This is a genomic window from Leucobacter iarius (genome assembly GCF_039530105.1).
Taxonomy (GTDB): domain Bacteria; phylum Actinomycetota; class Actinomycetes; order Actinomycetales; family Microbacteriaceae; genus Leucobacter; species Leucobacter iarius.
This window is the reverse complement of the sequence record NZ_BAAAOB010000003.1, coordinates 171,507-227,268: the sequence shown is the minus strand read 5'-3', so window position 1 is coordinate 227,268 and position 55,762 is coordinate 171,507. Positions and strand designations below refer to the sequence as shown.

The window sequence follows — 55,762 nt, the reverse complement described above, 5'->3', positions numbered from 1 at the left end:
CCTCGTCGAGGATGAAGACGACGCCGTTGGCGGTCGCCCACTCCTGGATCGCGGGGAGGAAGCCCTCGGCCGGGGCGATGAAGCCGCCCTCGCCCTGGATGGGCTCGATGATGACGGCGGCGGTGTTGGCCGCGCCGACCTGCTTCTCGATCTGGAGGATCGCCTGGGCCGCAGCCTCGGCGCCGGTCAGGCCGTCGCGGTAGGGGTACGACGCGGGGGCGCGGTAGACCTCGGGGGCGAACGGGCCGAAGCCGTCCTTGTAGGGCATGTTCTTCGCGGTCATGCCCATGGTGAGGTTGGTGCGGCCGTGGTAGGCGTGGTCGAACACGACGACGGCGTTGCGCTTGGTGAAGTGGCGGGCGATCTTGATCGCGTTCTCGACGGCCTCGGCGCCCGAGTTGAACAGCGCCGAACGCTTGTCGTGATCGCCGGGGGTCAGCTCGTTGAGCTTCTCGGCGACCTCGACGTAGCCGTCGTAGGGGGTCACGGTGAAGCAGGTGTGGGTGAAGCGCTCGACCTGCGCCTTGACGGCCTCGACGACCTTGGGGGCCGAGTTGCCGACACCGGTCACGGCGATGCCCGAGCCGAGGTCGATCAGCGAGTTGCCGTCGACGTCGACGAGCACGCCGCCGCCCGCGGCGACGGTGAAGACGGGGAGCGCGACGCCGACGCCCGAGGCCACGGCCGCGTTCTTGCGAGCGAGCAGCTCCTGCGACTTCGGACCGGGGATCGCGGTCACGAGCTTGCGCTCCTGCGGGAGCGAGGGTCCGCCGATGATGGTGGCGTCGGTCATTGAGTTCCTCCTTGACTCAGTTGGCGTCGCGACGGTTCGTCGCGAGTACTGGAGTCAGCCTATGACCGCCGCGCGCCCACCCGCCGTGCCAGAATGGTGAACAAGGCGAGAATCTTTCGCCACTTTGTCGAGACGCGCCGAACCCGAGGAGGAACCCGTGCCGATCACCGCTCCCGCCGCCGCGCAGACGGTCCACGCGACCATCGAGCTCGGCGAGCTGCTGCGCCAGTACCAGCTGGGTCTCGTGCTCATCGCCGGCACCGCGGACGACGCGGGAGAGCGCCCCGTGCAGTGGGTCCACGGCAGCGACCTCGCGGATCCCTCCCCGTTCCTCACGCCGAGGACCGTGCTGCTCACGACCGGGGCGCAGTTCCCGACTCCCCCGACGCAGGCGCAGGCCGACGACTACGTCGACCGCCTCATCGCGGCCGGCGCCACCGCCCTCGGCGTCGCGGCCGGAGTGGTCTGGGAACGCACCCCCGCGACGCTCGTCGCCGCCTGCGACCGACGCGGCTTCCCGCTGATCCGCGTCCCCTACGACACCCCGTTCATCGCGATCGTGCAGACCGCGGCCCAACTGCTCGAGGCGCAGGCCCGTGCCCGCGACGTCTGGGCGCTGGACTCGCAGCGGGCGGTCTCGACCGCCGCCCTCCAGGAGGACGGGCTCGCGGCCGCGATCCGCGAGGCCGCGAGCCGTCTCGGTCGCGGCGTCGCACTCACCGACCGCTCGGGGCGGATCATCGAGGCCGCCCCCGCATCGGCCCGCACCCGGCTGAGCGCCGAGTGGATCCGGTCCGAGGCGCGCGAGCTCGTGGAGCGCGGGATCCGATCCGGCCGTTCCCGCGACCGGGACGGCGTCGGCGTGCAGTTGCAGACCCTCGGACGCGCGCAGCGCCTCATGGGCGTGCTGCTGGTCGAGGGATCCGGCGTGCCCGACACCGCGGAACGCACCCTCATCGGGCTCGTGGCCGCGCTCGCGACGGTGCAGCTCGAGCACCGCATCGGCGTCGACGCCGCCGAGACCGCGCTGCGCGGCTCCGTCGTGCGCCTGCTGCTCGCGGGTCGCGGCGAGCTCGCCGCCGAGATCTCGACGGGGATCCTGCCCAGGCTCCCCCGCGGCCAGATCGCGGTGATCCTCACCGACTCGTTCGAACGCTCCTCGGTGCCGGCCGGCACCCCGATCGACGATCTGCGATCCATCGCCGCCGGGCGCGCGGGCGTGCTCACGGCGCCGCGCGGCGGCGGCGCGATCGTGATCTGCGATGCCGCGGAGCTCTCGCCCGTGCTGCGCGTCGTGCTCGAGCACGGCATCGCTGCGGGCGTCTCCGAGCGCGGCGCGATGGCCGACCTCGACCGCCTGATCGAGCAGGCGGACCAGGCGCTCGAGCGGGCGCGGGTCGCCGGCGACGGCCAGACCGTCGAGTACCGCCCGTCGATGCAGGCCGGAGTGCTGCGCCTGCTCGACGCCGACCCCGAAGCCCGGCGCGCGGCGGAAGGGCTGCTCGCGCCCGTGCGGCAGCACGACGCCAAGCACGGCGATTCCATCGGTGCGAGTCTGCGGGTGTGGCTCGCGCACCACGGCCAGACGAGCCCAGCCGCAGCGGCGCTCGGCGTGCACCGGCACACGCTGCGCGCGCGGATCCAGACCGCCGAGAGCCTGCTGCAGCGCAGCCTCGACGACCCGGATACCCGCGCCGAGCTCTGGGCCGCGCTGCGCGTGGTCGGCGAGGACTGACACCGCACCGCTCAGCGCGGCGGTGCGGTCGGATCCGGCTCGCGGGTTTCGTGCCCCGGGCCGGGATCCCCGGGATCGAGCCCCTGCCCCCAGATCGCGGCGAGCGCGTCCTGCACTTCCGCCACCGAGAGACCGTGATCCTGCGCCTCGGCCACGAGCGCGCGGAGCCGCTGCGCGACGGGGCGCGGGAGCGCGGAGACGCCACGGGCGACGCGCGTGCCCGATCCGATGCGGGTCTCGATCAGCCCCTCGGACTCGAGGATCCGATACGCCCGGGCCGCGGTGCCCAGGGCGACGCCGGCATCGCCCGCGGTCTGCCGCACGGTGGGCAACCGCTCGCCGTCGGCGAGGATCCCCGCCGCGATCACTCCGCGGAAGTGCGCGGCGATCGCGTCCGCGGTCCCCGCCGCCCCCGCGGACCTGGTCGCTCCGGAGGCGCCGGCCGGCTCGGTCACCGCGATTCCTCGGCGAACGCGTCGCTCTCGACGATCCGACGGCTCGGGCGCTCGGTCTCGGAGCGCACCCGCGGCGTCCATCCGAACGCGACCGCCAGGAGCAGGACCGCGCCGCAGGCGCCGCACAGGTAGGCGGCGGCGAGCAGCGGATCGGCCAATCCGCCGATGTTCGATTCCCATCGGAACTCGGTCCACGTTCCGTTGACGCGCGTCCCGATTCCCAGGGTGGTCCGGGCGGCCATCGCGATGAGCAGGAGCGCCCACCAGAGCGTGAGCAGCGCGGAGCCGATCACCAGCCTGGCTGCGGTGCCCGAGAGCGCCCGACGACGTCCGGTCTCGCGCGAACGGTCCTGCGGATCCGCGGGCAGCGGTGCACGGTTCGTCCGCCCCAGCAGCAGAACGGCCGCGGTCCCCGTCAGCAGCAGGAGCAGCAGGGTCGGGATCCCGAAGGACCAACCGAATGTCTGAGCGCTCGAACTGCCGAACCCGCTCCCCGAGATGACTTGATCGGTGACCCAGCCGTCCTCCCCGGGCTTCGACCCGTTCCCCGCCCAGACCGCGAGCAGCAGGAGCAGGAGCGACAGCGCGCCCGAGGTGACCAGTTCCCCGCGGGACAGCTCCGAGCGCCACCCGCGGCGGGCCGTGGGGAACTGCCGAGCACCCGAGGAGGTCCGCTCCGCGCCGTTCCCGACGAACTGCGCGAGAACCAGCCCGAGCAGTGCCGACGCGAGCGGGAGGAGGGCGACGATCAGCTGGCCGAGCGACGAGCGCAGCGGAAGCCACCCGATCGCCCGCTCGTCCAGGTAGCCGAGCAGCGGGAGGAGATCCCTGCCGATCCAGAGCAGCGCCGCGCACGCGGCCGCAGCTCGAAGCACGGTGACCCTCGGCGAGCCGAGCCCGTTCCCCCGTCGCGGGAACGGTACGGTCGCCCGGCCCCGGATCGTCCGGGCGACCGCCCAGACGAGCAGCACGAACGCGACCACGGCGGTTCGCACCCCGGGCAGGGTCGCGTAGCTCCAGAAGTAGTCCATCGGAGTGAAATCGCCCATGCCGCCCTCGCCTTCGAAATTGTGCCTCCAGAGTAGAACACTTTGTTCCATCCGGAAAGCACATTCATGAAGCCGCGGAGCGGATCTTGCCGGGTGGGTCAGGCGGAACGGAAGACGAGCGTGACGCTCGCCGACACCTCCAGCTGCCCCTCCGTCACGACGACCGCGGGCGCCGCCGCACGGGCGAAGCGCGCATCGGCGAAGGCCGCTCCCCCGCTGCCGCCCGCGGATCCCGGCTCGCGCACCTCGAGCACCGCGCCCAGCGTCGTTCCGATCGCCGCCGCATAGTCCTCCGCGCGGGCCCGCGCATCGGCGACGGCCTCGCCGCGCAGCTCGCTCTCGACGCTGCGGCGGACCTCGTCGCTCAGCCGCCACTCGACGCTCGGATCGACCCCGGTCGTCGCGAGCTCCGCGGTGAGTTCGCCGACGAGGTCGAGGCGGAGCAGCAGCGCCCGCACGCTCGCACCGGCGTAGTGCTCGGTGCGCCGCGAGCCGTCCTGCTCCCACGAGCTGCTGGAGGTCGTGAGCGGATCCGCTTCGAAGCGCTCCGCATCCCCGGCGTCGACGAGCGCCTCGGCCCGACGCACGAGCGCGGCATGCAGTTCGGCCGCGCGCCGAACGGCGTCCTCGCGGTTCGCATCGGTCACCGAGACGCGCAGGTGCAGCGTCGCCCGATCGGCCGCGAGCGTGCGCTCCGCGGTCCCGGTGGTGATGATCTCGGTGGTCGTCGGCTCGATGGTCATGGCGCCTCCCGCGATGGTTCGCGCCCGCCGGCGGCGGGCCGTCCTCCCATTCTGCTGGAGGACGCCCCGCACCGTCACGCCCCGAGGTCCGCTGAGAGCTCGGGCACCGCGTCGACCAGCCCGGCGGAGTACCGTTCCCACCCGGTGACGGTGCCGACAGGGATCTGCGGCACCCCCTGGATCGGTTCCGTCAGCACCTCCCGCGTGCCGAGCAGCATTCCGGTGTCCGGGTCGAACACGAGCTCCTTCCGCTCGCCGTCGCGCACGGCGACCTGGACCCCGACGCCGACCGTGCCGTCGATCACCGCACGACGGCTCGAAACTGTGACGCCGTCGAGGGTCGCGAGCACCTCGAATCCGGCGGCCCGCAGATCCGCCGGACGGCTCGGATCCGCCAGGATCGGCCGCAGCCACTCGAAGATCGCCTCCGCCCGCGAAGTATCGGGGGTCCCGATCTCCCGATCGATGTAGGCACGGAGCGCGTCAGGGCTCCTCGGAGCATCCCGGTCGGGGTCCGATTCCAGTGGATCGTCATCGCGAGGATCCTCCTCCGCAGGAGACGGCTTCCCCCCTGTCCAGTGCGCTTCACCGCCGTCGATCGGCGACGGGAACGCGAGCTCTTCGGCGATTCGGTCCTGTTCCTCCCGGCTCCCCGCTCCGAACACCCGGACGGCCTTCGGGTCCCCCTGCCTCACGATCCAGTCCGAGCTCCGATCCGAGGGGATGTAGCTCACCCGCTCGGTCGCGAACAATCCCGCGATCGGTTCTCCCTCGTCGCCGCCGATCGTCAGGTTCGTCGAGGTGTTCACCACCCTCAGGTAGTGCCCCGCCGGAATCTCGACGGCCTCGAACGCCACACGATCCGCCGCGCGGTGCAGGAGCTCCACCGCCTCCGCCCGCTCGGCCGACGCCCCGATGAGTCCGGGGACACCGATCACGGATACCCCGACCACCACCGCGGCGGCTGCCCCGACCACCGCGAGACGCACCCCGAACCGCGGCCTCCTCCCGGCACTCGCTCGGCCGCTCCGGGCGCTGGCCGGGACACGACCGGCCCGCTCGCCTGCGGCTCCGGTTCGCTCGGCGATCCCTCGCTCGAGCCGCGCTCGACCGATCCGCTGCGCGTCATCATCGAGTTCGTAGCGCGCGCCGTTGCGCGTCGAACGCAGAAGCTGCAGTTCGTCCATGTTCCTGCTCCGTTTCGCGGGCTCCGCCCGCTTCGATTGCTGTGCGTAGAATGCGTCGGGCACGGTGCAGTCTCGACCGCACGGTGCCCACCGGAATGCCGAGCGCCTCGGCGACGCCTGCGGAATCGAGATCCGTCCAGGCGGAGAGCAGCAGCACGTCGCGGTCCCGTTTCGGGAGTCGTTCCAGCGTGACCCGAATCGCCCGCGTGTGCGCCGCGGCGTCGATCCGGGAGTCCGCCGACGTACTCGGGTCCTCCTCGGCCGCGGGTCCCCGATGCTCACCGAGGCCGGCGAACGCGTCGAGCGCCCGCCAGGACGCGGCTTCGTCCCGACGGCGACGTCGGATCAAACGGGTCGCGATCCCGAGCAACCACGGTTCCGCGCTCGCGACGGAGACGTCGAAGCGCTCTCGCCGTTCGAAGGCGACGAGGAAGGTCTCGCCCACCAGGTCATCGGCGAGTTCGCGCCCGAGCCGCGAAGCCGCGTATCGGAACACCGCCTTGGCGTGCCGCTCGTACAGAACTGCGAAGGTCTGAGGGTCGGCCCTCGATCGCGCGATCACCTGCGCGTCGGTCGGGCCCGATTCTTGGTCCATACCGGGTATTGCCGGATCGGGCGCTCCGCGTTCACGATTGGTTCGCACCGCGGCTCCGACCCGATGGGCGTCAGCCGTCTCCGGGCCAGCGGACCAGGTAGGGATCCCAGCCGCGCGGTTCGTGCGGACGTCCGCCGACCAGCAGAGGCGCCGAACGCGGACGCACCCGACCGATCGCCGAGAACCCGGCGGGCAGGCGCACGAGCGCCGGGAACACCGTCAGCAGGCCGTGGTCCTCGCCGCCGCTGAGCATCGCGTCGAGCGGGATCCGTTCGCCGTCCCGCTCGCCGAACGCCGCCTCGAGCCGACGCGGATCCAGGTCGATCGTGACGCCGCTCGCCTCGCCCAGGCGGGCCGCGTCGAGCGCGAGCCCGTCCGAGACGTCCATCATCGCCGTCGCACCGCGCTTCGCGGCCTCGATCCCGAGCCCGATCGGCGGCGACGGCGCCAGCTGCGCGGCCAGCGCCTCGGGATGCTCGGTCCACAGCTCGCCCAGCGTGCGGCCGTGCGCCTCGCCCCGGGTCGTCGCGGCCCGATCGAAGAGCAGCGAGAGCCCGAGGCCCGCGAGTCCCAGGTCGCCCGCGTACGCCACCACGTCGCCCGCATGGGCGCCGGAGCGCAGCACGGGCCGGCGTCCGCCGAGATCCCCCAGCGCGGTGACCGCGGCGGTGAGCACGGGCGCACGGCCCAGGTCCCCGCCGACCACGCCGCAACCGGGCGCCAGCGTGCGGCACGCCGCGTCGAGCCCCTCGGCGAGCCGTTCCAGGTATGCGACGGGCAGGTCGGCCGGGCAGGCGATCGAGACGGTGAGACCGATGGGGCGCGCGCCCATCGCCGCCACGTCCGACAGGTTGGTGGCCGCGAGCTTCCACCCGAGCTCGAAACCGCTGTGCCAGGCGCGTCGGAAGTCCGGCCCCTCGACCATCGTGTCGCTCGTGACCACGACCTCGCCGCGCGGACGCAGCACCGCCGCGTCGTCGCCGGGCCCGACCGTCGCGGTCGCCGCTGGGGAGAGCCGGGCGAGGATCCGTGCGAGCAGCCCCGATTCGCCGAGCTCCTCGACCGTGGGGCCGGTCTCGGAGCGGTCGGCTGACGGATTCTGCATGGGATCAATCTATCGGGGCGGGGGCGGGATTCCGGTGCCCGGTCACCCGGCACGCTCAGGCTCGGGTCCCGCGGGGAGGCTACGCTGGACGGGTGCGATCCCTTCCCTTCTCCGCAGGACCTCGACGCGCGTTCGCGCTCTCCGCAACGGCCGTCGTGGCTGCGGGATTGAGCCTCGGGCTCACGGGCTGCGCGGGAGAGGTGCCGATGGACCCGGCGAAGGACGCGAACAACCCGCGCTGCGCCGACGTGACCGTGCGGCTTCCCGCCACCATCGGCGATTTCGAGAAGCGCACCACCAACGCCCAGTCGACCGGCGCGTGGGGCGATCCCGCCGCTGTGCTGCTGCGCTGCGGGATCGAATCGACGGGGCCGACCACGCTGGAGTGCGTCGCGGTCGACGGCGTCGACTGGATCATCGATCGTTCGCGCGCCCCCCTCTACCGTTTCGAGGCGTACGGACGCAGCCCCGGCCTCGAGGTGATCGTCGACTCCAAGAAGGCCTCGGGCACCGAGGCCGTGCAGGAGCTGGGTGCGGTCGCCAAGCTGCTCCCCCAGACCCGCAAGTGCTCGAGCGTCTCCGACACGCTCGATCTCTCCAAGCTGCAGTAGACGCGCCGCTGGCGAGGCGCCGGCACTTCTCGCGTTCCGCTCTGTTCACTCGGCCGGATTTGAACGCTCAGCCGGTTCCTTGGTGCGAATTCATCCGGCTGAGCGTTCAAATCCGGCTGAGTGCGCAGGTTGGGGCCCATCAACAGCAACAGCAGTTCTCCGGCTCCGCGCCCGGAGCCGGGCCTACCCATCGCTATCGTGCAAGATGCTCGCCCCGTGCGATTGCACCGACGATGAGGTGCTGCACGGTCTCCCACTCGCGCATCACTTGGAAGTAGCTCACCCTGATGACCCGGTACCCGCGCAGCGCCAACTGCGCATCGTGTGCGATGTCGGCATCCCGCTGTGCACCGGTGTGGTGAGCACCGTCGATCTGCACCACGAGCCGGCTCCCGATCAGCAGGTCGACGCGGCGCCCGTGCACCCAGCTCTGCTCGTGGATCGGCACTCCTAACCAACGCAATCGGTGCTTGACCTTGGTCTCGAGCCCCGAATCGGAGAAGGGCGTGCACGCCTCGAGAACACTCCGGGCACGACCGGTGAGCGGCAGCGCGATCATCGCGGAATGATCGATCAGGCTTCGGTTGAGTGCAGACTCCCAAATCACCAATGCTTCTTCTCGAGGCTGGCAGTGCGCGACCAAGGCGAGCAGGTTCTCCACCGAGTCTTCGAGAACGAACCCGGGCCTCGGCACGAGAGGCCGGTGCCAGTGCACCACCGGAGACGGACCGCGGATCTTGGCGTTCCGGCGCGGTGCCGCTACATGGTGGACCGGATGAGGATCCGTCACCCAGAGCCCCATTCGCTTCGCTTGCGTCACACAACTGAGCACAACGTGATGCTCGGCGGCGAAGAGCAGCTCGGAATCAGTCTCGGGAAGCGCGATCCATCCCCGTTGCGGGCGCAGATATCGACCCGAAGCGAGACGGTCCGCGAGTTCGCGACGCGAGCAGCCGAGTTCGATCAGGCGACTGATTCGCGCGATTCCACCGGTGGTTCTGAGGAGGTGTTCGAGGTGCATCGTCCCAGACTGCCCCTGGCGAACGGACGATATCTCGGCTCAGCGGTATCTGTGGACGGCTTCCTCGTGTTCCCGCGTTGTGGACGGAGAAAACTGCCGGCGGGCGCCGAAGCGGCGCGTGCGTTCAGCCGGATTTGAACGCTCAGCCGGATCACGGATACGCAATCGTCCGGCTGAGCGTTCAAATCCGGCTGAGTGCGCGGCCGTCACAGAGACAGGGACAGAAACACAACAACGCCCGGACGCTTACGCGTCCGGGCGTCGCGTTCTCTGTCGGAGAGCGAACGCCGCCTAGCGGTGCGTCTCGATCGCGAGTTCCACGAGCTCGGTGATGAGATCCGTGTAGCTGAGGCCCGATTCCTCCCACAGGCGGGGGTACATCGAGACGGGCGTGAAGCCCGGCAGCGTGTTGATCTCGTTCAGCACGGGGCCGTCGGCCGTGAGGAAGAAGTCGATGCGCGAGAGCCCGGCGAGCTGGGCGACCTCGAACGCACGCACGGCGGCGTCGCGGATCGCCTCGAACTCGGCCTCGGTGACCTCTGCGGGCAGCGCCAGCTCGACGCCGGCGGCACCGAGGTACTTCGCCTCGAAATCGTAGAACTCGCGCCCGGTGAAGACGATCTCGCCGATGACGCTGCTGGTGCGCGGGGCTGCACCGCCGCGTCCCTGCAGTACCGCGATCTCGACCTCGCGGCCGACCACGCCGGACTCGATGAGGACCACCGAGTCCTCGGCGAAGGCCAGGTCGAGCGCTGCGGGGATGCCCGCGCGCTCCGACACCTTGCTGACGCCGACCGAGGAACCGGCACGGGCCGGCTTGACGAACAGGGGGTAGCTGAGGCCCTCGTCGAGGCGCTCGGCCAGATAGGGATCGCGGTCGAGCTCGAACCGGGTCACGGTGCGCCAGGGCGCGACCGCGATGCCCGCATCGGCGAGCACCGTCTTGGCCACGTGCTTGTCCATGGCCAGCGCCGAACCGAGCACGCCGCTGCCGACGTAGGGCAGATCGACGAGTTCGAGCATGCCCTGCACGGTGCCGTCCTCGCCGAAGGGGCCGTGCATCATCGGGATCACGGCGTCGACGTGGCCGAGCGAGCGGAGCCCGCCCTCCTGCTCGATCACCGTGAGGCTGCGCGTGTCGAGCGACGCCGGCCACAGCACCCGGGTGCCGTTGTCGGCGACGGTGGGCAGCGCGCCGGCCTCGAGGCGGAACGAGAGCAGATCCTCCTCGGGGACGAGCACGGTCGCCCCGCGCTTCGTGATCCCGACGGGGATCACGTCGAACAACTCGCGGTCGATGGCGCGCAGCACGCCCGCCGCGGTGACGCAGCTGATCTCGTGCTCGCTCGAACGGCCTCCGAAGAGGAGGACGACGGTACGACGGGCGCTCATGGGCGCTCCCCCTTCACTCGGTCGATGAATCGCTTCCAGGCTCCGCGGCGATCGCCGCCGAGCGACAGTTCGGGCTGCGGCACGCCGTCCTCGGTGGCGAGGTGCGGGCCGAGGTCGCGCGGCGCCATGCGGCCGTCGAGCACCATCTGGACCTGCTCGACGATGGGCATCGAGATCCCGCGCTCGCGGGCGAGTTCGAGCACCGGGCGCACCGAGGTGATGCCCTCGGCGGTCTGCTGCATCTGCTCCTTGGTCTCGGCCTGGCTGTAGCCCTGGCCGATGAGGCGCCCCGCGGTGTTGTTGCGCGACAGCGGCGACTGGCATGTGGCGATGAGATCGCCGAGGCCTGCGAGGCCGGACATGGTGGTGGGATCCCCGCCCGAGGCCACCGCGAACTCGGTCATCTCGGCGAGCCCGCGCGTGATGATCGCGGCCTTCGTGTTCTCGCCGTACCCGACGCCGTCGACGATGCCGATGGCGAGGGCGATGAGGTTCTTGAGCACCCCGCCGAGCTCGGTGCCGGTGACGTCGGTGTTGACGTAGCCGCGGAAGTAGGAGGTGGAGAAGGCCGTGGCGATCTCCTGGGCGACCTCGAGCGAAGCGCAGGAGGCGACCGCACCGGTGGGCTGCTCCTTGGCGATCTCGAGGGCGAGGTTCGGGCCGGAGACGACGGCGATGCGCTCGGGCTCGAGATCGAGCACGTCGGCGATGACCTCGCTCATGCGCATGGTCGTGGTGCGCTCGACGCCCTTGACCAGGCTGACGAGCACGCTGCGCCGCTCGAGGTAGGGCTCGAGGTCTTCGAGGTTCTGACGCATGGTCTGGCTCGGCACCGCGAGGAACACGAGCGAGGCCCCCGAGAGCGCCTCGGCGAGCGACTCGGTTGCCTTGAGTCCCTTGGGCAGGTTGATGCCCGGCAGGTACTGGCTGTTGCGGCGGGCGACCGAGATCTCGTGCACGACCTCGGGGCGGCGCGCCCAGATCGTGACGTCGCAGTCGGCATCGGCGAGCACCTTGGCGAAGGTGGTGCCCCAGCTGCCCGCCCCGATGACGGCGACCTTGCGGCCCCGGTTGGAGTTCGGTCGTTTGGAGCCGGATCCCGCTGCGGGGGTGGACTTGGTGTTCAAAAACGCCCCGTCTCGCTCTGCTGGTGCTTGCTCGGATCCCAGCGCTCCGGCGGTGCCTGCTCGCCTCGCAGCTCGACGAGCAGCGCGGTGATGGCCTGCATGAGCACCTCGGTCGCCTCGGTGACGACGCGCTGGTCGATCGGGCCCGTGCGGAAGCGGCTCAGATCGAGCGGCTCGCCGACCGAGACCCGGATGGTCTTGCGGGGGAACGGGTGGATGCGCTTCGCGTACCGCGGCATCAGCTCCTGCGTGCCCCAGTGCGCCACGGGGATCAGCGGGATCCCGGTCTCGAGCGCGAGACGCACGGCCCCGCTCTTGCCGCGCATCGGCCAGAGATCGGGATCGCGGGTCAGCGTGCCCTCGGGGTACACGATGACGCACGCCTCGCGCTGGATCAGTCCGCCGGCGTCACCCATGGGGTTGTTGCCCCCGCGCGACGCACCGGCGCGCTCCACCGGGATCTGCCCCGAGGACCGGAGCAGCCAGCCCAGCACCGGCACCTTGAACAGGCTGGCCTTGGCCATGAACCGCGGTAGGCGGCCGAGGTGCCAGACCGCGGCGCCCATGGCCACCGGATCGATCTCGCTGTAGTGGTTCGGCGCGAGGATGAACGGGCCGGTCTGCGGCAGACGGGACTCCCGAGTGAATCGGTAGCGCACCATCAGAGACCACAGCGGCAGGATCAAGGAAGCGAGCACCCAGAACATGGATGGCCGCCGCTTCTCGGCCGAGGAGCGGCTCCTCAGCTTCACCGTTTCACGCATGCATCAATTATCGCCGATGCCGCATGCCTCCGCTGACAGCGCGCGGAGAACTGTGGATACCGCCGATTCAGCCCTCGTACACGAAGTCCGCGCCGAGCAGCCGCAGCTTCTCGATGAAGTTCTCGTATCCGCGCGAGATGATGCCGAGGTTCGTCACCCGCGTCTGCCCCTCCGCGGTGAGGCCCGCGATGAGGTAGCTGAAACCGCCGCGCAGATCCGGGACCTCGATCTCGGCACCGCTCAGCGGCGACGGACCGGTGATCACGGCGGCCTGCTCGAACTCGCGGCGCTTCACGCGGCGGGCGTCGTCGTGGAGGCCGTCCTTGTAGACCTCGATGTCGGCGCCCATCTGGTTGAGCGCGTCGGTGAATCCGAAGCGGTTCTCGTAGACGGTCTCGTGAATGGTCGAGGTGCCCTCGGCCTGCGTGAGCGCCACGACGAGCGGCTGCTGCCAGTCGGTCATGAAGCCGGGGTGCACGTCGGTCTCGATGGTGACGGGCTTGAGCTCGCCGCCCGGGTGCCAGAAGCGGATCCCGTCGTCGTGCACGTCGAAGTCGCCGCCCACCTTGCGGAAGACGTTCAGGAAGGTCATCATCTCTTCCTGCTTGGCGCCCCCGACGAACACGTCGCCGCGGGTCGCCAGCGCGGCCGAAGCCCAGCTCGCGGCCTCGTTGCGGTCGAAGATCGCGCGGTGATCGTAGCCGCGGAGCTCCTCCACGCCCTCGATGAAGATCACGCGGTTCGGCTCGACCGTGATGATCGCGCCCATCTTCTGCAGGATGCAGATGAGGTCGATGATCTCGGGCTCGATGGCGGCGTTGCGCAGCTCGGTCTGCCCCTTGGCGAGCACGCTGGTGAGCAGCACCTGCTCGGTCGCGCCGACCGAGGGGTAGGGCAGCTCGATGTTCGCGCCGTGCAGACCGTCGGGCGCGCTCAGGCTGATCCCGCTCGGAAGCTTCTCGACGACGGCGCCGAACTTGCGGAGCGCCTCCAGGTGGAAGTCGATCGGGCGATCGCCGATGCGACAGCCGCCGAGATCGGGGATGAACGCCTCGCCGAGGCGGTGCAGCAGCGGGCCGCAGAAGAGGATCGGGATCCGCGAGGACCCCGCGTGCGCGTCGATGTCGGCGTGGTGGGCCTGCTCGACGTTCGAGGGGTCGAGGTGCCACTCGCCCGGATCGTCGCTGCGCGTGATCTGCACGCCGTGCAGCGCGAGGAGGCCCGCGACGATCCGGATGTCGGAGACGTTGGGTACGTTGCGCAGGACGCTCGGCGTCTTGCCGAGCAGCGCGGCGACCATCGCCTTCGGCGCGAGGTTCTTCGCGCCGCGCACCTCGATACGCCCCCGGAGCGGACGTCCGCCGTTGATCAGGATCTCGTCGGAGGTGAGTCCGACGCGGGCCGCTGCCTTGCGCGCGTCCTGCTTCAGACCGTCGGTGGCGTCGGTCGTGCTCTGGGGGGTCTCGGTCTTCTGGCTCACGCGTTCCTCACGGGAAGAGTGGTCGGCATCCACGAGGGACGCTTGGCTTCGAAATCGGTGATCGACTGCTCGTTGCGGAGCGTCAACGAGATGTCGTCGAGCCCCTCGAGCAACCGCCACCGAGTGTAATCATCAATCTCGAACGGGACTGAGATATTCCCGACCGCAACGGTGCGGTTCTCGAGGTCGACCGTGACCTCGGCGCCGGGCTGCTCGTCGAGCACGGCCCAGATGCGCTCCACATCGGCCTCGGCGACCTGCGCGGCGAGCAGTCCCTGCTTGCCGGAGTTGCCGCGGAAGATGTCGGCGAAGCGCGCCGAGATGACGACCTTGAACCCGAAGTCGCGCAGCGCCCAGACGGCGTGCTCGCGCGAGGACCCGGTGCCGAAGTCGGGACCGGCCACGAGGACCTGGGCACCCCGGTACTGCGGCTGGTTGAGCACGAACTCGGGATCCTGGCGCCAGTGGTGGAACAGTGCGTCGTCGAAGCCGGTCTTGGTGACGCGCTTGAGGAACACCGCGGGGATGATCTGGTCGGTGTCGACGTTGGATCGCTTCAGCGGAGCGGCGATCCCGGTCAGGGTGGTGAACTTGTCCATGATCAGGCCTCCACCTGCTCGTGCGCGATGCCCTTCGCGGCGTCTTCCTGCAGGTCCCACGGGCTCGACAGGGTGCCGCGGATCGCGGTCGCCGCCGCGACGAGCGGCGAGACCAGGTGGGTGCGACCGCCCTTGCCCTGGCGGCCCTCGAAGTTGCGGTTCGAGGTCGACGCGCAGCGCTCCCCCGGAGCCAACTGGTCGGGGTTCATTCCGAGGCACATCGAGCAGCCCGCGAAGCGCCACTCGCCGCCGAACTCCTCGACGATCTTGTCGATCCCCTCGGCCTCGGCCTCGAGGCGCACGCGCGCGGAGCCGGGCACGACCATGAGGCGCACGCCGTCGGCCTTCTTGCGGCCCTTGATGATGCTCGCGAAGTCGCGCAGGTCGTCGAGACGCGCGTTGGTGCAGGAGCCCATGAACACCGCGTCGACCGCGATCTCCTTCATCGGGGTCCCCGCTTCGAGATCCATGTACTCGAGGGCTCGCTCGGCCGCCGCGCGCTCGTTCGGATCGGCGATGTCGGCGGGCACCGGGACGGTGTCGCTCAGCAGCACGCCCTGGCCGGGGTTGGTGCCCCAGGTGACGAACGGTTCGAGCGCGCTCGCGTCGATGAAGACCTCGCGGTCGAAGGTCGCGCCCTCGTCGGTCGGCAGCGACTTCCAGTACTCGACCGCGGCGTCCCAGTCGGCGCCCTGAGGCGCGTGGTCGCGCCCCTGGACGTACGCGAAGGTGGTCTCGTCGGGGGCGACCATGCCGGCGCGCGCGCCCGCCTCGATCGACATGTTGCAGATGGTCATGCGCCCGTCCATCGACAGGTTGCGGATCGCCGAACCGCGGTACTCGAGCACGTAGCCCTGTCCGCCGCCGGTGCCGATCTCCGCGATGACGGCGAGGATGATGTCCTTCGCGGTGACGCCGGGACGCAGCTCGCCCTCGACGTCGATCGCCATGGTCTTGAACGGCTTGAGCGGCAGCGTCTGCGTGGCCATCACGTGCTCGACCTCGCTGGTGCCGATGCCGAAGGCCAGCGCGCCGAAGGCGCCGTGAGTCGAGGTGTGGCTGTCGCCGCACACCACGGTGATGCCGGGCATGCTCAGGCCGAGCTGCGGGCCGACCACGTGGACGATGCCCTGCTCCTTGTCGCCGAGCGGGTGGGCGCGGACGCCGAATTCTTCGACGTTGCGGCGCAGGGTCTCGATCTGCGTGCGGCTCGTCGGGTCCTCGATCTGCTTCGAGATGTTGAGCGTGGGGGTGTTGTGATCCTCGGTCGCGATCATCAGGTCGACCCGGCGCAGCGGCCGATCGGCCATGCGCAGGCCGTCGAAGGCCTGCGGGCTGGTGACCTCGTGGATCAGGTGCAGGTCGATGTAGATGAGATCCGGGTTGCCGTCTTCGCCCTTGACGACGACGTGGTCGTCCCAGAGCTTCTCGGCCAGAGTACGGGGGCGCCGTGCGGACGGCGTGGACTGCTCGGTCATATGTCTGCTTCTCCGCTTCGATTGCGCTGACATGCGGTGCTGCTGCGCGGGGTTCGGTGTTTCGGCCATGCCAGAACTCCGCGACGGGGATGACCGATGGTTAGGCCCCGTCGCGGCACGGAAGAAGCAGCTGCCGTGAACGCATGCCGGACAGTTTAGCACTCGGGCGCCCGCGAGATCGTCATCGCGAGCGCCCGAGCGCCGTGTCCGGTCGAGACCGGGCTACGGCTTCTCGTGCGGTTCGGCAGCCCCGAGATGCAACTTCTCGCCGCCGGCCGCCGCTTCGCGGCGCACCTTGACGATGCTCGCGATCGTGGCGATCGCCATCGCCGCGACGATGAAGCCGAGCGAGGTCCAGGTGTCGATGTCGGGCACCGGAACGTGCTCGCCGCCGTTGATGAACGGGAGCTCGTTCTCGTGCAGCGCGTGCAGGATCAGCTTCACGCCGATGAAGGCGAGGATCGCGGCGATGCCGTACTTGAGGTACTCGAGACGCTCCAGCAGGCCGCCGAGCAGGAAGTAGAGCTGACGCAGCCCCATGAGCGCGAAGACGTTCGCCGTGAACACGATGAAGGGGCTCTGGGTGATGCCGAAGATCGCCGGGATCGAGTCGAGCGCGAAGAGCAGGTCGGTCGCGCCGAGCGAGATGAGCACCAGCAGGAACGGGGTGAACATGCGCTTGCCGTCGACCGTGGTGCGCAGCTTGCCGCCGTCGTACTCGTCGCTGAAGGGCATCACCTTCTTCACCTGGCGGATGATCCAGCTGTCGCCCTCCTGCTCGTGGCCGCCCGGCTTGACCTGCTGCCAGGCCGTCCAGATGAGCCACAGTCCGAAGATGAAGAACACCGCGATGAATCGCTCGATGATCGCCGCGCCCGCCAGGATGAAGAGGCCGCGGAAGATGAGCGCGAGCACGATGCCGATCATGAGCGCGCGCTGCTGGTAGGCGTGCGGCACCGCGAAACGGCCGAGGATCAGCACGAACACGAAGAGGTTGTCGATCGAGAGGCTGTACTCCGTCAACCAGCCGGCGAGGAACTCGCTGCCGTGCTGGGCATCGCCGAGCAGGAACAGGGCGCCCGCGAACAGCAGCGCCAGCAGCACGTAGACGCCGACCCAGATGCTGGCCTCGCGCATCGACGGGACGTGCGGGCGCTTGATGATCATCAGCAGGTCGACGAGCAGGATCGCGACGAGGACGACCATGGAGCCGATCTCGAACCAGAGCGGTAGTGCGGTGGTCAATGAATTCCCTTCGGGCGTGCGCGGGTGCGCGGAACGGCCGAAAGTCTCTTCCCGGTGCGGCCCTGTCGGACCGCATCGCGCTCGTACCGGTCGGGCGACGGCGCCCGGCGTACTGACGATACGAGCGAAACGGAATACTCCCCTTCGCTGTGCACCAGTGTAGCGGGTCCGCACGCAGGCGGCTCCGATACGATATGCCGCGCATGTCCCGACCCGACGAGAGGATCCCCGTGAGCTCCCGCCCCGTTCAGACCCCGATCGAGCGCTCCGGTGCGCGCGGCCCCGGCGCCGCGTCCCGCACGCTCGCGGGCTTCATCTTCGCGAGCCGCTGGCTCCAGGCGCCCCTCTACCTGGGCCTCATCATCGCCCAGGCCGTATACGTGGTGCTGTTCTTCGTCGAGCTGTGGCACCTCATCGAGAAGTCGGTGATCAAGGGCAAGTTCACCGAGACCGAGGTCATGCTGAGCGTGCTCGCGCTCATCGACATCGTCATGATCGCAAACCTGCTCATCATGGTGATCATCGGCGGCTACGAGACCTTCGTGTCGAAGATCCGTGTCGACGGCCACCACGACGAGCCCGACTGGCTGTCGCACGTCAACGCGAACCTGCTCAAGGTCAAGCTCGCCATCTCGATCATCTCGATCTCGTCGATCCACCTGCTCAAGACCTTCATCGAGGTCGGACGCATGGACGGCGGGACGGTGAAGAACGGCAAGAACATCATCTACTCGAACGACGGGGTGATGTGGGAGGTCATCATCCACCTCGCCTTCATCGTGTCCGCGCTCGCGCTCGCCTGGATCGACAAGATGAGCCACCACGCCGAGCCTGCAAAGGCGCACGCTCCCGTCCCCGCGCCCGGACCGGTCCTCGCCTATGCGACAGCACCCGCGGGACCCGCAGGCGCGGCGGTTCCCCCGGCTCCGGCCGGCGCTGTCGTGGCCTCGGATGCCATCGACGCCGACGGATACGTGACGGTGCGCGTGCCCGCGGGCACCGTGCTTCCCGAGGGCGCGCAGCGCATCGACTAGTCGCGGGATCGAACACACACCGCAGGGGCGTCCGTTCGGGCGCCCCTGCAGTGTTTTCGGGGGTCTCGGCTGCTGGGGTCGGCTTCGGCTTCGGCAGGCCGGTCGCGTTCAGACGGAGATTCGCGTTCGGAAGGAGGATCCCGCCGGAATCGTCCTTCCGAACGCGAATCTCCTTCCGAAGGCGAGAGCAGGACGCGACCGAGCGCCGCCCGACCACGGACAGGGGCGCGCAGACGCAGGCCCAGACCCAGACGCAGACCCAGACCCGGACCCAGACGCAGACGCAGACGAGTGCCGCAGGCCCCGAACGCAAGCACGCAGAAACGACGAAAGCCCCGCCCGAAGGCGAGGCTTTCGTTTCTCGGTGACCCCAGCGGGATTCGAACCCGCGTTACCGCCGTGAGAGGGCGGCGTACTAGGCCGCTATACGATGGGGCCGAGCTGGTTGCGCTTCCCGGGGCTTCCCCCGTGCCGCGGCAACTCGTATATTCTGACACACGGATTCAAAGCGCCACAAATCGGGCCGTGTTCCACGGCGCGTCGCCCGTGATTCCGCCATTTTTGCGCGCCCCCACTGCGAGCCCGCTTCCGCCCGGCTGCGCGCCCGGCTGCGCCCGCCCAAGCGCCCAACCCAAGGCCAGCCGGAACCTGGTTCGCACTCATCCCCCGGGTCTAGGATCGCGGCATGCGCGGATTCCGTCTCTCCCATGCCGGCCTGGTGCTCGAGCACGAGGGTCACGCCCTCTTCATCGATCCCGGATCCTTCACGACCGAAGCCGAGCTCTCCGCGGCGATCGAGGCGGTTTCGGCCGAGTCGACCATCGCGGGCGTCGTGATCACCCACGAGCACGGCGATCACTGGTCCGCGCCGAACCTGGCCGCGATCCGCGCCGCCGCACCCGGTGCGGGCGTCTTCACGACCCGGGCGACCGCCGAGGCGCTGCAGGCCGCGGGGATCCCCGACGCCGTGGTGGTGCACGAGGGCGATGCCGCCGAAGCGGGCGGTTTCGAGCTCGACTTCTACGGCCACCGGCACGAGGTGCTGCACGCGAGCATCCCCGTCATCGACAACATCGGGGTTCGCGTGAACGGCTCGCTCGCCTACGGCGGCGACTCGCTCGCACGTCCGCCCTTCCGCGCGGACGTGCTCGGTGTGCCGATCGGCTCGCCCTGGTCGACGATCGGCGATGTGATGGACTTCGTGCTGGCGAACGCGCCGCGCCGCGCATTCCTGACCCACGACGGCATGCTGTCCGGCCCCGGCCTGGCCCTGTTCGAGCAGCGGGTGCGCGAGGCGCTCGCGACCACCGGGGGCGAGCTGCTGGCGTTCCCCCGACTCGGCGACGCCGGAACCGCCCGACTGGAGCTCTAGCGCTCCAGAGCGCGAGAACCGCCAGCCGGAGCCGGCCGGCATCGGGACTAGCGTCCGCGCGCGGTGCGGGTGCGGGCCCGGATCCAGAACCCGAGACCCAGCAGGATCGGGAGCGCCACCGGGAGGAGCGCCTGCGGGGCGCCCACCGTCAACGCGGCCAGCAGCGCCCCGATCACGGCTGCGCAGACGGGGCCGTCGAAGGTCCACGCGAGCACGTTCAGCGCCGAGAGGTCGCCGGCCGCGGTCGGGATCGGCGCCAGCAGGCGCTGCGGCAGCGGCCCCTTCAGCACCGCGAGGACCCGCAGCTGCTGCGCCATCGCGGCCAGAGCGACGACGGCGATCAGGATCGGCCCGGCGATCCCGGCGGCGCCGCCAACAGCGGCCGCGCCGCTCCCGTCCGCGGCACCGACGATGACCGCACCGAGCACGGGCAGCAGGATCGCGAGCGCGCTCGGCAGGATCGCGTGCGCGGCCAACAGGCTGCCCGGGGACAGCGGAAGCAGCCCGGGCCCTCCGATCCCCTCGGCGGCGGCCCTCAGGCCGCGGCAGAGCGGCCCCAGCGCGGCGTAGAGACCGGCGCCCACCCCCGCGCCGGCGAGCGCCGCCGCCTGGGCGTCGGGGAACACGCCCGACGGCGATCCCGCCCCGCTCGTCGCGAGCGCGAGCGCAGCGCCCGCACCGCTCAGCGCGACCACCGCGAGAACGCTCCGCGCCGGGGCGCGCAGCGCGCCCCGGAGGTCGCGGAGCAGGATCGCGGGAACCGCGCGGTGCGGAACCCGCCAGCGCCAGTGCCGTCCGCCCCGCACGGGAGCCCCGAGCCGAGCCGCCGCGATCGCGGGGTCGCCCGAGAGCGCGAGCATCGAGACGTCCTCCCAGCGAGCGGCCTGATCCCGCAGCGTGCGCAGTGGGATCCGCGCGGCGAACGCCGGCGCCGCGGCCGCCGACGCGAACCCGAGCACGGCGGCCGCCACTGCGAGTCCGGGGATCCAGGCGCTCGGCAGCAGGGCGGTCCCCGCCCCGAGCAGCACCAGGGCCGTCGCGAGCGCAGCGCGGACCCCGCGACCGGCCTGCCCGGCGAGCAGCACCGCCGCCGCGCACAGGCCGAGCCCGGCGCCGACCGCGATGGCGGGCGCCCACGCGGCGGGAGGCTCGGTCGCGATGCCGAATACGCCTCCGCCGATCGCCCCCAGCGCGGCCGACGCCGCGAACGTGCGGAGCACCGTCGGGGCGAGCAACCGGGCCCGCGACCCGGGTCCCGAGAGCACCAGGTCGATCTCGGGCAGCGACGCGGAGGCGGGTCCGCGCTGCGCACCGAGCAGCGCGCAGGCGGCGAGCACCGCGCAGACCGCGACGCCGGCGACGCCCGCCCCCGAGCCGCCGAGTCCCGGCCAGGCGTCCGCGAGCGCGAGCGTCGCGGCGCGCAGCACGGGCGCCACGACCACCAGCAGGGTCATCACGACGAGGTAGGCGCGGTACACGACGCCGTCGTCCGAGGATCGCGTCGCACGGCGAGCGAGGATCGCTCGCGCACGCGCACGGGATCCCTCGCCCGGGACGAAGCGCGGGCTCATTCCCCGACCCGCACCCGGCGGTCGGCGATGCGCTCCACGAGCTCCGGATCGTGGCTGGCGCAGGCCACCGCCGTCCCGCGCTCACGAGCTTCGAGGATCGCCTCCGCGAGCAACCCCCGGCGGTCCGTATCGAGGCGCTGCTCGGGTTCGTCGAGCAGCAGGACCTCGGCCGGTCGCGCGAACACCAGCGCCAGGTGCGCGAGCTGCCGCTGCCCGCTCGACAGCTCGTGCGGGAAGCGGTCGCGGAGCGCGACGAGCTCGAACCGCGCGAGCGCGTCCTCGACGGGTCCCGCATCGTCCCAGAGAGCCGTCACCAGCGCGAGGTGGTCGGAGATCGTGAGGTCCGGATAGAGTGCGGGCGGCTCGATCAGCATCGCCATCGCCCGCCGGGTCGCGGCCTCGCGCTCCTCCACCGGCCTGCCGCGCAGCAGCACGCGTCCGCCGCTCGGACGCACCCGGCCCGAGAGCAGCCGCAGGAGCGTCGTCTTGCCCGCGCCGTTCGACCCGAGCAGCGCGATGCACTCCCCCGCGTCGATCGCGACCGAGGTCTCGGGCAGCAGCGTCGCACCGTCGACGACGAGCGACGCGCGCTCCGCGACGAGCAGCGCCCCGCCCGTACCAGCGGGACTCACCGGTGCTTCGCCTCCCGACGATCGAGCAGACGGTCCTCTTCGCGGCGCTTCAGCCACCGCTCGACGATCACGCCCATGATGATCCAGCCGCCGAGGGCGGTCACCACCCAGACGATGATGGGCGCGGCGATCCACGCGGTCGCGCCGTCGATCGTGATCCCGCCGTGGAACAGCGTCGCGATCCAGAGCGCGAGGAACGTCGAGACGATCCCGATGCCGCCGAGCACAGCGGAGGCGTAGCGGCGGGCCAGGTTGAACACGAACGGCGCGAGGATCGCCTGGGCGAGCGCGAGCACGCCGACCGCGACGAGGAAGCCGCCGAGCTGCAGGTGCACGCCGTCGACGACCAGCGAGGCGACGATGAGCGCCACCGCGGCGAGCACCAGGTTCGATGCCAGTCCCAGCAGGAATCGGATCATGGACGCGTCTCCTTCGAAGTGTCTGCGGGCGTGGCCGCTGTCGTGGCCTCAGCGTATCGGAACCGGCGAGGCGCCGGTCCGGCCGGCCGGGGCCGCTCAGCGCGTGTTCGGGCGCGCCCACCGCGCCGGGAGGGACGGACCGTCCCAGACCTGGATGATGCCCCAGGCGACCGCCGCGATCGGTACGGCGAGCACTGCCCCGAGCACGCCGCTCAGCACCGTACCGATGGTCAGCGCGAGCAGGATCACGAGTGCGTGCAGCTTGAGCGTACGGCCCATGAGCACGGGCTGCAGCAGGTTGCCCTCGAGCTGGTTCACGAGCACCACCACGCCGACGACGATCACGGCCGAGATCGGCCCGTTCGCGACGAGGGCGACGAGCGCCGCCAGGGTGCCGCCGAGGGTCGCCCCGATGAACGGGATGAACGACAGCAGGAAGGTGAGGACCGCGAGCGGCAGCGCGAGCGGGACGTGCAGGATCACGAGGCCGATGCCGATGCCGATCGCATCGACCGCGGCCACCGCGGCCGTGCCGCGGACGTAGGAGCCGAGGGTCACGACGGCCTTGTCGCCGATGCGCTCGGCGCGCGCGAGCGCCTCGCCGCGGAAGGGGCGCAGCAGGAAGCGCCAGATGACCGCGCCGTCCTTGAGGAAGAAGAACAGCACGACGACCATGAGGATGAGCCCCGTCACGAAGCTCGCGACCGCGCCCACGCCCGCGAGGGCGCCCGATCCGAACTCGGCGCTGGTCGCGAAGTGCACGAGCGCGTCACGCCACTGGAGCAGCTGCTCGGAGCTCGGAGCGAACGGCAGGGTCTGCACCCAGGCCGCGGCCTGGGCGTAGCCCTCGATGGCCTGATCCGAGAGATCGTCCCACTGGTCGATGACCGCCCAGGTGATCATCCAGCCGATCCCGGTGAGGATCAGGACGATGCCGAGCAGCACGATGACGGTCGCGAGCGCGGGCGGCAGATTGCGGGCCCGCAACCAGCGCATCACGGGAGCGAAGGTGCTCGCGAAGATGAGCGCGAGCAGGATCGGGATCACGACCGTGCTGAGCACGCGCAGGCCGAGCACGACCCCGGCGGTGAGCACGAGCACGATGATGATCTGCAGCGCACGCGTGGCGAGCAGCCCGAAACCGTCGCCCCAGGCGGCCCGCGCCGCCGTCGCAGCGCGGCTCAGCGACGGCCGCCCCGATACCTCGGGCTCCGGCAGCCTTGATTCGAGGTCGGCGATGCGCCCCTCGAGTTCCCGTCGTTCGCGGCGGCCGAACATCACCCTGCCCTTCGTCGGTGGACCTGTGGTCCCCCAGCGTAGGCGGCACCGCCGACACCGCGGCGGCGCCTCGCCCGGCCGCCGCGGATCGGTCGCGGATCAGGCGGTGGCGCGCTCCGCGATGAAGGCGCGCAGCGCCTCGGCGTCGTCGGCCATCTCGGTGACGTGCTGCGGCAGCTCGAGCATCGCCGCGAGATCGTCGGGCAGCGGGGCCGCCGCGCCGAGCGCCTCGACCACGATCTCGGGGAACTTCGCAGGCTGCGCGGTCTCGAGCACGAGCATCGGCACGCCGGCCTCCTGGTGCTCGCGCGCCACCTTCACACCGTCGGCGGTGTGCGGGTCGATGGTGACACCGGTCGCCTCGTGCACGGCGCGGATCGTCGCGACGCGGTCGGCGTGGGTGCTCGTGCCGCTCGCGAAGCCGAACTCGTCGGCGAACCGGGCCTGCTCGTGCGAGAGGTCGAACTCGCCGCGCTCGGACAGCTCGGTCCAGAGCCCGCGCAGTCGATCCGCGTCGCGCCCGACGAGTTCGAAGATGAAGCGCTCGAGGTTCGATGCCTTCGAGATGTCCATCGACGGGCTCGAGGTCGCGTGCGTGTTCGCCGCGCTGCGGGGGCGGTAGACGCCGGTGCGGAAGAAGTCGTCGAGCACGTTGTTCTCGTTCGCGGCGAGCACGAGGCGGCGCAGCGGCACGCCGAGCTGCTTCGCGTACCAGCCCGAGAGGATGTTGCCGAAGTTGCCCGACGGAACCGTGACCGAGATCTCGAAGCCGGCGCGCTGCTCGGGCGCGACCGCATCGCTCGCGCGCAGCCACGACCACACGTAGTAGACGGTCTGCGCGGTGATGCGGCCGAGGTTGATGGAGTTGACGGTGCCGAGCTGGTGCTGCTGCTTGAACGCGAGGTCGCCCGAGAGCTCCTTCACGAGGTTCTGGCAGTCGTCGAAGACGCCCTCGACCGCGATGTTGTGGATGTTGTCGTCGGTCAGCGAGTACATCTGCGCCCGCTGGAACGCGCTCATGCGCCCCTGCGGCGACAGCATGAAGACCGCGACGCGATCCTTGCCGCGCAGCGCGTACTCGGCGGCCGAGCCGGTATCGCCCGAGGTGGCGCCGAGCACGTTGAGCGCGCGGCCGGTGCGGGCGAGCACGTACTCGAGCGACTGCCCGAGGAACTGCATGGCCATGTCCTTGAAGGCGAACGTGGGCCCCTCGGACAGGCCGACGAGCGTGATGCCGCCATCGAGTTCGGTGAGCGGGACGACGCCCTCGGTCGGGAAGTTCTCGGCGGAGTACGCCGCCCGGCACATCGCTTCGAGGTCGGCGCGCGGGATGTCGGTCGCGAAGCGCGAGATCACCTCGGTCGCGAGGCCCGCGTAGTCGAGGCTGCGCCACGACTCGAGCGTCGCGGCGTCGACGCGCGGCAGCTCGGCCGGCACCACGAGACCGCCGTCGGGCGCGAGGCCCTCGAGCAGGATCGCGCTGAACTCCGACGGCTCGAGGCCGCCGCGGGTCGAAATGAACTGCACGTTCGCTCCTTGTGCTCCGGGTCCCCGACTGGGGATCGCGTTCTATTGTTCCAGACGTTCACCCGTCATCCCGCGCGAGCTTGCGAGTCGCGGGATCTCGGCGGATCCTGCGACTCCTTCGTCGCGCAGGATGACGAGGAGGCCGTCGGCCGACGTTACGCCGACTGGGCGGCGCGCACGCGGATGCGGCGGGCCAGGCGGTCGCGCTGCTCGATCACGAGCCGGCGCAGCGAGCCGGGCGCATCCGCGTTGGCGTCGAGCCATGCGTCGACGGCGTCCGTGTTCGGGGCCTCGGGGAACAGTCCGAGCACGAGCCGCTTCGCGATCTCGATGCTGCGGGTCTGCCAGGCGGGCAGGATCCGCGCGAAGTACCCGTTCTCGGGGTCGGACGGCAGCTCGCCGAGCAGTTCGTCGCGTCCGCCGGCGCGTGCGCCCGCGATGGTCGCATCGAGATGCTCGTTGCTGAGCTCCAGGTCGTTCCAGGCGCGCTCCCACGCCGCGAGGCGCACCTCGGCGTCGGGCACCGAGGCGCGGGCCCGCACCGCCCAGGCACGACCGCTGCCCGTGTCGTCGCTCGCCAGCTGCGTCGCGATCTCGGCTTCCCCCGCGTGGCCCGTGGCGACGAGCGCGGTGAGCAGCCGCCACCGCAGGTCGGCGTCGAGCGCGAGACCGAGCGGCACCGCGTCCTCGTGCCCGCGCATGATGTCGGCGACCCGCTCGGACTCCGAGCCGTCGCGTTCGGCGGCCGCGGCGAACGCCCGCGCCCAGGCCAGCTGGGAACCGCTGCCGTGCTCCGCCGCGTCGAGCTGCTGCAGCGCGAGCTCCAGCTGAGCCCACTGGGCGTCGACCCGGTGCTCGGCGCGCACGTAGCTGCGCACGGCGAGCGCGGCGTTGCCGAGCACCGTCTCGAGCAGCCCGACGTTGCGCTCGGCGCCCGCGTGCTTCGCCACGATGGCGAGGAACTCGCGCGCCGGCAGCTCGCCGTCCCGCGTCGCGTTCCAGAGCGCCGACCAGACAAGGCCGCGCGCGAGCGGGTCGTCGATGGCCGAGAGGTGGCCGGTGACCGCCGCGCGCGCGGGTGCGTCGAGGCGGACCTTCGCGTAGCTCAGGTCTTCGTCGTTCAGGATCCAGAGGTCGTACGCCCGGAGCAGCTTCGGGTCGACCGGCAGCGGGGTCTCGGTGTCGACCAGGTCGAGCTCGACGCGCTCGCGTCGGATCATGGCGCCGGAGTTCGGGGCGAGCGCGTAGCCGCCGACCGCGATGCGGTGCGGGCGCGGGTCGCTCATCAGGATCCGGGCGCCCGGCTCCTCCGCCGCATCGGATCCGCGATCCAGTTCGAGCGTCGACAGGCCGGTGGTCTCGAGCCAGGCGGCGGACCAGGCGCGGAGGTCGCGGCCGGAGGCCTCTTCGAGTGCGACGAGCAGGTCGTTCAGCTCGGTGTTGCCGTAGGCGTGATCCGCGAAGTAGCGGCGGGCCCCGGCGAAGAAGGCGTCCTCCCCCACGAAGGCGACGAGCTGCTTCAGCACGGCCGCGCCCTTCGCGTAGGTGATGCCGTCGAAGTTCAGCTTGGCCGCTTCGAGATCGGGGATATCGGCGACGATGGGGTGGGTGGTCGGCATCTGATCCTGCTCGACGGCCCACGCCTTGCGGCGGTTCGCGAAGGTCACGAACGCGTCGGTGAAGCGCGTGGCCCGCGACGCGGCGAACGCGCCCATGAAGTCGGCGAACGACTCCTTGAGCCACAGGTCGTCCCACCAGCGCATCGTCACGAGGTCGCCGAACCACATGTGCGCCATCTCGTGCAGGATCGTGTTCGCACGGCCCTCGCGCTGCGACTCGGTCGCGGCACCGCGGAACACGTAGGACTCGGTGAAGGTCACGAGCCCCGGGTTCTCCATCGCGCCGAGGTTGTACTCGGGCACGAAGATCTGGTCGTAGACGCCCCAGGGGTAGTCGAAGCCGAAGCGCTCGTGGAAGAAGTCGAGGCCCTGCTTCGTGACCTCGACGATCTCGTCGGCGTCGAGGTGCTCGGCGAGCGAGGCGCGGCAGTAGACGCCGAGCGGGATCTCGAGGCTGCCGTCGCCCTTGGTCCAGGAATCGCGGACGCCGAAGTACGGCCCGGCGGCGACGGCCGTGATGTAGCTCGAGATCGGCCTGGTCGGGGCGAACTCGATCGCGGCGCCCGGCGCGTGCTCGCCCACGGGGACCGTGTTCGAGAGCACGGTCCAGGCCTCGGGCGCCCGCACCGAGAACGCGGTCTCGGCCTTCAGATCGGGCTGCTCGAAGCAGGCCATCACCCGCCGGGCGTCGGCCGGCTCGTACTGGGTGTAGAGGTAGGTCTCGCCGTCGGCCGGATCCACGTAGCGGTGCAGCCCCTCGCCGCTGCGGCTGTAGACGCCGAGCGCCTCGACGCGCACCACCACCGCGGCGGCGGCATCGGACGTGCCGCCGAGGCCGTCGATGCGGATGCGCGCCCCGTCGTAGCGGACCGGCTGCTCAGTGCCGTTCACCTCGACCCGTCCCACGGAATCGCCGATGAAGTCGATCCAGGTGGCATCGGCGCGCGCGTCGAACTCGAGGGTGGTGACGGTCGGGAACACGGCGACGGCGGGGTCCGGCGCGGCCGTGACATCGAGCTCGACGCGGATCCGGTGCAGGTCGATCACCGCGGCGCGCTCGGCGGTCTCGGTGCGACCGAGGTTCGCCGACGCGCTCGCGGAACGGAGTTCGGAAGTCATACCCCCATCGTGTCATGCCGCGGGGGCGGCGCTCACCACGAGACCGGAAGCGCCTTGCCCTCCTCGTATCCCGCGGCCGACTGCAGGCCCACGTGCGCGCGCTCGTGGAACTCGGCGACGCTGCCCGCGCCCGCGTAGGTGAACGACGACCGGACGCCCGAGGTGATCATGTCGACCAGGTCCTCGACGCTCGGCCGCTGCGGGTCGAGGTAGATCTTGGACGACGAGATGCCCTCGGCGAACAGCTCCTTGCGGGCGCGCTCGTAGGGGTCGAGGCCGCCGAAGCGCGCCTGCACCGCCTTGGTCGAGGCCATGCCCCAGGATTCCTTGTAGAGGCGTCCGCCCGGGTCGGCGACCAGCTCGCCCGGCGCTTCGATCGTGCCCGCGAACCAGGAGCCGATCATGATCGACGCGGCCCCGGCGGCGAGCGCGAGCGCGACGTCGCGCGGGTAGCGGACGCCGCCGTCGGCCCAGACGTGCGCGCCGAGCTCGCTCGCGGCCTCGGCGGTCTCGAGCACGGCCGAGAACTGGGGGCGTCCGACGGCGGTCATCATGCGGGTCGTGCACATGGCGCCGGGGCCGACACCCACCTTGAGGATGGTGGCGCCGGCGTTCACGAGGTCGTGCACGCCGTCGGCGGTGACGATGTTGCCCGCTGCGACGGGGAGGCCGAGGTCGAGGTCGGCGATGGTGCGCAGCGCACGGATCATGCCTTCCTGGTGCCCGTGGGCGGTGTCGACGACGAGCACGTCGGCACCGGCGGCGGCGAGCGCCGAGGCCTTGCCCGCGACGTCACCGTTGATGCCGACGGCCGCGGTGACGGCGAGACGTCCGTCGCGGTCGACGGCCGGGGCGTAGAGCGCGTTGCGCAGGGCGCTGCGCGAGGTGATCGTGCCGACGACGCGATCGCCCTCGAGCACGCAGAGGATCGGGGCGCCGAGCGCTTCCTCGGCGGCGAGCACTGCGTCGAACGCCGCGCGGCCCTCGCCGAGTTCGGCGACGGGGATGGTGGGGAGTTCGCCGCGCACGAGGTCGCCGAGCCGGGCGTCCTCGGGGACGCTGGCGAGGCGGTGCGCGGGGAGGACGCCGAGCACCTCGGCGACGGGGATCCCGACGGGCGCGCCGCTCGGGCCCGCGGTGCCGTCGGCGTAGCGCTCGGCGTCGCCGCGGACGACGACCAGGCCGTGCTGTTCGCTCGGCGGCACGCGGCGCAGCGCGTCGGCCGCGGTGTCGCCGGCGCCGGCGACGATGGGGGCGTCGCAGGAGGCGGGGCGCTCCTTGACCCAGCGGATCGCCTCTTCGACGACGGGCAGCGGCGGATCCTGCGGGAGTACCGCGAGGCCGCCCCGGCGGGCGAGGGTCGCTGCGAGGCGCGGGCCCGAGACGGAGTTCATGTTGGCGGCGACGAGCGGGATCGTCGCCGGCGTCCCGTCGCCGGGCGCAAGGTCGACCGCGAAGCGAGACCCCACCGCGGAACGGCGAGGAATGAGGTAGACGTCGGAGTAGGTGAGGTCGCCCGTCGGCTGGCCGGAGATCTGCATGGCTCCACGCTACCCCGCCGGGCCCCGGGGCGTCGGTGGGAATCCGGGTCAGCCCGCGCGTTCGCGGTAGCGGCGCTTCGCCGCCGGGTGGAGCGGCAGGGTCCCGGTGTCGATGAGGCTCGCGCCGGTGAGGAACTGCACCCCGACGCTGCCCGCGGGGACGAGCGACGGCGCATCGTCGATCAGGGCATCGACGATCCCCTGCGCCGTCGCGTCGGCGAGTTCGGGCCGCGCGAGCAGGAGGTTGGGGATCCCGATCGTCGAGGTCGGATCCGGGATCCCGTAGACGCCCGCGGGTACCCGGGCCGGGAGGTACTGGCCCGGGTCGGCGGATGAGAGCCGCGCCAGCGCCGGGTCGAGGGCGACGAGGGCGAGCGGTGTTCGCGCACCGAGCTCGGCGATCTTCGGAGTCGGGATCCCGCCGGACCAGAAGAAGGCGTCGATCCGGCCCGCCTCGAGCGCGCGCAGCGCGTCCTCCAGCGGGTGCTGGCCGAGCTCGGGCGGTTCGGGACCGTCGAGCAGTCCGGCTGCGCGGAGCACGCGGCGGGTCGTCAGCGAGCTGCCGGAACCGGGAGCGCCGATGGAGACCCGTCGACCCGCGAGGTCGGCGAGGTCGGCGAGGTCGGCGATCCGACGCGCGCCCCCGTCGGCGCGCACGACGCACTGGAGATAGTTCTGGTAGACCTGCCCGATGGCTGCGAGCCCCGCCCCCTGCTGCTCGGCGGAATCGGCGAGCGCGAGCGCGAGGTCGGCATCCCCTCGCCTGAGCAGGGCGAGATTCTCGGCGCTGCCGTTGCTCGCGAGGACGTCCAACGCGATCCCGCGCCGCTCGAGCACGTCGCGCAGCAGCTCCCCGAACTGCAGGTAGAGTCCTCCGGGCTCCCCGCAGGCCATCCGGATCCGCGCCCCGGACGCCTCGTTCGCGCAGGCCGTCAGCGGGAGGGCGAGTCCGGCGGCGACCCCGAGCAGTGCGGCGCGTCTCGATACGGCCGTCATGCGCCGACCACCCGCACGCGGGCGAGCAGACCGCCCTCGGGTGCCCGGGAGACCTCGACGACCGCGTCGTTGGCCCGGGCCAACTGCTCGACGATGGCGTACCCGAGGCCCGTCCCCGGCAGCGCGCGGTGGGTCTCGGAACGCCAGAACCGGGTGCCCACGCGAGCCAGCTCCGTCTCGGCGAGACCCGCGCCGGAGTCGGCGACGAGGAGCTCCGCCGGCGACTCGCGCACCTCCACGCGCACCCGCGCCCCGGGACCCGCGTACTTGCGGGCGTTGTCGACCAGGATCTCGACGATCTCCTCGAGATCGCCGCGCCGGAACGGCAGCTCGGCGTCGGAGCCGCTCGCGAGCACGTCGATGCCGGAGTCGGCGAGGGCCGAGCGATAGGGGTCGACGAGCGACGCGGCGGAGACCGTGCAGCAGACGCGGTCGGGCGAACGGCTCGGCTCCGAACTCGCCCGGTGCTCCGCTTCGGCGAGCACGAGCATCCGGTCGACCGTGCGCTCGAGCCGGTCCAGGTCGCCCTCCACCGCGTCGGCCTCGGACCGCGACTCGGGATCGTCGCGCGGGAGCCCGTCGATCCGGAGCCGGATCGCCGCGAGCGGGTTGCGCAGCTGATGCGAGGCGTCGGCGACGAGCCCCCGCTGCTGTTCCAGCGCGTCCTCGACCTCGCCGGCCATCCGCTCGAACGAGGCCGCGAGGCGACGCAGTTCCGGCGGGCCCGTGACCGCGGCCGCATCGAAACCGCGGTGCTCCGAGACGGCCCGGGTCGCGGCGTCGAGCGCCAGCACCGGCCGGATCACCCATCGGGTCCAGAGGTTCGAGGCGAGCAGCAGCGCGACGAGCAGTGCGGCTCCGACGACGCCGGCGAGGATCCACCCGGACAGCACGTCCCGTTTCGCCGAGGCCTGGTCGACACGGAGCACGACGGCGCCCTCGGCCGCGCTGCTGGCGGTCGCGATCGGCTGGGCGACGAGCGCCGAGTCCGGGCTCCAGGGCAGGACCGTGGGCAGCGTCCACTGCGGCAGACCGCGGAGGGCCGCGGTGACCGCGCGCTCGGTCGCGGCATCCCGCGGGATCCCGCCAGCCTCGGCGAGCCGCTCCCCCGAACCGTCGACCACGAGCACCGCCTCGCCGTAGGTCGAATGGACGCGCTCCAGGTAGCGCTGCAGGGTCGCGGGCGACCCGGTGCCGCCGAGCACGGCCCGCGCCCGCTGCACCACCTGCTCGACGGCGCCCGTGCGCTGCAGCTGCAGCTGCTGCGTGCGCGCATCCGCGATCGCCGAACCGGTCGGCACGAGGATCGCGCAGACCGCGACGAGCCCCAGCACGAGCAGCGGGATCAGGACCCGGCGCCTCATGAGCCGGTTTCGAGCCGGAAGCCGATCCCTCGGATCGTCGTGATGGTGAGCATCGGCAGCTTCTGCCGCAGTTGCGCGAGGTGGACGTCGAAGGCCCGCGAGGTCGACACGTACCCGTCGCCCCACACCCGGTCGAGCAGACTCTGCCGTTCGACCACCGTTCCGGCGTCGCGGGCCAGCTCCGTCAGCAGCGCGAACTCGGTCGGCGTCAGCGGGATCTCCGTCCCATCCCGCGTGGCACGGTGCGCCGCCGCGTCCACGACGATCCCGCCCACCTCGATCCGCTCGGGAGCGGATCGCACGTAGCGCCGGGTCACCGCACCGAGACGCGCGAGCAGCTCGTGCAGCCGCACGGGCTTCACCAGGTAGTCGTCGGCGCCGAGACGCAGGGCCTGCACCGTGGACCGCTCGTCGCCGCGCGCGGTCACGACGATCACCGGTACGGGGCTGAGCTCCCGGAGGCGCCGGAGCGCCTCGAGCCCGTCCATGTCCTCCAGCCCGAGATCGAGCATGACGGCGTCCGCGGCCGCGTACTGCTCGAGCAGGTCGGCGCCCCGGGCCACCCGGTCGCAGCGGTGCCCGGCGCGGGTGAGCGCGGCCGCGAGGGCAGCCGACACCGACGGGTCGTCCTCGGCGACGAGAATACGCATGCTCCCCAGTATGCCCGGGCCGCCGGCCGCTCGGCGGGGCGCCGTCGACACTGTGAGGAGAACCGCGCGATCCCGCGGCGCACGAGTGTAAAGGCCGCGTTAAGGAATCCCGCGGACCGCCGCCACCGCGCCCAGAATGACCGAGTGCCCCTTCCGGGCGCGCACCCCGATTGATGACGATTGGACTGTCAATGTCAACGACGACGGCGACCTCGCCGACCATCAGGCGCTCCATCTCGAACACGCTCAAGGGCTCGGCGGGCAACCTCGTCGAGTGGTACGACGTCTACGTCTATTCCGTCTTCGCGAGCTACTTCGAGATGCAGTTCTTCCCCGCCGACGAGAAGAACTCGACGGTGTACGTGTGGGCGATCTTCGCCGTCACGTTCCTCATGCGCCCCCTCGGCTCCTGGTTCTTCGGCCGCTTCGCCGACCGGCACGGGCGCCGGCTGTCGCTCACCGTGTCGGTCTCGATGATGGCCGCCTGCTCCATGCTGATCGCACTCTCCCCGACCGCGGGATCCGTCGGCGTCTGGGCGGTCGTGGTCCTCGTGTTCGCGCGGCTCCTGCAGGGCTTCGCCACCGGCGGCGAGTACGGCACGAGCGCGACCTACATGTCGGAGACGGCGATCGCGGGCCACCGCGGCTTCCTCTCCTCGTTCCACTACGTCACCCTCGTCGGCGGCCACGTGCTGGCCCAGCTCACCCTCATGGTCATGGTCGTCACCATGCCCGCCGAGGAGATCGCGGCGTGGGGATGGCGCGTGGCATTCGCCATCGGCGGCGTCGGCGCGCTCGTCGTCCTGTGGCTGCGGCGCACCATGGACGAGACCCTCGAGACGTCGACGCTCGAGGCCGTCCGCACCGGGCAGTCGCAGCGCTCCGGTTCGATGCGGGAGCTCCTGCTGCACCAGTGGCGTCCGCTGCTGCTCTGCTTCCTCGTGACCGCGGGCGGCACGGTCGCCTTCTACACCTACTCGGTCACCGGCCCGAGCATCGTCAAGAAGGCCTTCACCGGGGACGACGTGCTCTCCGGCACGATCATCAACCTCGTCGCGCTCACGATCCTCATGCTGCTGCAGCCGCTCGGCGGCTGGTTCTCGGACCGCGTCGGACGCAAGACGCTCCTCGTGTTCTTCGGGGTCGGCGGCGTGCTCTACACCTGGTTCCTGCTCACCGCCCTGCCCGCGCAGAACGACCCGGTGCTCGCCTTCGCGATCCTCGTCGTCGGGTTCGTGATCCTCACCGGCTACACCTCGATCAACGCGGTCGTGAAGGCGGAGCTCTTCCCCACCCACATCCGCGCGCTCGGGGTCGGATTCGGCTACGCGCTCGCGAACTCCGTGTTCGGCGGTACCGCTCCCCTGCTCTACCAGGCGGCGGGAGAGACGGGCCACGTGCCGCAGTTCATCATGTACGTCACCGGAGTGATCGCCGTCTCCCTCGTCGTGTACGTGTTCTTCCTCCGCAACAACGGAGCGAACTGGCTGGACGACGAGCGCGGCATGCGCGAGCGGGCCTCGTCCGAGCCGCGCCCCGCCCCGGTCGGGGCGGATCGCTGAAACCTCGTGGCCGGCGCCGTCGTTCCCCCGGCGCCGGCCGCGACGGGCTATCGTGAGCCCATGCGCGTACTCGTGATCGGCCGCGGACCCGTGGCGCACTCGCTGCTCTCGGTGCTGCCCGAGGGCATCGACACCTGGGCCGGACTGCGGTCGGGGGCAGACCGGCTCGACGTCGCGATCGCCCCGGCCCGACGCGACGGGCACGGCGCAGCGCACCGCCGGAGCATCCCCGCGATCGAGGTCGCGGGAGGCGACGATCCGCCGGCCGGGTCGGTGCGCTGGGATGCCGTCCTCACGACCGCTCCGCCGCACGCGGAGGATCTGGGCCGCGTGCTCGCGTCCTCGCCCGATGCGCTGCTCGCCGGCGTTTCGCAGGCTCCCTCGGACGTCATCGCGCTGCGCGCCGCCGCGGCGGGCCGCCGTTGGGGACTGCTGGTGCCCGAGTTCCTCGCGACGCGCGAGCGGCCGGTGCGGTGGTGGGGCCCGTTGGGGCTCGGCTTCGCCGTCGCCGGATCTGCGGCCCCGGGGCTGCGCGCGCTCATCGGCGTCGGTGCACGGACTCGTCGCACGGGAGTGCACGCGCTCCTGGAGCAGGCGGCGCTCGTGATCCCCGTGGTCGCCGGATTCCGCATCGGCGGGGAGACCTGGAGCGGGATGCTCGCCGAGGTGCCCGGCATCGCCGCGGCGTCGGTGCAGGCCCGAGCCGCGGTCTCGTCGCTGCGCCGCTCCCCGGGGTCACCGTTCCCGGCCGCGGCGGAGGTCGCGGCGCTGCGCTCCGGCCTGGCGGTGGCGCTGCGCGCGGCACCCGCGATCGCGCCAGTCGACCTCGAGGTGTACATGCGATCGCACTTCGGGCACCACACCGAGCAGACGCTGCGCATGCTCGACGAGTGGCGCGCGATCGGCTCGGCCGGAGGCCTCCCGGTCGACGCGATCACGACGCTGCGGGATCGCTTCGCGGCGACGCTGGGCGGCTGAAGCACGGCGCTAACGGATTCCCCCGCGGGTTCGCTACAACGCGTGGCTCCGGAACCGCCTCAGCGCCTCCTCCGGATCGCTGAGCGCGTCCCGGTGCTCCGGATGCTCCAGGTAGAACCGGATGATGGCGGCGACAACGTTCGGGTCGGATCCGAGCGCCTGAGCACTGCTTCTCACGATGTCCCCGTTTCGGAGCGTCAGCACGAGATACAGGATCCGATAGCGCCCGAGTTCCACCTCCACCCGGTCCACCTCCCGCCACGAAAGCTGCTTCCAGACGGTGAGTTCCCGAACGAAGAGCGTTTCTCTCGCCAGTTTGGCCCCCGTGGGGAGCCTCCAGGAACGGCAGACGATGAAAGCGAGATACAGACTCATCGGAATGAGTACGACTGACCAGGTCGCGATCCTGAACGGGGCGACGGACCCGTATCCGGAGTCATCCGCCAGGCGCTGGAAGGTGAAAAACACTCCTGCCCCGCCGAAGAGCAGCACGAGCGCACTCCCGAAGAGGTTGCAGACCAGAAGCGTGAGCGGCCTTCGATACCCGATGTGGAGCGGACTTCCGGAAAGGTACCGGATGCGCTCGGACAATGGTTCCCAAGATCTCGAGAGCCAGAGCAGAGAGACACCGTAGGCAGAAAAGAGAGCTAGCGTGCTCCAGACAATCTGGGACCACGGGTCCCGCGTTTGCCCGAAGAGAATGGTGGAGACAACGGCGCAGGCGACGAATCCGAGACTCATCAGGATTCGTTTGTCCTGAGAGACTCCCCGCACGGGCAAGACCGACAGAGACGAAGGCAACCTTATGTATGCCGTTCGAGCGGACTTCGCGTACTTCCGCATGCTAGCCTCGCGCGACCTTCGGCGGTTGAATCCGGGTATCAAAACACTCTCGCAACCGGTATTGGTCTCGGAGACCGGCATCGACATTCTCGAAAATCCCGCTGAGCCACCCAATGCTGTTTGCACGACTCATAGGACAGTGCCCTGGAACTGTCTCAGAGCCTCCTCCGGATCGCTGAGCGCGTCCCGGTGCTCCGGATGCTCCAGGTAGAACCGCACGATGGCGGCGACCGCCTTCGGATCGGATCGGAGCCCGTGCTGATTGATCTCCATGACAGCACCTGTTGCTAGACGGCATATGAGCGACACCTTTTGCCTTCGCACAGTAACGCCCACCGTCTCGATCTCGGCCCAATCGACGCTGTGACGGCTCCAGGATCGGGCCGTGTTCCAGTTCACACCGTGGCTTGTGAGTTCAACCCCCGGCGGGTTCTTCCAGGACCTGACGAGCAACGGCACCAGACACATGCTCCATGGGATGAAGACCAGGGAGACCCACGCCAGTCGGGGAATCTCGGCCGAACCCTCCTCCGCAGAGGCAAGTTCGTTGACGATGTACAGCAGGGAGGCGCTGCCGAGTGCCGCGCAGTTCGCAAGAATCAAAGTGTTGAAAACCGCGTAGACCCTCGATCGAGTTCCGATCCAGGTCCCCTCGTCGCGCAGAGAGATTCGAACTTCACCTTCCCGAGGTGCTCCCGTCGCTTGCACGGCGCTGAGGACCATGAGGCCGCCCAGCAGGACCGCCAAGGGCGGCGTGACACTTCGCAACCAGGGGTCTCCCCCTGACAGCATGACCAAAAGCCAAGCAGAACAGGCAAACAAGAGAACGAGGAGGACCCGGGAAGCCCATCTCGACCGTGTAGCTTCCTTCGCATAGTCCGATCTGCGACGAAGGCGCTCCATCGTAAGGACCACTCGCACGGCACCAGCCCGCTGTTCGGAGCGTCGTTGTAAGCGCACTCGCCGCGAGCGCATCTTGTTGTTCATCTCGGTTCTCTCATAGACAGGATGGCAAACCGGTCGGTTGATCCGGCCCGGAGACTCCTCAGATGCGCCGAGGCCGGAGCTCTAACCACGAGCTGTTTTTGGAGGTTTGATTCGCGTGTCATACGCGTCGCCTAGGCGATACGGATCACTGAGTCCTGCGTCGATCGCATCCCGCGTACGCAGGGGAACCCACTCTTGCCAAGCAGTTTTCGAGGCCGCGTTTCCACCGACAGCCCCCGCGAGTGCCGCAGCACCGACCACGATCGGAGCAAGCGGTCCTGAAACCGTCGAGGCCGCGGCCGAGCCGAGGATCCATGCGCCCACGCCACCACCAGCAGCCCCGGCACCGACGGATGACGGCGATGCGCCTCCCGCGAGCTCCACGGCCGCCTCGATCACACCGGAGGCAGGGCCTCCGACGCGGAGCAGCACCTTGCCCGGTTTCAGTAGATCGATGTTCTTCTCGATGCTTTCCAGAGCGGTCCGGTTCCCCTTCCTATCGAAGTCCTCCGCCGCCGCATTCCGCGCAGGATCCCCCGACCTGCCGTCGCTCTTGAATTTCTCGTAGGCGTCCTCGAAGCCGCGCTGCCGATCCACGAAGTCGCCGAGGCGGTCCGAGACACGGGCCGCGGCCTCGTCGAGCATCGCGCCGGCCACGGTGAACCCGTTCAGCTGCAGGTTCTTGAGGAACGCGTCGAGCGCATCGAACTCGCCGATCCGCGCGACCAGCGGCCCGAAGTGGGATGTGATCCACTTCCGCGTATCCGTCCACCAGGTCTCCACGAGGCGTTCGATCTCGGTGAACAGCCGAACGGCCTTCTCGTACTCCGACTGCGCCCGGGCATCGACCGGCACGCAGTCGCCGTTCGCATCGGTACCGGGCGGCTCGGGCGGCCTGATGTGCCGTTTTCCGACGACCGTCATCCCTGCCGCTGCCGCTGCGTCCGCGTAGTCGGCGAAGGCGTGCCTCCCACGAATGATCCGATCGGCGTACGCCTCGAACACGTCCGCGGCGTCCGCCGCGTAAGTATCTATGGGGCGGTACGCCCCCATCAGTGTGACCGCCGCAGTCTGGAACCCCCGAACGGTGTCCCCCTCCCAGAAGTACTGCACGTTCCGCTCGGCCTCGGCCGCGGAGCCCGAGAGCCGGCCGATGGCCTTGCCCACGGCGGTCACCCGATCCGCCAAGCCAGTGATCGCGCCGGTGTCTCCGGGAATGTGCAGATCGACCGGCGCCTTCACAGCTGCTCAGCCTTCCCGATGCGCGTGAATACTTCGGCAGCCTCGGCATCGTCTGCGAGTAGGCCATCGATCGCGCGCCGACTGACCGCGGTGAACCCGGTTCCCGTGATCACGGCCTTCTCCGCGAGCTCCTCCACCGCGGTGACGATGAGTCCGATCTCGTTCGACGCCTCGCCGGCGTCCGCAGCTCCGGGTCTGCCGGACAGCGACTCATGGACATCTTCGAATCGTTGCTCGAACTTGCCGAGCAGCGCGAACACCTCTTCGCGGTCGATGGCGATCCTGCTCATGCGAGCCGCCCCCGCTCGACCAGCGCCGACGGGATATCGGGGTCGAACGCCACGAGGTCGAACGGCTGTTCGTCCTGGATGGCATCGAGAGATGCGGTGGCGACGAGCGCCCAGGCCTGCTGCGCGCCGCAGGCGACGGCCAGGCGATCGAGTGCGGTGAAGGCAAGCAGAGCACGCCTCCCGTCACGAGTCTGTCGGATCTCCACGATCCGTCCACCCTCAGAGGTCTCGCGAACCGGCAGATAGAGCATCGGCGGGACCGTACGCGACTCTTCTCTGGGGCTCGGACCGACGGATTCAGTCCGTCGGCTCTTCAACCAGGCGTCTCGAAGACCGACGCCCAGCCGGGGACTGGTGTCCGACACGGTGGGTTTGCTCCTATCAGGTAACCCCCTACCCCACAGCACACCCTATTCGAACGATGAGTCTGATCTCAAGTCGCCGGAGATCCGGGCAGTCCCGGCTCACAGGTTCCCTCGATCCACCCCTCCGTCAGTCCGCGCGCACCGGCAGCTCCACGCTCACGCGGAACCCGGCATCCGTGTGCTCCGCGGTCACGTCGCCACCGTGCGCACGCGCGAGACCGCGCGCGATCGCGAGTCCAAGCCCGGATCCGGGTGCGATCGCAGCGCTCGCCGCATCGCCCGATCCGCCGCGCGACGCGCTCCCGCGCCAGCCGACGTCGAACATGCGGTCCAGGTCCTCGACCGCGACGCCCCCGCCCTGGTCGAGCACGCCGAGCACCACGCGCTCCCCGGGCAGCGCCGACACCGAGATCAGCACCGCCGTGCCTTCCGGCGCGTGGCGCACCGCGTTCGTGAGCAGGTTCGTGACGACCCTCCCGAGCTGATGCGGATCGGCCCAGACCGCCTGCCCGGCGACCTCGCGCGCGACGATCCGCACCCCTCGCTGCGCGGCGGCGACCCGCACTTCGGCCACCGCGTCCGAGACCACGTCGAGCAGATCGACCTGCTCGGTCTGCAGGCGGAGCGTCCCCGCTCCGAGCCGCGACAGTTCGAAGAGGTCATCGACGAGCCGCGACATCGAGACGGACTGCTCCCCCACACGCTCCGCGAATCCGCGGAGCTCCGCGGACGCTCCGGTGGAGGCCGCCGCCTCCGACATCGCGCGCAGCGCGGTGAGCGGGGTGCGCAGGTCGTGCGAGATCCACGCGAAGAACCGTCGCCGAGCCGAATCGAGGCGTTCGAGCTCCGCCCGCGCATCGCGCACGCGCGCGGAGACCTCCGCGAGCTCCCGGGTCAGTTCGGCGAACTCCGCGGCCTCGACCGCCCCCGCACGGGCCGGGTCCGGCTCGTGGCCGGGCATGCTCCCGGATCCGGCAGGAGCCTCCGCGGGGGCCGCGACCCCGCCGTTCGTCGACGGTTCGCCGATGGCGCGGGCGGATTCCGTCGCCCGCGAGAACCCCCGCTTCACCAACCGCGCCAGCGCCCACGCGAGCCCGGCGCCGAACACGGTGGACACCCCGAGCACCCAGACCAGCACGGTGAGGTCGTGCGGCGACAGGTACATCTCGACGGAGATCGCGAGCACCGACGCGGTCGTCGCGAGCAGCGCGGCGCAGGGCACGATCAGGAAGTGGACGAACAGGGGCCGGCCGCGGAGCAGCCGGAGCACGATGAATGCGAGCGCCCCGACCGCGACCGCGCAGCCGAGCGCGGTACCCGCGATCACGAGCACGTCCGCGATCCCGAGCGGCATCATCCCGGCGCCCATCAGCCCGCAGCCTCCGGCTCGCGTCCCGTCGCCGAGAAGCGGTACCCGGCACCCCACTCGGTGCGGAGGTATCGCGGATCCGCCGGATCGTGCTCGATCTTCTCGCGGAGTCTGCGCACGTGCACGGTCACCGTCGAGCGGTCGCCGAAGCTCCAGCCCCAGACCTCCGAGATCAGCAGATCCCGGTCGAGGATCCGGTCGGGGTGCCGCACGAGATAGCGCAGCAGATCGTACTCGCGGGAGGTCAGCAGCACTTCCGCGCCGCGGACCCACGCCCGGCGCTGCCCCGAGTCGATCTCGAAGTCGCCGACCGCGAATCGATCCACCGCGGCCGCCGCCGTCCGCGACCGCCGCGCGAGCGAACCGATCCGCAGGGTCAGCTCGCGCAGCGAGAACGGCTTCGCCAGGTAGTCGTCCGCGCCGAGTTCGAGCCCCTCGACCCGGTCCTCCGTTTCGGCGAGCGCCGTCAGCATGAGGATCGGGACCTGGCTGCGCGCACGCACCTCGCGGACGAGCTCGTCGCCGCTCAGGCCGGGGAGCATGCGGTCGATCACGAGCACGTCGGCCCGCTCGCCCGCCGGCGCGGAGAGGATCGCCGTTCGCGCCGCGAGCCCGTTCGCGTGGACCCGCACCCGGTAGCCGTGCGCCCCGAGGTACTGCTCGACCGCTCCGCGCACCGTCGGATCATCCTCCACCAGTTCGACGCGCGCGCCGACGGGGTCCGTGCCGCGCTGCGGTTCGTGCTGCGACGGTTCGCTCATGCGCGTCGCCTCCCTCCGGGTCCTGCGGCGTCCATGGCCCGACCCTACCTCCGCCGGGTGGGCGCGGACCCGGCTCCTTACGGCTCCGAAACATCCGGCCCCGCGAGCGGATCCGCTGCCTAGCGTCGGAGGCGTCCGTCGGCACCGGCGGACTCGTCGAACAGATGGGAGCGCATCATGCGCAGGATCGTCACCGCCTCACTCACCGTCCTCTCTGCCGCGGCACTCGCCGTGTCGCTGAGCGCCTGCAGCAGCGGGGCGAAGGACTCCATGTCGTCCGGCGACGCGAAACCGAGCACGAGCTCCAGCCAGTCGACCACGCCGAGCACCTCGAGCGATTCCGCGATGATGCGGAAGTCCGGCTCGTTCACCGGCTTGAACGGCAAGCATGTCGCCGGCACGGTGGAGGTCACCGGCACCGAGCTCGTCCTCAGCGGATTCTCCTCCGACGAGGGGCCCGACCTGCACGTCTATCTGACCGACGGCACCGACGAGGCAGCGGTCGAAGCCGGTATGCGGATCGACGCCGTCAAGTTCGACTCGGCCGCGCAGAAGTTCACCCTCTCGGGCGTCGACCTGTCCCAGTACACCGACGTCGTGATCCACTGCGACAAGGCGAAGGCCGTGTTCGGGGCGGCGAAGCTCGCATGATCGAGGCCGCCGTCGCACGGAGGCCGACCGTGTTCGCGTCCGCCGTCCGGGCGGCGGCGGTCGCCGTCTCGGGCGCCCTCGCCGTGCTCTGGGCGATCGAGGGCGTCGTCAAGGTGCGCGCCGGGTTCGGCGCGTCCGACATCCTCCTCGTCGCCGATGGTGCGGAGCGCAACACCCGGGTGCCGGAGTGGTTCGCCCCGATCGGGGCGCTGATGCGCGGGATCCCCGCGGTGTTCGGGATCGGGATCCCGATGCTCGAACTGCTGCTGGGCGCCGTGTTCGCGGTGCTCGCGGTCGGCGGACTCCTCGGTCTGCTGCGCGTTCGAGGCGTCGCGCCCCGTTCGCCGCGCCGGGTCACGGCCGTCGCAGCCCTGGTCTCGGGCGGCACGCTCGCGCTGTACTGGACCTCGGATCAGCTGATCGCCCAGTACCCCGTGATGCTCGTGCTCTCGCTGCTGCTGCTCGCGGTCGAGACGCTGACGCCCGCGGCGGTCGTCGCGACCGCCGAGGGCTGATCCCGGCCGGCGTTCGAGGCCCCTCCTTCGAACGCCGGCCGGGATCCTCGGCTCAGGCGAAGACCGCGGCCTTGCCGCGCAGCACCGCCGGGTCGAGAGCGAATCGGCCGGCCCCGGTGAGCGCGAGCGCGAGCGCCGCGGCTCCCAGCACCGCGACGAACTCGTAGCCGCCTGCGCCGACCCAGAGGCCGGCGGACAGGTGCACGAGCACCAGCGCACCGAGCATGTCGAGCGCCAGCAGCAGCGCGACCGGCCGGGTGAGCAGGCCGAGGATCAGCAGCACGCCGCCGATCAGTTCGAGGAATGCGATGAGCGGCGCGATGAGCGCCGGGAGCGGAGCCCCCATGCCGGCGAACGCGTCGACGGTTCCGGGGATGGTGTATTCGAAGATCTTCTGCGCGCCGTGGGCGGCGAATACGCCGCCGGCGACGATGCGCAGTACGAGAAGTCCGGCGTCTGCGGTGGGGCGTTTGGTGTTCGTCATGAGAGGAGTGGTTCCTTCGTGGCAGGACACCGCGGTGGCCGCGGCGCGGGACGTTCGCCCCGTACCGAAAACGCTAGGAACCGGACCTTGGGATGCACTGAACAGCGTTCGAAGAAGTCGTGTTATGACGCGCGTGCCCGTCCCATAGGCGCCGTTTGGCGGGTACGCCGGATCAGCGGACGGCGCTGCCGCCCGCTGATCGGAGATCGGTGCCCGGGGTCAGACCGAGCAGCAGGACCCGCCGCAGCAGGACCCGCCCGCCGCCGCGTCGTCGCCGAGCAGGTTCAGGATCTCGCGCGATTCGGCATCGGCGAATCCGGCGGCGCCGAAGCCGCTCTCGAACGCCGCGTCCGCCGCGATCACGGCCGAGGCCGCCTCGTCGCTCAGCGCCGTCTCCTTGGTGGTGTCGCTCATCGCGCCTCCCCTTCGTTCGTCGAACCGTCGGAACCGTTCTCGCCCGCACCGTCGCCGCTGCGGCCCAACTGCAGGACCTGCCCCAGCACATCGGTGAAGACCTCGGCGCCCTGCGCACCGGGAACCGCGTACTTCTGGTCGAACAGGAAGAAGGGTACTCCGGTCACGCCCAGCATGCGAGCGCGGGTGATGTCGCTGTCGACGGCGTCGCCGTAGGCGGGATCGTCGAGCGCCGCCCGCGCCTCGGCGCGGTCCAGCCCGGCCTCGGCGGCGAGGTCGGCGAGGCGCTCGGGATCCGAGAGATCGAGCCCCTCCGAGAAGTAGGCGCGGAAAAGGCGTTCGAGCACGTCGGACTGCACGCCGCGATCCTTCGCGAGGTGCAGGATCCGGTGCGCGCGACGCGTGTTCACGTGCTGCAGGCGGTCGAAGTCGAAGGTCAGCCCCTCGCTCGCCGCCAGCTTGGTCATCTCGCCGAGCATCTCCTCGACCCGCGGCATCGGCATGCCCTTGTGCTTCGCGAGGAAGTCGTACTCGCTGCCCGAGAAGTCCTCGGGGGTGTCGGGGGCGAGCTCGTAGCTGTGGTGCTCCACGTCGACCCGCACTCCCGGGTTCGCCTCGGCGAAGGCCTCGAGCCCTCGGGCGAAACGGTGCTTGCCGAGGAAGCACCACGGACAGGCGATATCGGACCAGACGTCGACGCGGATCGTTTCATTCACGACGGGTACAGCACGCCCCGGCGCTCCTCTATTCCCGCTTGCTCCCGTTTATTCCCGCCGATCCGCGGCCCGACCGCCCGGCTGCACGCTCGAGGTTGCAGTTGTGCATTAAATGACGGCCTATTCCATGCACAACTGCAACCTCGACGGGCGCGCGCAGCGCTCAGGGCCCCGGCGCGATCTTCGCGAGCACCGTCTCGAGGGCGAGCCGGAATTCGGGCTCCCCCGTCGCTCCCGGGATCGCGAACCGCGCGTTCAGCAGGTAATAGGGCGTGCCCTGGATCCCGAGCATTCCGGCCCGACGCTGCTCGAGGTCGATCACGGCGTCCCATTCGGGATCCTCCGCAGCCGCGCGGGCATCGGCCGCGTCGAGCCCGGCCTCCGCGGCGAGCGCCCCGAGCGTATCGGGGTCCGCGAGGTCCCGATGCTCGGCGAAGTAGCCGACGAAGAGGCGGTCGAGCACCTCCTCGCCGATGCCGCGAGCGGCGCCGAGCTGGAACACCCGGTGCGCCCTGCGGGTGTTGACGAGGGGCAGCCCGTCGAAACGCATCTCGATCCCGGCTTCGGCCGCGAACCGTTCGAGCTCGGGCAGCATGCGCGCCGAGTGGTCGTCGGGCACGCCCTCGTACTGGCGCAGGTAGTCGCCCTCGGTCCCGGAGTAGCGGTCGGCGATCCCGGGCGCGAGCTCGAAGCTGCGGTGCCGGACGGTGACGGGCACGCCGGGGTGATCCGCACGGAAACCCGCGACCGCGCGTTCGAAGCGACGCTTGCCGATGAAGCACCAGGGGCACCGGGTGTCGAACCACACGTCCGCTGTGATCCCCGGTGCCGCTCCGGCGGAGCGGGGATCCGAATCGAGCGGCGACGCGGTCATGCCGGGTGCAACGCCGCCGGGATCCCGGGCATTCCCCGGCTACTCCGCTGCGGGGGCGGCACCGAGTGACGGAGCCGCGTTCCAGCGAGAGAGGAAGTCCTTCGCCTGGGACCGGTACGCCTCGTCGACGTCGCTCATCGCGATGCTCTCCGCCGCGGTGACGCACAGCGTGCGCACCGCAGGGTCCTCGCCTTTCACGCAGACCCAGTCCCCCGGCTGCGCGAAGGACTTGAGCACCGGAGCGAGCGCGGCGCGTTCGATCGGTCCCGCGCCCTCTGCGAGCATCACGTCGATGCGCTCCCGCGCGGCATCGGCTCCCGCGACCGATCCCGTGGCCAGCAGCCGGTCGACGCCGGTCGCGCGCGGCGCGAGATCGGTCGGCGCGGCGAAGACCCCGATCGGAGATCCGGAGCCGCCGGATCCGAGGTCGCTGCCGTCGATCATCAGCGCGAGCGTTCGGAAGCCGGAGGCCTCCGGCACCGCGAGGAGCGCGGTCGCGACGGGGGCGAGTGCGGTCCCCGATTTCAGGTGGAGCTGGAGCACCGCATCGTCGGTCCAGACGAAGTCGATGACCTTCCGCGTCTCGGCGGGCAGCTTCGCGAGCGTCGCGCGGGCGGCGTCCCCGCTCGCCCCGTCTCGGAGCTGCAGGGATCGGCTCTCGACGGTGACCGTCATCGATCGGTCTCCGAGCACCGCCTCCGCGGCCGCACGAGCCGGGGCCACGTCCGCTTCCTCGGCCACCTGCAGGTTCAGGGACTCGGGAGTCGCCTGCAGCACGGTGACGCGCGCCCGCAGGCCGACCATCGCCCACACCCGCTGGGCGTCGGCGACCCAGGTGCCGCCCTGGTCGCCTTCGAGCGATACGCCGTCCACCGAGGAGATCTCGAGTTCGACCGGAGGCTCGCTCACCCGCTCCCGGAGCGGGTCGGGAGCCTCCGCGGCGAGCGCGAAGGCGCGCTCGGCGGTCGCAGCACGCGCGGTGAGCTTCGATCCGTCCCCGGACCGCACCTCGATCTCCGCAGACACGATCCCCGTATCGGCCCGCAGCTCGTTCGCCGCGGCGACGAACCGTGCGTTCCGCGCGCGGTCCGGGAGCACGCGCAGCGTCACGGTGTCGGCCGCGACCTTCAGGCTCACGCTCGCGCCGTCGCGCTTCTCGCTCTCGAACGCGCCGATGCGGTCCACGAGCGCCGAGAGGTCGTCGTCACTCAGGCCGGGCTTGGCGGTGACGGTGCCGTCGACGGACCCGATCCAGGGCAGGGTGTTCAGGCTGGTGAGGTCGACCGACTCCACCGCGGGATCGCTCCGGAACTCGCGCTCGGTCGCCTGTCTGCCCGCGGTTCCGGCGTCCACCGAGCCGCAGCCGGTCAGTGCGACCGCGGCGAGGACCGCGGCCGCGGACGCGAGGATCCGCCGCGCCCGGGTTCCGGTGGTGGATCGCATGCTGGGCCTCGTCTCGTACCGGTCCGGTGCCGGACCGCTCAGTCGATCCGGCGCGCGCCGGGCACGGGGCCGGTCGCGGTGAGGGTTCGGACTCCGGCTCGCGCGAGGACCGCCTGGAGCTCGGCCGATGCGACCGCGTCGGAGACGAGGAACGCGACGGTCGGTCCCGATCCCGAGACGATGCCGGCGAGCGCGCCGCGCGACTCCCCCAGTTCGAGCAGCTCGGAGAGCTCGGGAGCCAGCCGGAACGCGGCGGCCTGCAGGTCGTTGTGCATCGCGTCGGCGAGCGACCCGGCGTCGCCGGATCGCACGGCCTGCAGCACGGCGGTGTCGACGCGCACCTGCTCGGGCGTCGGCACGATGTCGGCCGAGTGCTCGTCGCGGTGCTGGTCGAGGGTCCGGTAGACGAGCGGGGTCGAGAGCCCGCCGTCGGACAGCGCGAGCACCCAGTGGAAGGATCCCTTGGCGAGGGCCGCGCTGAGCTCGTCGCCCCGGCCGGTGCCGACCGCGGTGCCGCCCTCGAGCGCGAACGGCACGTCGGCGCCGAGCGACGCCGCGAGCGGCAGCAGTCCGGCTCGGCCGAGGCCGGTCCCCCAGAGTTCGTCGCAGGCGAGCAGCGTGGCCGCCGCATCGGCGGATCCGCCGCCCATGCCGCCCGCGATCGGCACGCGCTTGTGCACGGTCAGGGCAACGCCCCGGCCCGCCCCCGTGCGCTCGGCGAGCAGCTTCGCCGCACGGATCGCGAGGTTGGAGTCGTCGGTACGCAGCGTGCTGGTGTCGATGGGGCCGGTGAACCGCACCGAGAAGTCGTCAGCGGGCGTCGCGGTGACCTCTTCGTAGAGCGAAACCGCCTGGTAGAGCGACGCGACGTCGTGGTAGCCGTCGTCCTGCAGCGCACCGACGCGGAAGAAGACGTTGATCTTGCCAGGCGCCCGGACCGTTACCGTCTGCGTCTGCCTCGTCCCCATGTGATTACGCTAGCGCACCTCGGATGCGGCATGCACTCGGGCGATGCGGTGGAAGTCATCGATCGACACCTGCTCGGCCCGGGCCATCGGATCGACGCCCGCGGCTTCGAGCACTTCGACCGCGCGCTCGAGCGGACCGAGCACCGGCTGCATCGACTGGCGCAGCATCTTGCGGCGCTGCGCGAAGGCCGAGTTGATGAGCGAGAAGGTCAGCACGCGTTCCGGCTCGGAGCCGCGCGATTCGTCGGAGCGGACGTACGACACGAGCACGGAGTCGACGTTCGGCACGGGCCAGAAGATCCGGCGGCTCACGGTGCCCGCGATCCCCCACTCGCCGTACCAGGCGGCCTTCGCGCTCGGTGCGCCGTACTCCTTCGACCCCGGTCCGGCCGCGATGCGGTAGCCGACCTCGGCCTGCACCATCACGAGCCCAGCCCGCAGCGACGGCATGAGCTCGAGGAACTGCATGAGGATCGGCACCGACACGTTGTAGGGCAGGTTGGCGACGAGCACCTCGGGCGCCGCCGGCAGTTCGGCGATGTGCTCCGCCGTGAGCTCGAGCGCGTCGCTGCGGATCACCCGGAACCGCGGCGCATCGGGGTCGGCGAAGACCCCGGGCTGCATCGCGCGGACCGTGCTCGGCAGCTCGGCCGCGAGCCGGTGGTCGATCTCGACCGCGGTCACGTCGGCGCCGGCCTCGGTGATGCCGAGGGTGAGCGAGCCGAGGCCGGGCCCGACCTCGATGACCCGGTCGCCGGGTTCGACCCCCGCGAGGCGCACGATCTTGCGCACCGTGTTGGGGTCGATCACGAAGTTCTGGCCGAGCTTCTTGGTCGGCGAGACACCGAGCCGCTCGGCGAGCTCGCGCACCTCGATGGGGCCGAGGAGCGCCGGTGCGGTGGGTGCTGCGTCGTCGCTCATCGGGTCTCCGGTTCCATCTGCCACGAGCCGTAGACCCGCTCGGTGTTCTCGACCAGCAGGGCGCAGACCTCGTCGAGCGGCTGTTCCAGGGTCTCGGCCATTCGTCGCACGGTGTGCGGCAGCAGGTACGGTGCGTTGGGGCGTCCGCGGAACGGCTCGGGGGTGAGGAACGGCGCGTCCGTCTCGACCAGGATCCGACTCGACGGGGCGACGCGCATCGCCTCGCGCAGCGCGGGCGCGTTCTTGAACGTCGATGTGCCGGCGAACGACAGGTACCAGCCGTGCTCGGCGCAGATCTTCGCCAGTTCGACGTCGCCCGAGAAGCAGTGGAACACCGTGCGCTCCGGTGCGCCGACGCGGAGCAGCGTCGCCACGACGTCGTCATGGGCGTCGCGGTCGTGGATCTGCAGCGCGATCCCGTTCGCCTTGGCGATGTCGATGTGCGCCTCGAACGACTCGAGCTGCGCTTCGCGCCCGTCCTCCCCCGTGCGGAAGAAATCGAGTCCGGTCTCGCCGACGGCCCGCACGCGCGGCTGCGCGGCGAGGCGGGAGATCTCGGAGAGGTGCTCGCACAGCAGTCCGCGCTCGGCGAGGCGGGGCGCCTCGTTCGGGTGCAGCGCGACGGCGGCGAGCACGCGCGGATCGGCCGCCGCCATCTGGGCGCTCCAGCGACTCGTCTCGAGGTCGGTGCCGACCTGCACGACGCCGCGCACGCCGACGGCCTCGGCCCGGGCGAGCGACTCGGCGGGATCCAGCTGCTCGAAGCCGTCCTCGAACTCGAGGTGGGTGTGGTTGTCGTAGACCGAGATCGGCAGCGGTTCCGGGCTCGCCGGTCGCTGCAGGTCGCGCTTCTGCGCGCTCGGAAGGGAGCCGTCGGTGGAGCGCTTGCGCAGGCCGCCAGCAGGCGGCTGCGGCGCTGCCGCGTCGGGCTCCGCTGAGGAGTGGTCGCTCATGCGGCGCCTACTTCCCGTCGGTCTCGATGCGCGGGAACAGCACGTCGAGCTTCTGCTGCGGGGTCCCCGCGGGCAGACGGCCCCAGCTGCCGGCCTCGCGGATCGGCTGCGCGCTCAGCGCGCCCAGGGCCTCGTCGGCGCCGAGCGCGGTCCACAGCTTCGCCGTCGCGACCGGGACGACCGGAGCGAGCAGCTGCGCGAGGGCGCGCAGGCCCTCCGTCGCGGTCGCGAGCACGGTCGCGAGGCGGTCGCGCTGCGCCGGATCCTTCGCGAGTGCCCAGGGCTCCTGCTCGGTGATGTAGCCGTTGAGCGCGTCGACGAGCTCCCAGATCGCGGCGATCGCCTCGTGCACGGCGAACGCGCCGATCCGCTCGTCGGCGCGGGACGCGACCGACGCCGCGAGCTCGCGGATCGCGGCGTCGGCCGCGGTCTCGTCGGCGGCCTGCGGCATGACGCCCTCGAAGTACTTCGCGTTCATCGCGAGCACGCGGCTCGCGAGGTTGCCGAAGCCGTTGGCGAGCTCGGCCTGGTAGCGCGCGGCCAGATCCTCCCAGCTGAAGGAGCCGTCCTGGCCGAACGAGATCGCGCGCATGAAGTAGTAGCGGAACGCGTCGGAGCCGAAGGTGTCGGTGATCTCGTTCGGCGCGATGCCGGTGAGCTTCGACTTCGACATCTTCTCGCCGCCGACCAGCAGCCAGCCGTGCGCGAACACGTGATCGGGCACCTCGAGCCCGGCCGCCATGAGCATGGCCGGCCAGATGACGGCGTGGAAGCGCAGGATGTCCTTGCCCACGAGGTGGTTCGCGGGCCAGCGGCGCTGGAACTGCTCGTCGTCCTCGCCGTAGCCGATGGCCGTGACGTAGTTGAGCAGCGCGTCGAACCAGACGTAGGTGACATGCGAGGAATCCCACGGGATCGGGATGCCCCAGTCGAAGGAGGTCCGCGAGATCGAGAGATCCTCGAGCCCCTGCTGCACGAAGGCGATGACCTCGTTGCGCGCGCTCGCGGGCTGCACGAAGTCGGGGCGCTCCTCGTAGAGCGCCAGCAGGCGGTCCTGGAACGCGCTCATCTTGAAGAAGTAGTTCTTCTCCTGCAGCAGCTCGAGCGGCTTCGAGTGGATCGCGCAGACCTTCTGGCCCTCGAACTCGCCGGTGCCGTCGACGATCTCGCTCTTCGGCTTGAACTCCTCGCAGCCGACGCAGTACAGCGCCTCGAACTCGCCCGCGTAGATGTGGTCCTCGTCGTACAGCTTCTGCAGGAACTTCGCGACGCCCGCCTCGTGGCGCGCGTCGGTCGTACGGATGAAGTCGTCGTTCGAGATGTCGATGAGATCGAGCAGCGGCTTCCACGAGGACTCGACCAGGCGGTCGGCCCATTCCTTGGGAGCGACGCCGTTGGCGGTCGCGGTGCGCAGGATCTTCTGGCCGTGCTCGTCGGTGCCGGTGAGGAACCACGTGTCGTCGCCCGCCTGGCGGTGCCAGCGGGCGAGCACGTCGGCGGCGACCTCGGTGTACGCGTGCCCGATGTGCGGGGCGTCGTTGACGTAGAAGATCGGCGTCGTGATGAAGAACGGGGAGGGCTTGGCCATGATCTCCATCCTAAGAGATCGGACCGCCCCCAATCCGCAGTGTTACCGAGGCGGACTAGGCTCACGGGCATGAGCACCCACCTCGACACCATCGTCATCGGCGCAGGCATCTCAGGACTCTCGGCGGCCGCGGAGCTGCGGCGGGCGGGGCGGAGCGTCGTCGTGCTCGAAGCACGCGATCGCATCGGCGGCCGGGTGCACACGGAGCGCGAGGACGGGCGCGTCACCGATCTCGGCGCGTCGTGGATCCACGGGATCGACGGCAGCGAGGTCTACGCCGAGACCGAAGCGGCCGGCATGCCGACCGTCGAGTTCACGATGGGCAGCTACCAGGCCGGCGGCCGCCCCGTGGCGTACTACGGCCCCGACGGCGCGCGCCTGAGCGATGCGGACGCCGACGCCTTCATCGCCGACGTCGCGGAGTTCGACCGCGCGCTCGGCGGCGTCATCGCCGCCGCGGCCCCGGCCACCTCCTACGCGACGGCCGTCGACGCGGCGCTCGGGTCCCTGGGCTGGGACGCGGATCGTGCGGCCCGGGTGCGCGAGTACCTGCACCACCGCAGCGAGGAGCAGTACGGCGCGGACGCGGTCGATCTCGACGCGCACGGCCTCGACGACGACGCGGTCGACGGCGACGAGGTCGTGTTCCCCCGCGGCTACGACGAGCTCGCGACCCACCTGGCGCAGGGGCTCGACGTGCGCCTGGAGCGCCCGGTCGCGCGCGTCGACTGGAGCGCGGACGGCGTCGTGGTCACGACCGTCGACGGCGCGGAGTTCGCGGCGGCCACGGCCGTCCTCACCGTCCCGGTCGGCGTGCTGCGCTCCGGCGAGCTCCGGATCGAGCCGCCGCTGCCCGCGGTGAACGCCGACGCGCTCGCCGGGCTCACCATGAACGCGTTCGAGAAGGTGTTCCTGCGCTTCGACCGGAAGTTCTGGGACGACGGCGTCTACGCCGTGCGTCGTCAGGGCCCGGCCGGCGCCTGGTGGCACTCCTGGTACGACCTCACCGCGCTGCACGGCACGCCGACGCTGCTCACCTTCGCGGCCGGGTCCTGCGCGCGCGAGATCCGCGGCTGGAGCGACGAGCGCATCACCGGTTCCGTGCTCGCCTCCCTGCGCGAGATCTTTGGCGACGCGGTCCCCGAACCGCAGCACGCCCGGATCACCCGGTGGCAGGACGATCCCTACTCCCACGGGTCGTACGCGTACATGACGGTCGGTTCGACGCCCGAGGATCACGAGCGCCTGGCCGAGCCGATCGGCGGCGTGCTGCACATCGCCGGCGAGACCACCTGGCAAGAGGATCCGGCGACAGTCACCGCGGCGATGGCCTCGGGACGGCGCGCCGCCGAACGGATCCTCCAAGCGGGGTAAGCGAGGCCCCTCCGGCTGTGTAGACTTCCGGGGTTTGCGTTCGAAGGCGAAAGAAACGATAAGCACATGGCGAAGACGACATTGAGCAACGCGACCGACACGGGGCACATCCACGTCGGCAAGGGCCTCAACGAAGGCACCCTCGGCGTGGTCGGCTCCACGATCATCGGTCTGTCCTCGACCGCTCCCCTCTACTCCCTCGCCGCGACCCTCGGCTACGTCATCGTCGCCGTCGGCGCCCAGGCTCCGCTCGTCTTCGTCGTGGCCTGCATCCCGATGGTCTTCGCGGCGTTCGCCTACCAGGAGCTGAACCGCGAAGCGCCCGACTGCGGCACGACCTTCGTCTGGGGCGCCAAGGCGTTCGGACCGAAGACCGGCTGGATCGGCGGTTGGGCGGTGGCCGTGGCGGGCGTCATGGTCATGGCGAACGTCGGCGAGATCACCGGCAGGTACTTCTGGTACCTGATCGGCAACGAGGAATTCGCGAACAACCAGACGATCGTCGTGATCACCTCGGTCGTGTTCATCGCGCTCATGGTCGGCATCAGCATGCTCGGCGTGCAGATCGGCGACCGCATGCAGATGGTGCTCATGGTCGTGCAGATGGGTGCGCTGCTGCTCTTCGGCGTCCTCGCGCTCGTCAACGCGTTGAACGGCAGCAACCCCGATTCCATCGGTTTCGACTGGAACTGGTTCAACCCGGCGGAGCTCACCGACTGGCACGGGTTCATGCAGGCCGTGCTGCTCGCGCTCTTCATCTACTGGGGTTGGGACACCTGCCTGGCGCTCAACGAGGAGACGAAGAACCCGCGCAAGACCCCCGGCCGCGCGGCGATCTCGAGCATCGTCGTCCTCATCTTCGTCTACGTCGGCGTCTCGATCGCGGTCATGATGTTCGCGGGCTTCGGCGACACCGGTTTCGGCCTCACCAACGAGTCCAACCTCGACGACGTCTTCACCGTGCTCCGCGACGTGCTGTTCGGGCCGTGGGGCTGGTTCCTGATCCTCGCCGTGATGGTGTCGGCCGCGTCGTCGACGCAGACGACGATCCTGCCGACCGCGCGCGGCACCCTCTCGATGGCCGTCTACCGCGCGCTGCCCGCGAAGTTCGCGGAGGTACACCCGAAGCTCAAGACCCCGTGGTTCTCGACGCTCATGATGGGCATCGCCTCGATCGTCTACTACGTCGTCATGTCGATCGTGTCGACGGACATGCTCGCCGACTCGCTCAGCTCGATGGGCCTCGCGATCGCGCTCTACTACGCGATCACCTCGTTCGCCTGCGTCTGGTACTTCCGCAGCACTCTGAAGGAGAGCGCCCGCAACCTCTGGATGCGCGGCATCTTCCCCCTGCTCGGCGGCCTCATGCTCGCCTACGCGCTGGTGCAGTCGGCCATCGACATGTGGGACGTCGACTACGGCTACACCGTGCTGTTCGGCGTCGGCGGCGCCTTCGTGATCGGCGTCGGCTCGATCGTGCTCGGCTTCATCCTCATGGGGCTGTGGGCGCTGCGTCCCGGCTCGAAGCCGTACTTCCGCGGCGAGAGCCTCAACCGCGACACCCCGATCCTCGTCCCCGACGAGTAGGCCGCGGGTCAGGCGTCCAGCCGCCGCCCTCGGGTGCCGCGCTTCACCGCGACGTAGGTGCGCTCGAGGGCTCCGGCCATGCGCTCGGGCATGCCCTGCACCACGCTCACGAAGAGCACGTCGCCGACGGTCAGCTGGGCGATGCGGCTCGACATGGCCCCCGAGCGGTAGCGGCTCTCGCGCGCGTGGGTGACCAGCACGCAGTCGGCGGCTTCGGCGAGCTCGGATGCGGGGTAGTTCGTGATCGCGACGGTGACCGCGCCGGCCTGGCGCGCGGCGAGGATCACGTTCAGCGTCTCGAGCGTCTCGCCGGTGTGCGACACCACGACCGCGACGTCGCCCGGGCCGAGCAGCGCGGCCGAGGTCAGCGCCAGGTGCGGGTCCGCGCTGAAGAACGCGGCCAGCCCCACTCGGGTCAGCTTCTGCTGCAGGTCCTGCGCGGTGAGCGAGCTCGCCCCGACCCCGTAGAGGTCGACGCGCGCAGCTCCGCGGATCGCCGTCGCCGCGCGCGACAGCGCCGCGAAGTCCAGGCCCTTCGTCGTCTGCTCGATCGCCAGCGTCTCCTGGTAGGCGATCTTCGAGGCGATGTTCTCGACCGAGTCGGCGAAGTCGATGTCGCCCGTCGTGAGATCGAAACGGTCGCGCGCCGCCTGCTCGCGGCTCGTCGCCGCGGCGAGGGCCAGCCGGAACTCCCGGTACCCGCTGAAGCCCACCGATTGGCAGAATCGGGCGATGGTCGCCTGAGACGAGCTGCAGAGTTCGGCGAGGCCGGTGATCGTCAGATCCACCACGCGTTCGGGATCCTCGAGAATCCGCTCGGCGACCCGCCGTTCCGCGGCGCTCAGTCTGGGGATCGCGCTCCGCACCTCCCCGAGCACATCGTCTCTCACGCGCCGTCCCTTCCTCATCGCCCCGCGGCGGCCGCGGCCAGCGCCGCCCGGAGATCACCGGAGTGATCCTCGAGCAACCGTGCCGCTTCCGGGAGCGAGCACGACGCCTCGTGCATCAAGATAGCCGCTTTCACCCAGCCGTCCGCGGCTCGGAGTACTCGTGTTGCGTCCGCCGCGCTCGCGCCGGTCGCCGCCATCACCGTCCGTTCGGACCGCGCACGGAGCTTCTCGTTCGTGGCGCGCAGGTCCACCATGAGCGCGCCGTACACCTTGCCGAGCTGGATCATGGAGAGCGTGCTCAGCGCGTTCAGCACCAGCTTCTGCGCGGTTCCGGCGTTCAGACGGGTCGAGCCCGAGACGAGTTCGGGTCCGACGACCGCCTCGATCGCGATGTCGCTCGCCGCGCCGATCGCGGATCCGGGGTTGTTCGCGACCGCGATGGTCAGCGCTCCCCGGTCGGCCGCCGTCTCGAGCGCCGCGAGCACGTAGGGGGTGCGACCGGACGCCGAGACGCCGACGAGCACGTCGCCCGCGGAGACGCCGTGCTCGACGACAGCGGTGACGCCCGCCTCGCGGTCGTCCTCTGCGTTCTCGATCGCCGAGCGGATCGCGGGTTCGCCGCCGGCGATGATCCCGCTGACGAGTTCCGGTGCGACGCCGAAGGTCGGCGGCAGTTCGCTCGCATCGAGCACGCCCATGCGCCCCGCGGTGCCGGCGCCGATGTAGAACATCCGGCCGCCGTCGCGCAGCCGCGCCACGATGCCGTCGACGGCCGCGGCGATCTCGTCCGAGCACGCCGCGACGGCCGCGGGCACCTCGGCGTTCGCCCGGTTCATCGCGCCGACGAGCTCGGCCGTCGACATCGTGTCGAGGTCACCGTAGGCGCCGACCGCCTCGGTCTGCATGCCCGAGAGGACCTCTCGGAGCTGTGCGAGCGGGTCAGCCATGTCGCCGCACCTTCCTTTCGTAAGCCAGGTCCGTGCGCATCGCGATGAGCGCGATGCCGTCGAGAGCGGTGCCCGCGGCCGGGACCGGGCGGCTGCCCACCGCTTCGATCGCCCGTGCGAGCCGGAACTCCACGAGCGGGTGCTCGGTGATGCCGCCGACGGCGCTGGTCTCGACCGCGGCGCCCGCCCGTGCCAGCTCGGCCAGGTGGGCGATGCCCTCCGCGAGGATCGCGTCCGCGACCGCGTCGCCGTGCTCGGCGGCGCGCAGCACCTCGGGCGCGAAGCCGCCGAGCCGCGCGGCCGGGGCCTCCCCCGCGGCGAGCCAGGCCGGGAGCCCGTCGAGCGGGCCGCCGATCATCGACTCGGCGATCCCGCGCAGCATCGTGCACGGACCGCGCCCGTCGAAGTCGCGCAGCGCGGCTTCGAGGCCGCGCCGGCCGAGCCACTGCCCGGATCCGGCGTCGCCCAGCCACGGGCCCCACCCGTCGATCCGGCGGAGCTCGCCGCCCGGGTCGAGCACGATTCCGCAGGCGCCCGTG

At 70.9% G+C, this 55,762-nt stretch carries 55 protein-coding genes and 1 tRNA gene (2 of these 56 only partly in view); 10 read left to right on the top strand and 46 right to left on the bottom strand.

Translation table 11 applies throughout. The features are described from left to right. Window positions 1–793: the 5' portion of a 4-aminobutyrate--2-oxoglutarate transaminase gene (gene gabT, locus ABD169_RS12685; protein WP_046454517.1), read on the bottom strand. The gene continues 551 nt to the left of window position 1, outside the view; only the first 793 of its 1,344 coding nucleotides appear in the window; its start codon is at window positions 791–793; its stop codon lies off the left edge, out of view. Window positions 794–950: 157 nt separating this feature from the next. On the opposite strand from gabT, the gene ABD169_RS12680 reads away from it, so the two are divergent. Further along, window positions 951–2,528, top strand: a complete 1,578-nt coding sequence (locus ABD169_RS12680) for a PucR family transcriptional regulator (protein ID WP_344032743.1) — start codon at window positions 951–953, stop codon at window positions 2,526–2,528. Between the two features lie 11 nt (window positions 2,529–2,539). Here ABD169_RS12680 and ABD169_RS12675 read toward each other — a convergent pair whose 3' ends face one another. The 6 genes from ABD169_RS12675 to thiL form a co-directional block, all read right to left on the bottom strand. Continuing rightward, window positions 2,540–2,983, bottom strand: a complete 444-nt coding sequence (locus tag ABD169_RS12675; RefSeq protein ID WP_344032740.1) for a GntR family transcriptional regulator — start codon at window positions 2,981–2,983, stop codon at window positions 2,540–2,542. After that, window positions 2,980–4,032: a hypothetical protein gene (locus tag ABD169_RS12670; protein WP_344032738.1), complete on the bottom strand. Its 1,053-nt coding sequence runs from the start codon at window positions 4,030–4,032 to the stop codon at window positions 2,980–2,982. The genes ABD169_RS12675 and ABD169_RS12670 overlap by 4 nt, the downstream gene beginning before the upstream one ends. Window positions 4,033–4,130: 98 nt before the next feature. Then, entirely contained in the window at window positions 4,131–4,775 is a 645-nt protein-coding gene (locus ABD169_RS12665; RefSeq protein WP_344032736.1) for an SIMPL domain-containing protein, read from the bottom strand. Between the two features lie 74 nt (window positions 4,776–4,849). After that, window positions 4,850–5,764, bottom strand: coding sequence for a hypothetical protein (locus ABD169_RS12660; protein WP_344032733.1), 915 nt, complete (start codon window positions 5,762–5,764; stop codon window positions 4,850–4,852). Between the two features lie 139 nt (window positions 5,765–5,903). Beyond that, on the bottom strand, window positions 5,904–6,557 hold the full coding sequence (locus ABD169_RS12655; protein ID WP_344032731.1) for an RNA polymerase sigma factor: 654 nt from the start codon (window positions 6,555–6,557) through the stop codon (window positions 5,904–5,906). A gap of 70 nt (window positions 6,558–6,627) precedes the next feature. Continuing rightward, entirely contained in the window at window positions 6,628–7,662 is a 1,035-nt protein-coding gene (thiL, locus tag ABD169_RS12650; RefSeq protein ID WP_344032729.1) for a thiamine-phosphate kinase, read from the bottom strand. Window positions 7,663–7,754: 92 nt separating this feature from the next. Here thiL and ABD169_RS12645 point away from each other — a divergent pair, with 92 nt between their 5' ends. Next, window positions 7,755–8,273 (top strand): DUF3515 domain-containing protein, encoded by a 519-nt coding sequence (locus ABD169_RS12645; RefSeq protein WP_344032727.1) that lies wholly within the window; start codon window positions 7,755–7,757, stop codon window positions 8,271–8,273. Window positions 8,274–8,466: 193 nt separating this feature from the next. On the opposite strand, the gene ABD169_RS12640 is transcribed toward ABD169_RS12645, so the two are convergent. The 8 genes from ABD169_RS12640 to ABD169_RS12605 all read right to left on the bottom strand — a co-directional run bounded on the left by ABD169_RS12640 (window position 8,467) and on the right by ABD169_RS12605 (window position 17,379). Further along, window positions 8,467–9,294 (bottom strand): DUF559 domain-containing protein, encoded by an 828-nt coding sequence (locus ABD169_RS12640; protein WP_344032725.1) that lies wholly within the window; start codon window positions 9,292–9,294, stop codon window positions 8,467–8,469. A gap of 291 nt (window positions 9,295–9,585) precedes the next feature. Further along, window positions 9,586–10,686: a D-alanine--D-alanine ligase family protein gene (locus ABD169_RS12635; protein ID WP_344032723.1), complete on the bottom strand. Its 1,101-nt coding sequence runs from the start codon at window positions 10,684–10,686 to the stop codon at window positions 9,586–9,588. Continuing rightward, a complete protein-coding gene (locus ABD169_RS12630) occupies window positions 10,683–11,813 on the bottom strand; it encodes an NAD(P)H-dependent glycerol-3-phosphate dehydrogenase (protein ID WP_344032721.1) in 1,131 nt (376 codons plus the stop codon). The genes ABD169_RS12635 and ABD169_RS12630 overlap by 4 nt, the downstream gene beginning before the upstream one ends. Then, window positions 11,810–12,577: a lysophospholipid acyltransferase family protein gene (locus ABD169_RS12625; RefSeq protein WP_344032719.1), complete on the bottom strand. Its 768-nt coding sequence runs from the start codon at window positions 12,575–12,577 to the stop codon at window positions 11,810–11,812. The genes ABD169_RS12630 and ABD169_RS12625 overlap by 4 nt, the downstream gene beginning before the upstream one ends. 67 nt (window positions 12,578–12,644) lie before the next feature. Further along, window positions 12,645–14,006, bottom strand: a complete 1,362-nt coding sequence (gene murA / locus ABD169_RS12620; protein WP_046454533.1) for a UDP-N-acetylglucosamine 1-carboxyvinyltransferase — start codon at window positions 14,004–14,006, stop codon at window positions 12,645–12,647. A 47-nt stretch (window positions 14,007–14,053) separates the two neighbouring features. Further along, window positions 14,054–14,656, bottom strand: a complete 603-nt coding sequence (gene leuD / locus ABD169_RS12615; RefSeq protein WP_046454525.1) for a 3-isopropylmalate dehydratase small subunit — start codon at window positions 14,654–14,656, stop codon at window positions 14,054–14,056. Between the two features lie 2 nt (window positions 14,657–14,658). Beyond that, on the bottom strand, window positions 14,659–16,134 hold the full coding sequence (gene leuC, locus ABD169_RS12610; protein ID WP_344032715.1) for a 3-isopropylmalate dehydratase large subunit: 1,476 nt from the start codon (window positions 16,132–16,134) through the stop codon (window positions 14,659–14,661). Window positions 16,135–16,356: 222 nt separating this feature from the next. Beyond that, on the bottom strand, window positions 16,357–17,379 hold the full coding sequence (locus ABD169_RS12605; protein WP_084820979.1) for a TerC/Alx family metal homeostasis membrane protein: 1,023 nt from the start codon (window positions 17,377–17,379) through the stop codon (window positions 16,357–16,359). Between the two features lie 203 nt (window positions 17,380–17,582). On the opposite strand from ABD169_RS12605, the gene ABD169_RS12600 reads away from it, so the two are divergent. Then, entirely contained in the window at window positions 17,583–18,413 is an 831-nt protein-coding gene (locus ABD169_RS12600; protein WP_344032713.1) for a TIGR00645 family protein, read from the top strand. Window positions 18,414–18,778: 365 nt separating this feature from the next. Here the strand turns inward: ABD169_RS12600 and ABD169_RS12595 are convergent. Further along, window positions 18,779–18,851: transfer RNA gene (locus ABD169_RS12595), tRNA-Glu, on the bottom strand. Between the two features lie 247 nt (window positions 18,852–19,098). Here ABD169_RS12595 and ABD169_RS12590 point away from each other — a divergent pair. Then, window positions 19,099–19,785 (top strand): MBL fold metallo-hydrolase, encoded by a 687-nt coding sequence (locus ABD169_RS12590; protein ID WP_344032711.1) that lies wholly within the window; start codon window positions 19,099–19,101, stop codon window positions 19,783–19,785. A 47-nt stretch (window positions 19,786–19,832) separates the two neighbouring features. Here the strand turns inward: ABD169_RS12590 and ABD169_RS12585 are convergent, their stop codons facing one another. The 10 genes from ABD169_RS12585 to ABD169_RS12540 form a co-directional block, all read right to left on the bottom strand. Continuing rightward, window positions 19,833–21,356, bottom strand: a complete 1,524-nt coding sequence (locus tag ABD169_RS12585) for a hypothetical protein (RefSeq protein WP_344032709.1) — start codon at window positions 21,354–21,356, stop codon at window positions 19,833–19,835. Further along, window positions 21,353–21,988, bottom strand: a complete 636-nt coding sequence (locus ABD169_RS12580; RefSeq protein WP_344032707.1) for an ABC transporter ATP-binding protein — start codon at window positions 21,986–21,988, stop codon at window positions 21,353–21,355. The genes ABD169_RS12585 and ABD169_RS12580 overlap by 4 nt, the downstream gene beginning before the upstream one ends. Continuing rightward, on the bottom strand, window positions 21,985–22,407 hold the full coding sequence (locus ABD169_RS12575; protein ID WP_344032705.1) for a phage holin family protein: 423 nt from the start codon (window positions 22,405–22,407) through the stop codon (window positions 21,985–21,987). Before ABD169_RS12575 ends, ABD169_RS12580 begins: the two co-directional genes overlap by 4 nt. Window positions 22,408–22,503: 96 nt before the next feature. Further along, entirely contained in the window at window positions 22,504–23,685 is a 1,182-nt protein-coding gene (locus ABD169_RS12570) for an AI-2E family transporter (protein WP_344032703.1), read from the bottom strand. Between the two features lie 99 nt (window positions 23,686–23,784). Beyond that, on the bottom strand, window positions 23,785–25,212 hold the full coding sequence (gene thrC, locus ABD169_RS12565) for a threonine synthase (RefSeq protein WP_344032701.1): 1,428 nt from the start codon (window positions 25,210–25,212) through the stop codon (window positions 23,785–23,787). Between the two features lie 155 nt (window positions 25,213–25,367). Then, a complete protein-coding gene (gene pepN / locus ABD169_RS12560) occupies window positions 25,368–27,950 on the bottom strand; it encodes an aminopeptidase N (RefSeq protein WP_344032699.1) in 2,583 nt (860 codons plus the stop codon). A gap of 32 nt (window positions 27,951–27,982) precedes the next feature. Next, entirely contained in the window at window positions 27,983–29,491 is a 1,509-nt protein-coding gene (gene guaB1 / locus ABD169_RS12555; RefSeq protein WP_344032697.1) for a GMP reductase, read from the bottom strand. 48 nt (window positions 29,492–29,539) lie between these two features. Further along, on the bottom strand, window positions 29,540–30,487 hold the full coding sequence (locus ABD169_RS12550; RefSeq protein WP_344032696.1) for a TAXI family TRAP transporter solute-binding subunit: 948 nt from the start codon (window positions 30,485–30,487) through the stop codon (window positions 29,540–29,542). Then, entirely contained in the window at window positions 30,484–31,851 is a 1,368-nt protein-coding gene (locus ABD169_RS12545; RefSeq protein ID WP_344032694.1) for a sensor histidine kinase, read from the bottom strand. The genes ABD169_RS12550 and ABD169_RS12545 overlap by 4 nt, the downstream gene beginning before the upstream one ends. Next, window positions 31,848–32,501: a response regulator transcription factor gene (locus tag ABD169_RS12540; RefSeq protein WP_336653405.1), complete on the bottom strand. Its 654-nt coding sequence runs from the start codon at window positions 32,499–32,501 to the stop codon at window positions 31,848–31,850. Before ABD169_RS12540 ends, ABD169_RS12545 begins: the two co-directional genes overlap by 4 nt. Before the next feature lie 191 nt (window positions 32,502–32,692). Between ABD169_RS12540 and ABD169_RS12535 the strand changes: the two genes are divergently transcribed. Together ABD169_RS12535 and ABD169_RS12530 are read left to right on the top strand one after the other, a co-directional pair. Then, window positions 32,693–34,063, top strand: coding sequence for an MFS transporter (locus ABD169_RS12535; RefSeq protein WP_344032692.1), 1,371 nt, complete (start codon window positions 32,693–32,695; stop codon window positions 34,061–34,063). Window positions 34,064–34,123: 60 nt separating this feature from the next. Further along, on the top strand, window positions 34,124–35,041 hold the full coding sequence (locus tag ABD169_RS12530; RefSeq protein WP_344032690.1) for a hypothetical protein: 918 nt from the start codon (window positions 34,124–34,126) through the stop codon (window positions 35,039–35,041). Between the two features lie 33 nt (window positions 35,042–35,074). Here ABD169_RS12530 and ABD169_RS12525 read toward each other — a convergent pair whose 3' ends face one another. From ABD169_RS12525 to ABD169_RS12490, 8 genes are all read right to left on the bottom strand, one after another. Continuing rightward, window positions 35,075–35,782, bottom strand: coding sequence for a hypothetical protein (locus ABD169_RS12525; RefSeq protein ID WP_344032688.1), 708 nt, complete (start codon window positions 35,780–35,782; stop codon window positions 35,075–35,077). Window positions 35,783–36,013: 231 nt separating this feature from the next. Next, entirely contained in the window at window positions 36,014–36,607 is a 594-nt protein-coding gene (locus tag ABD169_RS12520; RefSeq protein ID WP_344032686.1) for a hypothetical protein, read from the bottom strand. Window positions 36,608–36,952: 345 nt separating this feature from the next. Continuing rightward, window positions 36,953–38,113 carry a hypothetical protein gene (locus ABD169_RS12515; protein WP_344032684.1) on the bottom strand — a complete coding sequence of 387 codons (1,161 nt, stop codon included), beginning with the start codon at window positions 38,111–38,113 and terminating at the stop codon, window positions 36,953–36,955. Further along, a complete protein-coding gene (locus ABD169_RS12510) occupies window positions 38,110–38,403 on the bottom strand; it encodes a hypothetical protein (protein ID WP_344032682.1) in 294 nt (97 codons plus the stop codon). Before ABD169_RS12510 ends, ABD169_RS12515 begins: the two co-directional genes overlap by 4 nt. After that, window positions 38,400–38,654, bottom strand: a complete 255-nt coding sequence (locus tag ABD169_RS12505) for an SAV_915 family protein (RefSeq protein ID WP_344032680.1) — start codon at window positions 38,652–38,654, stop codon at window positions 38,400–38,402. The genes ABD169_RS12510 and ABD169_RS12505 overlap by 4 nt, the downstream gene beginning before the upstream one ends. 241 nt (window positions 38,655–38,895) lie before the next feature. Further along, window positions 38,896–40,137 (bottom strand): sensor histidine kinase, encoded by a 1,242-nt coding sequence (locus ABD169_RS12500; protein WP_344032678.1) that lies wholly within the window; start codon window positions 40,135–40,137, stop codon window positions 38,896–38,898. Then, on the bottom strand, window positions 40,137–40,898 hold the full coding sequence (locus tag ABD169_RS12495; protein ID WP_344032676.1) for a response regulator transcription factor: 762 nt from the start codon (window positions 40,896–40,898) through the stop codon (window positions 40,137–40,139). The genes ABD169_RS12500 and ABD169_RS12495 overlap by 1 nt, the downstream gene beginning before the upstream one ends. 119 nt (window positions 40,899–41,017) lie before the next feature. Continuing rightward, window positions 41,018–41,269, bottom strand: coding sequence for a hypothetical protein (locus ABD169_RS12490; protein WP_344032673.1), 252 nt, complete (start codon window positions 41,267–41,269; stop codon window positions 41,018–41,020). 4 nt (window positions 41,270–41,273) lie between these two features. Between ABD169_RS12490 and ABD169_RS12485 the strand changes: the two genes are divergently transcribed. Both ABD169_RS12485 and ABD169_RS12480 read left to right on the top strand, forming a co-directional pair. Beyond that, complete coding sequence (locus ABD169_RS12485) at window positions 41,274–41,549, top strand: DM13 domain-containing protein (RefSeq protein ID WP_344032671.1); 276 nt, start codon at window positions 41,274–41,276, stop codon at window positions 41,547–41,549. Then, on the top strand, window positions 41,546–42,064 hold the full coding sequence (locus ABD169_RS12480) for a hypothetical protein (protein ID WP_344032669.1): 519 nt from the start codon (window positions 41,546–41,548) through the stop codon (window positions 42,062–42,064). Before ABD169_RS12485 ends, ABD169_RS12480 begins: the two co-directional genes overlap by 4 nt. Before the next feature lie 52 nt (window positions 42,065–42,116). On the opposite strand, the gene ABD169_RS12475 is transcribed toward ABD169_RS12480, so the two are convergent. From ABD169_RS12475 to metG, 9 genes are all read right to left on the bottom strand, one after another. Continuing rightward, window positions 42,117–42,548, bottom strand: coding sequence for a DoxX family protein (locus ABD169_RS12475; protein WP_046454270.1), 432 nt, complete (start codon window positions 42,546–42,548; stop codon window positions 42,117–42,119). Between the two features lie 219 nt (window positions 42,549–42,767). Then, entirely contained in the window at window positions 42,768–42,962 is a 195-nt protein-coding gene (locus ABD169_RS12470; protein ID WP_046454271.1) for a hypothetical protein, read from the bottom strand. Further along, a complete protein-coding gene (locus ABD169_RS12465) occupies window positions 42,959–43,678 on the bottom strand; it encodes a DsbA family oxidoreductase (RefSeq protein WP_344032666.1) in 720 nt (239 codons plus the stop codon). Before ABD169_RS12465 ends, ABD169_RS12470 begins: the two co-directional genes overlap by 4 nt. Window positions 43,679–43,841: 163 nt before the next feature. Beyond that, window positions 43,842–44,552 carry a DsbA family oxidoreductase gene (locus ABD169_RS12460; protein WP_344032663.1) on the bottom strand — a complete coding sequence of 237 codons (711 nt, stop codon included), beginning with the start codon at window positions 44,550–44,552 and terminating at the stop codon, window positions 43,842–43,844. A 39-nt stretch (window positions 44,553–44,591) separates the two neighbouring features. Then, entirely contained in the window at window positions 44,592–45,995 is a 1,404-nt protein-coding gene (locus tag ABD169_RS12455; protein ID WP_344032661.1) for a hypothetical protein, read from the bottom strand. A 38-nt stretch (window positions 45,996–46,033) separates the two neighbouring features. After that, entirely contained in the window at window positions 46,034–46,963 is a 930-nt protein-coding gene (locus tag ABD169_RS12450) for a 4-(cytidine 5'-diphospho)-2-C-methyl-D-erythritol kinase (RefSeq protein WP_046454282.1), read from the bottom strand. Between the two features lie 9 nt (window positions 46,964–46,972). Then, window positions 46,973–47,884 (bottom strand): 16S rRNA (adenine(1518)-N(6)/adenine(1519)-N(6))-dimethyltransferase RsmA, encoded by a 912-nt coding sequence (gene rsmA / locus ABD169_RS12445; RefSeq protein ID WP_344032659.1) that lies wholly within the window; start codon window positions 47,882–47,884, stop codon window positions 46,973–46,975. Further along, window positions 47,881–48,837 (bottom strand): TatD family hydrolase, encoded by a 957-nt coding sequence (locus ABD169_RS12440; RefSeq protein WP_344032657.1) that lies wholly within the window; start codon window positions 48,835–48,837, stop codon window positions 47,881–47,883. The genes rsmA and ABD169_RS12440 overlap by 4 nt, the downstream gene beginning before the upstream one ends. 7 nt (window positions 48,838–48,844) lie before the next feature. After that, entirely contained in the window at window positions 48,845–50,425 is a 1,581-nt protein-coding gene (gene metG / locus ABD169_RS12435; RefSeq protein WP_344032655.1) for a methionine--tRNA ligase, read from the bottom strand. A 69-nt stretch (window positions 50,426–50,494) separates the two neighbouring features. On the opposite strand from metG, the gene ABD169_RS12430 reads away from it, so the two are divergent. Both ABD169_RS12430 and ABD169_RS12425 read left to right on the top strand, forming a co-directional pair. Then, window positions 50,495–51,799: a flavin monoamine oxidase family protein gene (locus ABD169_RS12430; RefSeq protein ID WP_344032653.1), complete on the top strand. Its 1,305-nt coding sequence runs from the start codon at window positions 50,495–50,497 to the stop codon at window positions 51,797–51,799. 66 nt (window positions 51,800–51,865) lie between these two features. Next, window positions 51,866–53,386: an APC family permease gene (locus tag ABD169_RS12425; RefSeq protein ID WP_084820915.1), complete on the top strand. Its 1,521-nt coding sequence runs from the start codon at window positions 51,866–51,868 to the stop codon at window positions 53,384–53,386. Window positions 53,387–53,394: 8 nt separating this feature from the next. Here the strand turns inward: ABD169_RS12425 and ABD169_RS12420 are convergent, their stop codons facing one another. The 3 genes in view from ABD169_RS12420 to ABD169_RS12410 are tightly spaced (at most 14 nt apart) and all read right to left on the bottom strand, a layout consistent with a single transcriptional unit that may run on beyond the window. Then, window positions 53,395–54,276 carry a MurR/RpiR family transcriptional regulator gene (locus tag ABD169_RS12420; protein ID WP_344032651.1) on the bottom strand — a complete coding sequence of 294 codons (882 nt, stop codon included), beginning with the start codon at window positions 54,274–54,276 and terminating at the stop codon, window positions 53,395–53,397. A 14-nt stretch (window positions 54,277–54,290) separates the two neighbouring features. Further along, window positions 54,291–55,223 (bottom strand): N-acetylmuramic acid 6-phosphate etherase, encoded by a 933-nt coding sequence (gene murQ, locus ABD169_RS12415; protein WP_344032649.1) that lies wholly within the window; start codon window positions 55,221–55,223, stop codon window positions 54,291–54,293. Next, a protein-coding gene (locus ABD169_RS12410) for a glycoside hydrolase family 3 N-terminal domain-containing protein (protein ID WP_344032647.1) crosses the window boundary here: on the bottom strand, window positions 55,216–55,762 show its 3' portion. It continues 1,889 nt past the right edge of the window; the window shows 547 of its 2,436 coding nt (coding positions 1,890–2,436); its start codon lies beyond the right edge, outside the window; the stop codon is at window positions 55,216–55,218. Before ABD169_RS12410 ends, murQ begins: the two co-directional genes overlap by 8 nt.

Excerpts from the sequence above, each read along its gene's own strand:
- ABD169_RS12670 (WP_344032738.1), bottom strand. The coding sequence starts at position 4,032 with ATGGGCGATTTCACTCCGATGGACTACTTCTGGAGCTACGCGACCCTG.
- ABD169_RS12665 (WP_344032736.1), bottom strand. The coding sequence starts at position 4,775 with ATGACCATCGAGCCGACGACCACCGAGATCATCACCACCGGGACCGCG.
- ABD169_RS12655 (WP_344032731.1), bottom strand. The coding sequence starts at position 6,557 with ATGGACCAAGAATCGGGCCCGACCGACGCGCAGGTGATCGCGCGATCG.
- thiL (WP_344032729.1), bottom strand. The coding sequence starts at position 7,662 with ATGCAGAATCCGTCAGCCGACCGCTCCGAGACCGGCCCCACGGTCGAG.
- ABD169_RS12640 (WP_344032725.1), bottom strand. The coding sequence starts at position 9,294 with ATGCACCTCGAACACCTCCTCAGAACCACCGGTGGAATCGCGCGAATC.
- ABD169_RS12635 (WP_344032723.1), bottom strand. The coding sequence starts at position 10,686 with ATGAGCGCCCGTCGTACCGTCGTCCTCCTCTTCGGAGGCCGTTCGAGC.
- ABD169_RS12625 (WP_344032719.1), bottom strand. The coding sequence starts at position 12,577 with ATGCGTGAAACGGTGAAGCTGAGGAGCCGCTCCTCGGCCGAGAAGCGG.
- leuD (WP_046454525.1), bottom strand. The coding sequence starts at position 14,656 with ATGGACAAGTTCACCACCCTGACCGGGATCGCCGCTCCGCTGAAGCGA.
- leuC (WP_344032715.1), bottom strand. The coding sequence starts at position 16,134 with ATGACCGAGCAGTCCACGCCGTCCGCACGGCGCCCCCGTACTCTGGCC.
- ABD169_RS12600 (WP_344032713.1), top strand. The coding sequence starts at position 17,583 with ATGTCCCGACCCGACGAGAGGATCCCCGTGAGCTCCCGCCCCGTTCAG.
- ABD169_RS12590 (WP_344032711.1), top strand. The coding sequence starts at position 19,099 with ATGCGCGGATTCCGTCTCTCCCATGCCGGCCTGGTGCTCGAGCACGAG.
- ABD169_RS12585 (WP_344032709.1), bottom strand. The coding sequence starts at position 21,356 with ATGAGCCCGCGCTTCGTCCCGGGCGAGGGATCCCGTGCGCGTGCGCGA.
- ABD169_RS12575 (WP_344032705.1), bottom strand. The coding sequence starts at position 22,407 with ATGATCCGATTCCTGCTGGGACTGGCATCGAACCTGGTGCTCGCCGCG.
- ABD169_RS12570 (WP_344032703.1), bottom strand. The coding sequence starts at position 23,685 with ATGTTCGGCCGCCGCGAACGACGGGAACTCGAGGGGCGCATCGCCGAC.
- pepN (WP_344032699.1), bottom strand. The coding sequence starts at position 27,950 with ATGACTTCCGAACTCCGTTCCGCGAGCGCGTCGGCGAACCTCGGTCGC.
- guaB1 (WP_344032697.1), bottom strand. The coding sequence starts at position 29,491 with ATGCAGATCTCCGGCCAGCCGACGGGCGACCTCACCTACTCCGACGTC.
- ABD169_RS12550 (WP_344032696.1), bottom strand. The coding sequence starts at position 30,487 with ATGACGGCCGTATCGAGACGCGCCGCACTGCTCGGGGTCGCCGCCGGA.
- ABD169_RS12545 (WP_344032694.1), bottom strand. The coding sequence starts at position 31,851 with ATGAGGCGCCGGGTCCTGATCCCGCTGCTCGTGCTGGGGCTCGTCGCG.
- ABD169_RS12540 (WP_336653405.1), bottom strand. The coding sequence starts at position 32,501 with ATGCGTATTCTCGTCGCCGAGGACGACCCGTCGGTGTCGGCTGCCCTC.
- ABD169_RS12535 (WP_344032692.1), top strand. The coding sequence starts at position 32,693 with ATGTCAACGACGACGGCGACCTCGCCGACCATCAGGCGCTCCATCTCG.
- ABD169_RS12530 (WP_344032690.1), top strand. The coding sequence starts at position 34,124 with ATGCGCGTACTCGTGATCGGCCGCGGACCCGTGGCGCACTCGCTGCTC.
- ABD169_RS12525 (WP_344032688.1), bottom strand. The coding sequence starts at position 35,782 with ATGAGTCTCGGATTCGTCGCCTGCGCCGTTGTCTCCACCATTCTCTTC.
- ABD169_RS12520 (WP_344032686.1), bottom strand. The coding sequence starts at position 36,607 with ATGGTCCTCAGCGCCGTGCAAGCGACGGGAGCACCTCGGGAAGGTGAA.
- ABD169_RS12510 (WP_344032682.1), bottom strand. The coding sequence starts at position 38,403 with ATGAGCAGGATCGCCATCGACCGCGAAGAGGTGTTCGCGCTGCTCGGC.
- ABD169_RS12505 (WP_344032680.1), bottom strand. The coding sequence starts at position 38,654 with ATGCTCTATCTGCCGGTTCGCGAGACCTCTGAGGGTGGACGGATCGTG.
- ABD169_RS12500 (WP_344032678.1), bottom strand. The coding sequence starts at position 40,137 with ATGGGCGCCGGGATGATGCCGCTCGGGATCGCGGACGTGCTCGTGATC.
- ABD169_RS12495 (WP_344032676.1), bottom strand. The coding sequence starts at position 40,898 with ATGAGCGAACCGTCGCAGCACGAACCGCAGCGCGGCACGGACCCCGTC.
- ABD169_RS12480 (WP_344032669.1), top strand. The coding sequence starts at position 41,546 with ATGATCGAGGCCGCCGTCGCACGGAGGCCGACCGTGTTCGCGTCCGCC.
- ABD169_RS12475 (WP_046454270.1), bottom strand. The coding sequence starts at position 42,548 with ATGACGAACACCAAACGCCCCACCGCAGACGCCGGACTTCTCGTACTG.
- ABD169_RS12470 (WP_046454271.1), bottom strand. The coding sequence starts at position 42,962 with ATGAGCGACACCACCAAGGAGACGGCGCTGAGCGACGAGGCGGCCTCG.
- ABD169_RS12460 (WP_344032663.1), bottom strand. The coding sequence starts at position 44,552 with ATGACCGCGTCGCCGCTCGATTCGGATCCCCGCTCCGCCGGAGCGGCA.
- ABD169_RS12455 (WP_344032661.1), bottom strand. The coding sequence starts at position 45,995 with ATGCGATCCACCACCGGAACCCGGGCGCGGCGGATCCTCGCGTCCGCG.
- ABD169_RS12450 (WP_046454282.1), bottom strand. The coding sequence starts at position 46,963 with ATGGGGACGAGGCAGACGCAGACGGTAACGGTCCGGGCGCCTGGCAAG.
- rsmA (WP_344032659.1), bottom strand. The coding sequence starts at position 47,884 with ATGAGCGACGACGCAGCACCCACCGCACCGGCGCTCCTCGGCCCCATC.
- ABD169_RS12440 (WP_344032657.1), bottom strand. The coding sequence starts at position 48,837 with ATGAGCGACCACTCCTCAGCGGAGCCCGACGCGGCAGCGCCGCAGCCG.
- metG (WP_344032655.1), bottom strand. The coding sequence starts at position 50,425 with ATGGCCAAGCCCTCCCCGTTCTTCATCACGACGCCGATCTTCTACGTC.
- ABD169_RS12430 (WP_344032653.1), top strand. The coding sequence starts at position 50,495 with ATGAGCACCCACCTCGACACCATCGTCATCGGCGCAGGCATCTCAGGA.
- ABD169_RS12425 (WP_084820915.1), top strand. The coding sequence starts at position 51,866 with ATGGCGAAGACGACATTGAGCAACGCGACCGACACGGGGCACATCCAC.
- murQ (WP_344032649.1), bottom strand. The coding sequence starts at position 55,223 with ATGGCTGACCCGCTCGCACAGCTCCGAGAGGTCCTCTCGGGCATGCAG.